48 protein-coding genes, 1 other RNA gene and 1 pseudogene are annotated in these 57,671 nt (G+C 37.8%); 17 read left to right on the top strand and 33 right to left on the bottom strand.

From position 1 onward, the window contains the following. Positions 1 to 416: 416 nt before the first annotated feature. The 4 genes from ACFIKN_RS03480 to ACFIKN_RS03465 all read right to left on the bottom strand — a co-directional run bounded on the left by ACFIKN_RS03480 (position 417) and on the right by ACFIKN_RS03465 (position 4,960). On the bottom strand, positions 417 to 1,304 hold the full coding sequence (locus ACFIKN_RS03480; protein WP_375657925.1) for an NlpC/P60 family protein: 888 nt from the start codon (positions 1,302 to 1,304) through the stop codon (positions 417 to 419). A 158-nt stretch (positions 1,305 to 1,462) separates the two neighbouring features. Then, positions 1,463 to 2,836 carry a M17 family metallopeptidase gene (locus ACFIKN_RS03475; RefSeq protein WP_375657914.1) on the bottom strand — a complete coding sequence of 458 codons (1,374 nt, stop codon included), beginning with the start codon at positions 2,834 to 2,836 and terminating at the stop codon, positions 1,463 to 1,465. A gap of 13 nt (positions 2,837 to 2,849) precedes the next feature. Then, on the bottom strand, positions 2,850 to 3,848 hold the full coding sequence (gene coaA / locus ACFIKN_RS03470; protein ID WP_273790598.1) for a type I pantothenate kinase: 999 nt from the start codon (positions 3,846 to 3,848) through the stop codon (positions 2,850 to 2,852). Positions 3,849 to 3,970: 122 nt separating this feature from the next. Beyond that, positions 3,971 to 4,960, bottom strand: a complete 990-nt coding sequence (locus tag ACFIKN_RS03465; RefSeq protein WP_375657913.1) for an asparaginase — start codon at positions 4,958 to 4,960, stop codon at positions 3,971 to 3,973. Positions 4,961 to 5,180: 220 nt separating this feature from the next. Between ACFIKN_RS03465 and hslV the strand changes: the two genes are divergently transcribed. Together hslV and hslU are read left to right on the top strand one after the other, a co-directional pair. After that, positions 5,181 to 5,762 carry an ATP-dependent protease subunit HslV gene (gene hslV / locus ACFIKN_RS03460; RefSeq protein WP_012754621.1) on the top strand — a complete coding sequence of 194 codons (582 nt, stop codon included), beginning with the start codon at positions 5,181 to 5,183 and terminating at the stop codon, positions 5,760 to 5,762. Then, the gene (gene hslU / locus ACFIKN_RS03455; RefSeq protein WP_375631079.1) at positions 5,763 to 7,073 is read left to right on the top strand and encodes an ATP-dependent protease ATPase subunit HslU; all 1,311 of its coding nucleotides are present in this window, start codon (positions 5,763 to 5,765) and stop codon (positions 7,071 to 7,073) included. Positions 7,074 to 7,092: 19 nt separating this feature from the next. On the opposite strand, the gene ACFIKN_RS03450 is transcribed toward hslU, so the two are convergent. The 3 genes from ACFIKN_RS03450 to rpsO all read right to left on the bottom strand — a co-directional run bounded on the left by ACFIKN_RS03450 (position 7,093) and on the right by rpsO (position 10,878). Next, positions 7,093 to 8,088 carry a class I SAM-dependent methyltransferase gene (locus ACFIKN_RS03450; RefSeq protein WP_375643389.1) on the bottom strand — a complete coding sequence of 332 codons (996 nt, stop codon included), beginning with the start codon at positions 8,086 to 8,088 and terminating at the stop codon, positions 7,093 to 7,095. Positions 8,089 to 8,162: 74 nt separating this feature from the next. Further along, positions 8,163 to 10,358, bottom strand: coding sequence for a polyribonucleotide nucleotidyltransferase (gene pnp / locus ACFIKN_RS03445; RefSeq protein ID WP_375657912.1), 2,196 nt, complete (start codon positions 10,356 to 10,358; stop codon positions 8,163 to 8,165). A 250-nt stretch (positions 10,359 to 10,608) separates the two neighbouring features. Continuing rightward, complete coding sequence (gene rpsO / locus ACFIKN_RS03440) at positions 10,609 to 10,878, bottom strand: 30S ribosomal protein S15 (RefSeq protein ID WP_375611819.1); 270 nt, start codon at positions 10,876 to 10,878, stop codon at positions 10,609 to 10,611. A gap of 314 nt (positions 10,879 to 11,192) precedes the next feature. Between rpsO and ACFIKN_RS03435 the strand changes: the two genes are divergently transcribed. Continuing rightward, positions 11,193 to 12,821 (top strand): MFS transporter, encoded by a 1,629-nt coding sequence (locus tag ACFIKN_RS03435; protein WP_273790593.1) that lies wholly within the window; start codon positions 11,193 to 11,195, stop codon positions 12,819 to 12,821. 462 nt (positions 12,822 to 13,283) lie between these two features. Here ACFIKN_RS03435 and truB read toward each other — a convergent pair whose 3' ends face one another. The 24 genes from truB to ACFIKN_RS03315 all read right to left on the bottom strand — a co-directional run bounded on the left by truB (position 13,284) and on the right by ACFIKN_RS03315 (position 39,264). After that, complete coding sequence (gene truB / locus ACFIKN_RS03430) at positions 13,284 to 14,246, bottom strand: tRNA pseudouridine(55) synthase TruB (protein ID WP_375643393.1); 963 nt, start codon at positions 14,244 to 14,246, stop codon at positions 13,284 to 13,286. A gap of 4 nt (positions 14,247 to 14,250) precedes the next feature. Further along, positions 14,251 to 14,658 (bottom strand): 30S ribosome-binding factor RbfA, encoded by a 408-nt coding sequence (gene rbfA, locus ACFIKN_RS03425; protein ID WP_375637598.1) that lies wholly within the window; start codon positions 14,656 to 14,658, stop codon positions 14,251 to 14,253. Between the two features lie 123 nt (positions 14,659 to 14,781). Continuing rightward, complete coding sequence (gene infB, locus ACFIKN_RS03420; RefSeq protein ID WP_273790590.1) at positions 14,782 to 17,301, bottom strand: translation initiation factor IF-2; 2,520 nt, start codon at positions 17,299 to 17,301, stop codon at positions 14,782 to 14,784. After that, positions 17,298 to 17,933, bottom strand: a complete 636-nt coding sequence (locus tag ACFIKN_RS03415; RefSeq protein WP_273790589.1) for an RNA-binding protein — start codon at positions 17,931 to 17,933, stop codon at positions 17,298 to 17,300. The genes infB and ACFIKN_RS03415 overlap by 4 nt, the downstream gene beginning before the upstream one ends. Continuing rightward, complete coding sequence (gene nusA / locus ACFIKN_RS03410) at positions 17,934 to 19,565, bottom strand: transcription termination factor NusA (RefSeq protein ID WP_375631074.1); 1,632 nt, start codon at positions 19,563 to 19,565, stop codon at positions 17,934 to 17,936. A gap of 47 nt (positions 19,566 to 19,612) precedes the next feature. Next, the gene (rimP, locus tag ACFIKN_RS03405; protein ID WP_273790647.1) at positions 19,613 to 20,263 is read right to left on the bottom strand and encodes a ribosome maturation factor RimP; all 651 of its coding nucleotides are present in this window, start codon (positions 20,261 to 20,263) and stop codon (positions 19,613 to 19,615) included. A 127-nt stretch (positions 20,264 to 20,390) separates the two neighbouring features. Beyond that, a complete protein-coding gene (locus ACFIKN_RS03400; RefSeq protein ID WP_375631073.1) occupies positions 20,391 to 21,092 on the bottom strand; it encodes a tRNA (guanine(46)-N(7))-methyltransferase TrmB in 702 nt (233 codons plus the stop codon). Further along, entirely contained in the window at positions 21,089 to 22,357 is a 1,269-nt protein-coding gene (gene metK, locus ACFIKN_RS03395; protein ID WP_273790586.1) for a methionine adenosyltransferase, read from the bottom strand. Before metK ends, ACFIKN_RS03400 begins: the two co-directional genes overlap by 4 nt. 130 nt (positions 22,358 to 22,487) lie before the next feature. Beyond that, the gene (locus ACFIKN_RS03390; RefSeq protein WP_273790585.1) at positions 22,488 to 22,901 is read right to left on the bottom strand and encodes a helix-turn-helix domain-containing protein; all 414 of its coding nucleotides are present in this window, start codon (positions 22,899 to 22,901) and stop codon (positions 22,488 to 22,490) included. A 148-nt stretch (positions 22,902 to 23,049) separates the two neighbouring features. Beyond that, positions 23,050 to 24,684 (bottom strand): apolipoprotein N-acyltransferase, encoded by a 1,635-nt coding sequence (gene lnt / locus ACFIKN_RS03385; protein WP_273790584.1) that lies wholly within the window; start codon positions 24,682 to 24,684, stop codon positions 23,050 to 23,052. After that, entirely contained in the window at positions 24,647 to 25,672 is a 1,026-nt protein-coding gene (locus ACFIKN_RS03380) for a hemolysin family protein (RefSeq protein WP_273790583.1), read from the bottom strand. Before ACFIKN_RS03380 ends, lnt begins: the two co-directional genes overlap by 38 nt. 108 nt (positions 25,673 to 25,780) lie before the next feature. Further along, positions 25,781 to 26,248 (bottom strand): rRNA maturation RNase YbeY, encoded by a 468-nt coding sequence (gene ybeY / locus ACFIKN_RS03375; protein ID WP_375637600.1) that lies wholly within the window; start codon positions 26,246 to 26,248, stop codon positions 25,781 to 25,783. Continuing rightward, positions 26,245 to 27,369 (bottom strand): PhoH family protein, encoded by a 1,125-nt coding sequence (locus ACFIKN_RS03370; protein WP_375637610.1) that lies wholly within the window; start codon positions 27,367 to 27,369, stop codon positions 26,245 to 26,247. Before ACFIKN_RS03370 ends, ybeY begins: the two co-directional genes overlap by 4 nt. Before the next feature lie 159 nt (positions 27,370 to 27,528). Next, the gene (gene miaB / locus ACFIKN_RS03365; RefSeq protein ID WP_375631070.1) at positions 27,529 to 28,905 is read right to left on the bottom strand and encodes a tRNA (N6-isopentenyl adenosine(37)-C2)-methylthiotransferase MiaB; all 1,377 of its coding nucleotides are present in this window, start codon (positions 28,903 to 28,905) and stop codon (positions 27,529 to 27,531) included. A 31-nt stretch (positions 28,906 to 28,936) separates the two neighbouring features. Beyond that, the gene (gene rimI / locus ACFIKN_RS03360; RefSeq protein WP_375657911.1) at positions 28,937 to 29,428 is read right to left on the bottom strand and encodes a ribosomal protein S18-alanine N-acetyltransferase; all 492 of its coding nucleotides are present in this window, start codon (positions 29,426 to 29,428) and stop codon (positions 28,937 to 28,939) included. Next, positions 29,428 to 30,114 (bottom strand): tRNA (adenosine(37)-N6)-threonylcarbamoyltransferase complex dimerization subunit type 1 TsaB, encoded by a 687-nt coding sequence (gene tsaB, locus ACFIKN_RS03355; RefSeq protein WP_375631069.1) that lies wholly within the window; start codon positions 30,112 to 30,114, stop codon positions 29,428 to 29,430. The genes rimI and tsaB overlap by 1 nt, the downstream gene beginning before the upstream one ends. 713 nt (positions 30,115 to 30,827) lie before the next feature. Further along, positions 30,828 to 31,856: a YeiH family protein gene (locus ACFIKN_RS03350; RefSeq protein WP_273790578.1), complete on the bottom strand. Its 1,029-nt coding sequence runs from the start codon at positions 31,854 to 31,856 to the stop codon at positions 30,828 to 30,830. A 49-nt stretch (positions 31,857 to 31,905) separates the two neighbouring features. Then, a complete protein-coding gene (recR, locus tag ACFIKN_RS03345) occupies positions 31,906 to 32,511 on the bottom strand; it encodes a recombination mediator RecR (protein ID WP_273790577.1) in 606 nt (201 codons plus the stop codon). Between the two features lie 30 nt (positions 32,512 to 32,541). Next, positions 32,542 to 32,865: a YbaB/EbfC family nucleoid-associated protein gene (locus ACFIKN_RS03340; protein ID WP_375631067.1), complete on the bottom strand. Its 324-nt coding sequence runs from the start codon at positions 32,863 to 32,865 to the stop codon at positions 32,542 to 32,544. 14 nt (positions 32,866 to 32,879) lie between these two features. After that, entirely contained in the window at positions 32,880 to 34,820 is a 1,941-nt protein-coding gene (locus ACFIKN_RS03335; protein WP_273790575.1) for a DNA polymerase III subunit gamma/tau, read from the bottom strand. Between the two features lie 223 nt (positions 34,821 to 35,043). Next, positions 35,044 to 35,141, bottom strand: an RNA gene (ffs, locus tag ACFIKN_RS03330) — signal recognition particle sRNA small type. Positions 35,142 to 36,727: 1,586 nt separating this feature from the next. Next, complete coding sequence (locus tag ACFIKN_RS03325; protein ID WP_375613320.1) at positions 36,728 to 37,135, bottom strand: hypothetical protein; 408 nt, start codon at positions 37,133 to 37,135, stop codon at positions 36,728 to 36,730. Positions 37,136 to 37,672: 537 nt separating this feature from the next. After that, on the bottom strand, positions 37,673 to 38,536 hold the full coding sequence (locus ACFIKN_RS03320; protein ID WP_273790573.1) for a prephenate dehydratase: 864 nt from the start codon (positions 38,534 to 38,536) through the stop codon (positions 37,673 to 37,675). Beyond that, entirely contained in the window at positions 38,533 to 39,264 is a 732-nt protein-coding gene (locus tag ACFIKN_RS03315; RefSeq protein WP_375657910.1) for a 3-deoxy-manno-octulosonate cytidylyltransferase, read from the bottom strand. The genes ACFIKN_RS03320 and ACFIKN_RS03315 overlap by 4 nt, the downstream gene beginning before the upstream one ends. A gap of 104 nt (positions 39,265 to 39,368) precedes the next feature. Here ACFIKN_RS03315 and ACFIKN_RS03310 point away from each other — a divergent pair, with 104 nt between their 5' ends. Further along, a complete protein-coding gene (locus ACFIKN_RS03310; protein ID WP_375657909.1) occupies positions 39,369 to 39,932 on the top strand; it encodes a c-type cytochrome in 564 nt (187 codons plus the stop codon). A gap of 911 nt (positions 39,933 to 40,843) precedes the next feature. On the opposite strand, the gene ACFIKN_RS03305 is transcribed toward ACFIKN_RS03310, so the two are convergent. After that, positions 40,844 to 41,638 carry a molybdopterin-synthase adenylyltransferase MoeB gene (locus ACFIKN_RS03305; protein ID WP_375657908.1) on the bottom strand — a complete coding sequence of 265 codons (795 nt, stop codon included), beginning with the start codon at positions 41,636 to 41,638 and terminating at the stop codon, positions 40,844 to 40,846. Positions 41,639 to 41,725: 87 nt separating this feature from the next. Here ACFIKN_RS03305 and gshB point away from each other — a divergent pair, with 87 nt between their 5' ends. The 11 genes from gshB (at position 41,726) to ACFIKN_RS03250 (ending at position 54,278) form a co-directional block, all read left to right on the top strand. Next, positions 41,726 to 42,673, top strand: a complete 948-nt coding sequence (gshB, locus tag ACFIKN_RS03300; RefSeq protein ID WP_375657907.1) for a glutathione synthase — start codon at positions 41,726 to 41,728, stop codon at positions 42,671 to 42,673. Between the two features lie 132 nt (positions 42,674 to 42,805). Further along, positions 42,806 to 43,852, top strand: a complete 1,047-nt coding sequence (locus ACFIKN_RS03295) for a substrate-binding domain-containing protein (RefSeq protein WP_375631060.1) — start codon at positions 42,806 to 42,808, stop codon at positions 43,850 to 43,852. Between the two features lie 75 nt (positions 43,853 to 43,927). Further along, positions 43,928 to 45,388 (top strand): phosphate ABC transporter permease subunit PstC, encoded by a 1,461-nt coding sequence (gene pstC, locus ACFIKN_RS03290; protein ID WP_375637606.1) that lies wholly within the window; start codon positions 43,928 to 43,930, stop codon positions 45,386 to 45,388. Beyond that, the gene (gene pstA / locus ACFIKN_RS03285; RefSeq protein WP_375631059.1) at positions 45,385 to 46,674 is read left to right on the top strand and encodes a phosphate ABC transporter permease PstA; all 1,290 of its coding nucleotides are present in this window, start codon (positions 45,385 to 45,387) and stop codon (positions 46,672 to 46,674) included. Before pstC ends, pstA begins: the two co-directional genes overlap by 4 nt. A 51-nt stretch (positions 46,675 to 46,725) precedes the next feature. Beyond that, positions 46,726 to 47,484, top strand: coding sequence for a phosphate ABC transporter ATP-binding protein PstB (gene pstB, locus ACFIKN_RS03280; RefSeq protein ID WP_273790565.1), 759 nt, complete (start codon positions 46,726 to 46,728; stop codon positions 47,482 to 47,484). A 21-nt stretch (positions 47,485 to 47,505) separates the two neighbouring features. After that, positions 47,506 to 48,228, top strand: a complete 723-nt coding sequence (gene phoU, locus ACFIKN_RS03275) for a phosphate signaling complex protein PhoU (RefSeq protein WP_273790564.1) — start codon at positions 47,506 to 47,508, stop codon at positions 48,226 to 48,228. A gap of 548 nt (positions 48,229 to 48,776) precedes the next feature. Further along, positions 48,777 to 49,610: a cell wall hydrolase gene (locus ACFIKN_RS03270; RefSeq protein ID WP_375631058.1), complete on the top strand. Its 834-nt coding sequence runs from the start codon at positions 48,777 to 48,779 to the stop codon at positions 49,608 to 49,610. 177 nt (positions 49,611 to 49,787) lie between these two features. Further along, positions 49,788 to 51,035: an aminopeptidase gene (locus ACFIKN_RS03265; protein ID WP_375631057.1), complete on the top strand. Its 1,248-nt coding sequence runs from the start codon at positions 49,788 to 49,790 to the stop codon at positions 51,033 to 51,035. A 275-nt stretch (positions 51,036 to 51,310) separates the two neighbouring features. Continuing rightward, positions 51,311 to 52,186 carry a bifunctional DNA-formamidopyrimidine glycosylase/DNA-(apurinic or apyrimidinic site) lyase gene (mutM, locus tag ACFIKN_RS03260; RefSeq protein ID WP_375631056.1) on the top strand — a complete coding sequence of 292 codons (876 nt, stop codon included), beginning with the start codon at positions 51,311 to 51,313 and terminating at the stop codon, positions 52,184 to 52,186. Between the two features lie 84 nt (positions 52,187 to 52,270). After that, positions 52,271 to 53,665, top strand: a complete 1,395-nt coding sequence (locus ACFIKN_RS03255; protein ID WP_273790560.1) for a M20/M25/M40 family metallo-hydrolase — start codon at positions 52,271 to 52,273, stop codon at positions 53,663 to 53,665. Then, on the top strand, positions 53,658 to 54,278 hold the full coding sequence (locus ACFIKN_RS03250; protein WP_273790559.1) for a ribonuclease D: 621 nt from the start codon (positions 53,658 to 53,660) through the stop codon (positions 54,276 to 54,278). Before ACFIKN_RS03255 ends, ACFIKN_RS03250 begins: the two co-directional genes overlap by 8 nt. A 249-nt stretch (positions 54,279 to 54,527) precedes the next feature. On the opposite strand, the pseudogene ACFIKN_RS03245 reads toward ACFIKN_RS03250, so the two are convergent. Next, positions 54,528 to 54,962: pseudogene (locus ACFIKN_RS03245) on the bottom strand (integrase); the annotation flags it as partial. A gap of 411 nt (positions 54,963 to 55,373) precedes the next feature. On the opposite strand from ACFIKN_RS03245, the gene ACFIKN_RS03240 reads away from it, so the two are divergent. Continuing rightward, the gene (locus ACFIKN_RS03240) at positions 55,374 to 55,703 is read left to right on the top strand and encodes a hypothetical protein (protein ID WP_273790557.1); all 330 of its coding nucleotides are present in this window, start codon (positions 55,374 to 55,376) and stop codon (positions 55,701 to 55,703) included. Between the two features lie 1,016 nt (positions 55,704 to 56,719). After that, positions 56,720 to 57,553, top strand: coding sequence for an outer membrane protein (locus ACFIKN_RS03235; RefSeq protein ID WP_375657924.1), 834 nt, complete (start codon positions 56,720 to 56,722; stop codon positions 57,551 to 57,553). Positions 57,554 to 57,671 lie beyond the last annotated feature (118 nt).

The following is a 57,671-nucleotide window of genomic DNA, read 5'->3' as shown; positions in this document are numbered from 1 at the left end:
GTAATGTAGAATGGCATTGTGTTGCATATTCACGAGCTTTTTTAAAAGAGGCACCTCGCAATGCTCCAAAGCCCATTTCGCGACGGTGCCGGAATGATATAACGTTAAAGCCCCTATGGAAATAATGTAAAATCTATTGAGCGCCACTATCTTTACGCTTATGAAGAAGTAAGCTGGTCCCAATATTACGATAGCTCTTGGCATTTGAGGGCATTCAGAAGGAATATTTTTCTTTTCATAATCATTTTTACTTATACATCAATTACGCTTGTGATGAACAGACAAGCGGCTTTGATTGATCCAACATAAAAACAGATTTGAAATAAAAAATTTTACGATATTTAGAATGCTTGACGCAGAGTGAATGATGGATAATTATCCTTATAAATCAATATATTGTATAATAAAACATTCAATTAATTTTTTATAGGAGGCATGCATGAAGTTTCTTGAATTGGACGGCGTTTTGCGATGGGATATTGATTTTTTTTAGCGATACGCGTAATTGATTTTTCCAATGGCTCAATCATAACGTCCATAGAAAAACCATTTGCGTGAATAATATTTGCGTGATCGACCATAATAGCAACATGATCTTTCCAAAAAATTAAATCGCCTCGTTGAAGTTTATCAGTATCTGTAAGAGGACTGCCTATAGTTTCTTGCTGCATATCGGTATCACGTAAAACTATTTGATCGGTCATCATCATAGAGAGCTGAATGAGTCCCGAACAATCAATTCCAAAACCGCTGACACCACCCCAAAGATAAGGTGTACGGATAAAGGTTTCTGCAACTGTGACATAATCTTCATATACGCGTCCAATGGGGCTGAGATGGCTCGTAATGATTGCTGTTCCATTTTCAAGAATAGAATACATTGTGTCACGGACTTCAATTTCATCAACAACACTGACTTTGCTTCCCATAGATAAAGGGGACACTATTGGTCCACGTAAGTCAGCGTGTAAATATTTAAATGTACGTGGTACTGAAACCACATGCGTTTGTTTTATGGTTGATGTACAAAGAACTTTTGTATCAATATAACCAACATAACCATCTTTGAGTGATTGTCCCCACGACATTGTTTCCCCTTGTTCAAAAATGAGAAGTTCTTCTCCGAATAAGCATTCTGTTTGTCTTTCACTTTTTTTACTATTTTCTTTAAAAAGTCCAGCGACCGCTGTATTAACACGTCTTTTTTCACCTTGAACAAAGCGCTGAGCTGTAATTTCTGTTTCAAGACGTTGATCTGCTAGATCATCTCTGAATGCATGAAGTCTTGGGTCTTTAGAGATCATCTTTTTGCTTTCCATTTTGTTACTTCTTACCTTTAAACAAACTCATGAAAGCTGTATTGGTAAGATTTTTATCCTCAAACAAAACTAAGAACACAATTTAAAACGATAGCAACTGTTCTTGAAATTGCAAAATTGTCCATTTTTGTGGATATTGTGTGTCAAACTTCATTTTTAAAAATATTATAAAGGGCACGAATAGTTTGTGCTGATCCACCAATAGGGTATCCTGGTTTTTCTTTTGGAATCCATCCATAAAGGTCAAAATGCGCAAAATGTTCAGCTTTTTCAACAAAAGAATTAAGAAATAAAGCAGCTGTTATAGAACCAGCAAAGCTGTTTCCAGTTACATTGTTAAGATCAGCAATTGGTGATGATAACATCTCTTGGTAAGGTTTCCAAAGGGGCATTTGCCAAAGAGGATCAAAGACAGCGTGAGCAGATTCAGAAATTTGTTGTGCCCATATTGAATCATTACAATAAAATGCGGGAAGATCTGGTCCTAATGCTATACGCGCTGCCCCTGTTAAAGTAGCCATACAAAGCATGAATTGTGGACTTTCTTCATCACCATAGGCGAGTGCATCGGCAAGGACAAGGCGCCCTTCAGCATCTGTATTACCTACTTCAACACTTAAACCTTTACGACTTCTGAGGATATCACTTGGTCGGTAAGCATTCGCAGAAATTGCATTTTCTACAGCTGGAATCAAAACACGTAGACGGAAAGGCAATTTTGCATCCATGATAAGTTTAGCCAATCCCAAAACGTTTGCTCCACCCCCCATGTCTTTTTTCATAAGCAACATGTTATTGGCTGATTTAATATCGAGTCCTCCAGTATCAAAAGTTACGCCTTTGCCCACCAACGTTATTTTAGGATGATGTTCTTTCCCCCAGAGTAACTCAATCAGTCGTGGTGCAGTGCTGCCTGCTCGTCCTACAGCATGAATCATCGGAAAGTTATGGGTTAAGAGATCATCTCCACAAATACTTTTGATGTGAGCACCGTAGGTTTTTCCTAGTTTTCGAGCTTCTTTTTCGAGAGCATCAGGGGTCATATCATTGGCTGGAATATTAATGAGATCACGGACGAAAAAGACAGCTTCATAAATTCGTTGGAGTTCATTAAGATCAACGGCCTCATTGACATGGATGGATAATGATTTGAAAGAAGAATTTTGACGATAGCGATTAAATTGATAGCTACCGAATGCTAATCCAAGATAGGTATTTATTTCATCAGAGGTTGTACCTTCTAAATGCCATTGACCAGCAGGAAGTTTTTGAGCAAGAACTCCTGTGATAAAAGGATCGCTATTATTGCCAATTCCAAATAAAACTTTTTTTAAATGCCCCGTTTCGTGAGGAACAAAGAGTATTTGTCCCGCTTTTCCAGTAAAGTCATTAACTTTTATCCATGCTGTTGTTGACGCATCAAGTGATAAGTTAGCAAGATTTCTTTGGTTTACCAAGATGATAGGGCAACTGTTATCGATACGCGTTGAGGTAAAATGAATGTGGTGGCGCTGCATAGTTATGAGATCCTTATAGTCGTCTAAGTGCGACATATTCGACCAAATGATTTTTTCCCTTTCGTAGAATGAGATTGGACCGTGGTCGTGTTGGCAATATATTTTCCTGTAAATTTTTTAAATTAATCGTTTGCCAAAGATCCTCAGCGATTTTTGAGGCTTCTTTTTCATTGAGGTGGGCATAACGATGAAAATAGGATTCAGGATTTTGAAAAGTTGTTTTACGCAAACGTTTAAAGCGCTCCAAATACCAGTGACGAATGACTTCTGTTTCGGCATCGACATAGATTGAAAAATCAAAAAAATCTGATACGAAAGGAATAGCTTTTCCATCTTTAGGAAGATCACTGACCTGTAATACATTAATACCTTCAACAATTAAAATATCAGGACGATCGATGGTAATTGTCTGATTTTCTAGAACATCATAGGTCATATGTGAGTAAAGTGGGGCACGGACATTTCCGATACCTGCTTTTATAGCCGAAAGAAAGCACAGCAGCTTTTTAATGTCATAGGAATCAGGAAATCCTTTACGATTCATACGATTTTTTTGCTGTAAGATTGCGTTAGGATAGAGAAAACCATCCGTTGTGATTAGATCAACTTTAAGACTAGATGTCCAACGTTTCAACAGTTCTTGAAGAATGCGAGCCGTGGTTGATTTTCCTACAGCTACAGAACCAGCAATTCCAATAATAAAGGGCGTTTTTCTACTCTCTTCTTGATGGAGAAACTGCTGACGTTTGTGGAAAAGTTCCTGTACTGCTTCAACATGGCATGATAACAGACGCGATAAAGAAAGATAAATGCGTTGGACTTCTTTAAGATCGATAGGATCATCAATAGAGCGTAAACGCTTAATTTCATCAAAAGTCAAAGTAAGAGGTGTGTCTTCACGAAACTCTGACCATTCTTGTGCAGTAAAAACACGATAGGGTGAATATCGGTCAGAAACAGATTTGACCAGATTATCTTTCTGATTAATTTTTTGTATAGTTGTATCAATCATTTGTATTTGTCGAGATTTTTTTGCAGCAGCAATTGATTAAGAGCAGACAGAAGAGCGGCTTTATTTTCAAATAAATTTTGTTTTGCATGCTCTCTTCTTTTAAGATAATAGATCATTTTTCATTAACTTATAGTCCAGTCATTCCAGTTTGCACGGATTTGTGCTAATGAGTGCCCTTGCGCCAAAAAAGCCCATAAAAGTAGACGCGCTTTTACGGCTGATAAATAACCAGACATGAGAGCACCAGAAGCAATCATATCGATTTCGGAGCCTTTATAGCCATAAGTTATACGAGTTGTTGAGCCATTACAACAACGACTAGCAATAATGATTGGTATTTTTTGTGCATATTGTTGTACAAGGTCTGCTTCTTGAAAACTACAGTGCCCCGCACCAAAACCAGCAATAACAGCTCCAGCATAATACCCACTTTCAAGGCATAGTTTCATTAATTGTGCACTAGATGATAAAGAGGAATAGAGGAGTGCAATTTGATGATCATGATTTTGGGGAAGATCAAACGTTGTCGGAAAAAATTTTCGATCATTGAAATAAATAAGTTTTCCCTCTAAAATAGTTCCTAAAACACCTGCAAGACCTGATTGAAATGTTTCGACTTTGACGGTATGGCTTTTATAGAGCCAATAAGGTGAATGAATTGCATCATTTATGACAACGAGAACGCCCCTGTTACGACTTTGTGTGGCTGCTGCGACACGAGTGGCTGCTAAAATGTTGGCGGGGCCATCCGCGCCTGCTTCATGAGGCATGCGCATAGCGCCGGTTATGATGAGTGGTTCAGCCTCCTTCCAATAAAGAGAAAGAAAAAAAGCTGTTTCTTCCAGAGTATCAGTCCCTTGTGTTAAAACAATACCTTCTGCACCAGCGTTTATTTGTTGTTTTGCCCACTTAATTATTTCAAAAAGCATTTGAAACGATAAAGATCCACTTGGTATTTGCATTAATGTTTGTGCATGAATATCAGCAACGTTATTTAAATCAGGAACACTTTTTATAAGGTTATCTGAAGTTAAAGTCGGTTGCATGTGACCAAAACTATCAGCAGTCATTGCAATTGTTCCACCTAAGGTCCCTATGGCTATTTTTTTCATAATTTTCCTCTAAAAAGCACAAACTGTTTATATAAAGCTATTTAGCAGTAATTTACATTGACAACAATGATATCATTTTTCCATTTTCAACAAATTGAGTTATGCTGAATCATTGTGTTTTGCTGTATATGTTCTTAAATAGGACAATAGTAATTGAGTTTTACATTGTATGAAAAGAAAACAATATTAAAAAGTAAAGTTAATATTAAGGAGTTTCCTTATGACAGAACATAAGCCAGACATAATGTATGGTACAACAATTATTACGGTACGAAAAGGTGGAAAAGTCGTGATGGCCGGTGATGGTCAGGTCTCTCTTGGACAGACAATTATGAAAGGCAATGCACGTAAAGTGCGTCGTCTTGGAAAGAACGGAGTGGTTATTGCTGGTTTTGCAGGTGCTACGGCAGATGCTTTTACATTACTGGAGAGATTGGAAACAAAGCTTGAACAATATCCTGATCAGCTTATGCGTGCCTGTGTAGAACTTGCAAAAGATTGGCGAACAGATCGCTATTTGCGTCGTCTCGAAGCAATGATGCTCGTGGCTGATAAGAAAGTAACTTTGGCTTTAACAGGGCTTGGTGATGTCTTAGAACCAGAAGATGGGGTTATGGCAATTGGCTCTGGAGGAAATTTTGCTCTTTCAGCAGCGCGTGCACTCATGGATTTGGATTTGGATGCAGAAACTATTGCTCGTAAAGCTATGGCTATTGCCGCTAAAATTTGTGTTTACACCAATGATCATTTTACGATTGAAACATTGGATGCAGAATTATCTTCTTTAGAGAAAGCTATTTAAATGTGTGTTGTATTTTCCCCTCGTGAGACTGTTTCTGAACTTGATCGTTTTATTATTGGCCAAAATGATGCCAAACGCTCTGTAGCTATTGCATTGCGCAATCGGTGGCGTAGGCAACAGCTTGATGAGCCGATGCGTGAAGAAGTTATGCCAAAAAATATTTTAATGATAGGGCCAACAGGTGTTGGTAAAACAGGAATCGCACGTCGATTAGCAAAACTTTCTGGAGCACCCTTCGTTAAAGTAGAAGCGACGAAATTTACTGAAGTTGGTTATGTGGGACGTGATGTTGAGCAAATTATTCGAGATCTTGTTGAAATTGCCATTTCTCTTGTACGTGAAAAGAAACGAGATGAAATAAAAGAAAAGGCTCACGTGAATGCTGAAGAGCGCGTTTTAGACGCCCTTGTTGGTAAAACAGCAAGTCCTGCTACCCGTGATAGTTTTCGTAAAAAATTGCGTGAAGGTGAGCTGGATGAGAAAGAGATTGAAATTGAAGTCGCCGATAATAATAGCAATAGTGCTTCAACCTTTGATATTCCTGGTATGCCTGGGGCACAAATGGGTATTATGAATTTATCAGATATTTTGGGCAAAATGGGCAGTCGTACAAAAGTCCGTAAGACGACGGTAAAGGATTCTTTTAAACCGCTCATTGATGATGAATCTGAAAAACTCCTTGATCAGGAGCAAATTATTCAAGAGGCGCTTCGTGTTGCTGAAAATGATGGTATTGTTTTTATTGATGAGATTGATAAAATTGCAACTCGAGACGGTGGAGCCAGTGCTGCGATTTCGCGTGAGGGCGTTCAACGTGATCTTTTGCCTTTGGTGGAAGGAACAACAATTGCTACAAAATATGGGCAAATCAAAACAGATCATATTCTTTTTATTGCCTCAGGTGCATTTCATGTTTCCAAGCCATCTGATTTATTACCGGAACTTCAAGGACGTTTGCCCATCCGTGTGGAGCTCAATCCTTTAACAAGGGAAGATTTACGACGCATTCTAACAGAACCAGAAGCCAGTTTGATTAAACAATATATTGCTCTTATGGCAACGGAAGAGGTTCATTTGGAAATTACCGATGATGCAATTGATGCTTTAGCAGATATTGCTGTAGATTTAAATGCAAGGATTGAAAATATAGGGGCACGTCGTTTGCAAACAGTGATGGAGCGCGTTTTGGATGAGATTTCTTTTACGGCGCCAGATAAAGCTGGAACATCGTTTAAAATTGATGCTGCTTACGTAAGAAAATCTATTGGCGAGCTTGCTGCTGATATCGATCTTTCCCGTTTTATTCTTTGAAAGTTATTGCTTGTTTTGTTTATCTGCGCGCTTCGATAATTTTGAAACCATGGGCTTGTTCATGTATCAACACTGTGCGGAAAATATTTTTTAATAATGTTTCATAAGGCAGGTGGCGGTTTGCAACAAAAAGCAGACTGCCGCTTGGTTTTAAGCACTTTGCAGCATTTATAATAAAATTTTTTCCTAATGAAACATCTGTCGTTTGTTGTGTGTGAAACGGTGGATTTGAAATGATTGTGTCATATAGATTTGTGATAGGTTCATGTACAAGGTCATGCCAATAAAAATGAATTGGAAAAGGAGCTGTTATGGATTTAAGGTGCCGTTTTGCTGCTCTCAAAGCGTTGTAGTCGGCTTCATAAAGGTCTAGAGCGGTGAGTTTTTCACTTCTTTCAAGTGCAACGTGAGAAAGATAGCCCCATCCAGCACCAAAATCAGCCGTTTTTCCAGAAATAACTTTGAACATATAAGACGCAAGCGCAGCAGATCCTGGATCAATACGTCCGTGTGAGAACATACCAGAAGCGGTTTGAAAATTACCAAAAGTGAGCGGTGGTGAGCGCAATTGCGCAATGTTATGTCTCTCAATTTGTTGAGGAACTTGCAACCAAAATACAAGACCATGATTTTTAGATAATTTATTGGTGATGGGAACAATTGTTTTGACCCATTTCATCATTGAAGCAGCACCAGCAGTTTTATTCCCACTGATTACAATCCATCCATTGGGTTTAACGCATTCTAATAAATCAAGAAAACAGTTTTGGTTCAAACCACGATATTTGCTCAAATGTAAAAATGCACCATCATAGCTGAAGGTTTTATCTATTTGAGGAGAGCAGTGAAATTGAGTATCGACAAATTTTAAAAAATCTGGTCGCCAAGGCGTAATAACTCTTAAATTTTGTGCCCATTCTTGAGCTGGGATTTCTGTTAAACCAAAACTTAGCCAACACTGGTTTGGATCAGGATACGGGAGTTCATGATTTTCAAAAGGCAAAAATAATAACACATATGACTCTTTCAAAGAAAAAAATGCCACTCCAATATTGGGATGGCATTTCATGATACGATAAGAAGAAAAACTTACTCTTCTTTTTTCTTACGGCGGCGCTTATTTTCAGGTTGTTTTTTTTCATCCACGCACTTTTCTTCATTCATCGCTTTATCACCGGTGATTTCCTTTCCGGTTGTTTGATCAACGACCTTCATTGATAACCGAACTTTTCCACGCTCATCAAAGCCCATTAATTTAACCCAAACTTTGTCACCTTCTTTTACAATATCGGTTGTTTTGCTGACGCGTTCTGATGCAAGCTGAGAGATATGAACGAGTCCATCACGAGAACCAAAGAAGTTTATAAATGCACCAAATTCTGCAGTTTTTACAACTGTTCCTTGGTAGATAGCACCAACTTCAGGCTCATCGACAATAGAATGGATCCAGCGTTTTGCCGCTTCAATGGTTTTAGCATCAGCAGAAGCAATTTTAATGGTACCATCATCTTCAATATTAATTTTTGCTCCAGTTTGTTCCACGATTTCCCGAATAACTTTACCACCAGAGCCGATAACATCACGGATTTTATCGACAGAAATATTCATAACTTCGATTCGTGGAGAAAATTCACTCAGCTCAGCACGTGCACTGGTTAAAGCTTTCGCCATCTCATTAAGGATATGAATTCGGCCTCCTTTGGCTTGTTCAAGCGCGATTTTCATAATCTCTTCGGTAATACCATCAATTTTGATATCCATTTGCAAGGCAGTAATACCATTTTCTGTTCCTGCGACTTTAAAATCCATATCTCCAAGATGATCTTCATCCCCTAAAATATCAGAAAGAACAGCAAAGCGTTCTCCTTCTTTAATCAAGCCCATAGCAATACCAGCAACAGGGCGTGCTAGAGGAACACCAGCATCCATAAGAGCAAGTGAGGTTCCACAAACCGTTGCCATAGAAGAAGAGCCATTGGATTCAGTGATTTCTGAGACAGTACGAATGGTATAAGGAAAAGATTCTTTCGTTGGCAACATGGGGTGAATTGCCCGCCATGCCAATTTACCATGTCCAATTTCACGACGACCAGGAGAACCAAGGCGTCCCGTTTCACCCACTGAAAATGGTGGGAAATTGTAATGGAGAAGGAATGTTTCCTTATACATTCCCGTTAAGGAATCAACATATTGTTCATCTTCACCAGTTCCTAGCGTTGCAACGACAATAGCTTGTGTTTCTCCACGGGTAAAGAGTGCTGATCCATGTGTGCGGGGTAAAATACTTACTTCTGATTGGATAGGGCGCACGGTAGAAAGATTGCGTCCATCAATCCGCTTTTGGGTATCAAGAATGTTCCCACGAACAATTTTTGCTTGCAACTGTTTAAATACGGTTGCAATTTGATCTGTACTAAATTGACAGTCTTTTTCTGTTTCTGGCATAAATTTATTGAGGATTTCTGTCTTTAGTGCATCAATTGCAGCATAACGTTCTTGCTTATCAGTAATTGTGTAAGCCTTTCGTATATCCTGTTCTGCCATTTTCTGCATCGCTTTTTCAAGTTCAGAAAGATCTTCAGGAACAAAATCACGAGGATCTTTTGCAGCAACTTCAGCAAGCTTTATAATGGCATCAAGGACAGGTTGAAGGCCTTGGTGACCAAACATCACGGCCCCCAACATGATATCTTCCGGTAATTCTTGTGCTTCTGATTCAACCATCAAAACAGCACTTTCTGTTCCAGCAACAACAAGATCAAGTTTTGATTCAGGCATTTCATCGATATGAGGATTAAGAACATATTGTCCATTACAATAGCCAACGCGTGCACCAGCTATAGGTCCCATGAAAGGAACACCTGACAGGGTCAATGCGGCAGAAGATGCAATCATCGCAAGGATATCGGGATTGTTTTCGAGATCATGCTGTATAACGGAAACAATAACTTGTGTATCATTTTTATATCCCTCAACGAAAAGGGGACGAATTGGGCGATCAATCAAACGTGAAACCAAAGTTTCATTTTCACTTGGTCGACTTTCACGTTTTAAATAGCCCCCAGGTATTCTACCAACAGCATAGAATTTTTCTTGATAATTAACAGTGAGTGGAAAAAAGTCCTGGTCTGGTTTTGGGTTTTTGGCCGATACAACGGTTGCTAAGACAATAGTTTCTCCATAGGTAGCAATCACTGCACCATCAGCTTGACGCGCTATTTTCCCTGTCTCAAGGGTGAGAGGACGCCCAGCCCATTCAATTTCTATCTTGTGCGTTTTGAACATTTTTTATCCTTAATGACCAGTGTTTAAATCTTTGATTGCTTACATTCTGGTTGTGCGCAGCATATTTGCAAGTTTTGGGGTGGACAACAAATTACTTCCTTTGTTGCGAGAAGAGAGAAGTAAATCGCATTAAATGTGAAACGATGAGCAGTCCTATCCCATAATAACTTATCAGTTTTTAAAATTTTTAATTAAAAGCAACACATTGAAAAAATGGGTGGTTTTTTTAAATACCACCTCCATTTTTCTTTTAGCGACGTAAACCTAACTTCTTTATAAGTGTCTGATAACGATTTTGGTCAACTCCTTTAAGATAATCAAGAAGACGCCGGCGTTGAGACACCATCTTCAAAAGACCACGACGAGAATGATTATCTTTTTTGTGAGATTTAAAGTGGTTTGTTAAATTAGAAATACGTTCAGAAAGTACAGCAATTTGCACTTCTGGTGATCCTGTATCACCAACTTTGTTTGCGTATTCTGCGACAAGAGCTTTTTTACGTTCAGCTGTAATCGACATCGTATTATCCTTTCCAAAAACGAAGAAACATAAAGTCACCCATAGCCGAGATGTCGTTCAGCTAGGGTCTGTGAGAAAACAGGAAAAGTCGAAGACTCTTACCTAATTTCGTTCTTATATAGGAAAGAAGGTTAAAATACTAGTCCTTGACAGCATTTTGAAGTCTTTCTTTAAATAAAAGCTTTTGTTTTGAAATATTGATTTAAATAGAGTTTTATGAGAAGTTTTTTAAACAATTATGCATCCTTTTGATACAAAGATTATGAGCGTGTGTGTGTGGTAACAAAAGTGATAAATACCGTTGGAGGAAAAAGATGCAGAGCATTTCAACATTAAAACTTTTTCGTAATTCGGTATTTCGAAATTTATGGTCATCTACTCTTATTTCTAATTTAGGGGGGCTGATACAAGCTGTTGGAGCAGGGTGGTTAATGGCGTTGATTAGTTCTTCGCATTCCATGGTTGGGCTAGTTCAAAGTGCCACAACATTACCACTTGTTATGTTTTCTTTGATGGCAGGGGCATTAGCTGATAATTTTAATCGGCGTCAAATTATGTTGTGTGCACAGATTATGATGATGGTCATATCGATGAGTTTATCTGTTTTAGCCTATATGGGATTTCTAACACCTTGGCTTTTGTTATGTTTTACGTTTTTGATTGGATGTGGCACAGCTTTTTATAATCCTTCTTGGCAAGCAACGATAGGAGATATTGTGAGCAGGGAAAATATTCCTGCTGCTGTTAGTTTGAATAGTGTTGGCTTTAATTTGATGCGGAGTGTTGGTCCTGCTATTGGGGGTGCCATCATTGCAACTTTAGGGGCATCGGCTGCTTTTTTGTTTAATGCTATAAGCTATATTCCTCTTATTGGTGCGTTGTTTTTCTGGAAGTCGAATTATGAAAACAACTCATTGCCACGAGAAAGGCTGTTAGGAGCTGTCTCAGATGGTTTGCGTTATGTTGCGATGTCACCTAATCTCCTGAGCATTATGGTTCGAGCGTTCCTTTTTGGTATAGGAGCAATTTCTATTTTAGCACTTTTGCCAATTGTTGCGCATAAAGTTCTTGGAGGAAGTGCCCTTCTTTATGGTACATTGCTTGGTTGTTTTGGGTTAGGAGCCATGACAGCAGGCATTATTAATGCAGTTGTACGGCATCATTTTCGTTCAGAAACAATTATTGCAAGTGCATTTATTGGTTTCGCCTTTTCTTGCTTTTTATTGGGAATCAGCCGTTCACTGATTATAAGCCATATTGCTTTATTTCCTGCAGGTTTATGTTGGGTTTTGGCCTTATCATTGTTTAATACATCTGTACAACTCTCTACACCACGCTGGGTTGTTGCACGTTCTTTAGCTCTTTATCAAACGGCATCTTATGGGGGGATGGCTATTGGAAGTGCAATCTGGGGAGGTTTAGCTGATGGTTATTCTCCAACAATTGCTTTGAGCGTTTGTTCTTTATTCTTGATTTTTGGTGCTCTTGCAGGGGTAAAATTTAGAATTCAAGAAATTCCTCAGATAGATTTAAATCCTCTTGATCATTTTAGAGAGCCGGAATTATTACTCGACCTCAAAGCAAGAAGTGGCCCGATCATGATAATGATTGATTACCAAATTCATGAAAATGAACTCGAAGAGTTTCTCAAAGTGATGACGCGTCGACGCCATATTCGATTACGTGATGGTGCGCGTCAGTGGGTCCTTTTACGAGATCTTGAAAGACCTGAATATTGGACAGAGGCTTATCATATGCCAACATGGGTAGATTATTTACGCCATAATCATCGTCGTACAAAAGCAGATGCAGAAGTCAATAAGCGTCTGCGTCATTTAAATTGTGCTCCTAACGGTATAAGAGTGCACCGCATGATTGAACGCCAAACAATACCTCAAGCCAATGAGATGCTTTTAAAAGTTTCCTCTGATCATCTCCCTTAGGGTTAAAACAGTTTTTGTAAATATTAAATATGTTAATATTATTTCGATCAATTTGTTAGCTTAATCATAACAAAAAATTGCTGTTTCAATAGTTAATAAATTGATTTATAACGGTTATTTACAATTTTTCATGTTGAGTGATAGTTCTGAAAGTCTTAAGCTTTTCTCGTTTCAAATCTATTTAGAGTAAATCAGTCCACATCTTCGCTTGCACATTACAAACGAGGGCTAAAGTGTGAGTAAAAATGATTGAAAAAGAAATAAAAAGCCTCTTATGAATCCCTTCAAATGCAAGGATTATTGCGACATTAAGAGGAAAAAGTGTGTGGTGGTGTTAGCTTATAGCACTGACTTAAATTTTGATATGAATACGGTAAATATAGACAATGAAAAGCACCATATTTTTCTTAATTGATAGAGAAAAATATCTTTTCGCAAAAGGTGGTTGTGGAAAAGAATCGATTAAATTGTGAAAATCCGCTTTGGTTTAAATAGACCTTTGTCGAGAATGCCAATAGCAAGAAGTTGTTCCTTATAGAGGACACAAATTTCCTCTTCATCAAGAGGTACTTTGTGATGATTCAAGAGGATAGAATGACCCTTGATAATTCTCTGTGCTTGAGTTTCATTAAGGATATAGTGAGGGAGGCAATCTAATGCGGCACTTGTGTCAATTAAGAGCCCATCGAGTGTTGAGAAGTTTTTTTCAAAAGAACGATTATTTTCATCTGTAGTGTTTTTATTTGGCGGAATGGCCGCTTTTAGTTCCTCCCATGTAATGAGATCTTCTTCATCAAAAGGTGCGACGGCAATACGTCTTAAATCAGCAATATGCCCATAGCAACCGAGATCACGTCCCATATCGCGTGCTAAAGAGCGCACATAAGTTCCTTTTCCGCAGGTTATTTCAAAGACAGAATGCTCTTTAGTAGGCATTTCTAATAACTTGAAAGTTTCTATTTCCACTTCACGGGGCGGAATTTCAACAACTTCCCCTTCACGCGCTAAATCATAGGCACGATTTCCAGCAATTTTGATTGCTGAAAATTGTGGAGGTGTTTGCAAAATAATACCCGTATATTGAGGAAGAAGAGCAAGTATTTCTTCTTGTGTTGGACGTATGAGAGAAGTTTTCGTTATTTCTCCTTCTAGATCATCTGTTGAGCGCTCTTGCCCCCAAGCAATATGAAAACGGTAAGTTTTTTTGCCTTGCATCACGTAAGGAACGGTTTTGGTTGCTTCGCCCAATGCAATAGGAAGGAGACCAGAAGCAAGAGGATCAAGTGTACCCGCATGTCCTGCCTTTTGAGCATGAAAGAGCCATTTGATTTGTGAGACAGCTTCTGTTGATTTCATTCCTTTTGGTTTATCAAATATGACCCAGCCAGAAACAGGACGCCCTTTTTTCTTGTGTTGCCGCGCCATATCTTTAATCCTCATCTGTATCACTATGGTGAAGATCGCGTGCAACCTCAGGCGAGCGAAGGAGGGCATCAATTTTTGAAAAATTATCAAAACTATTATCAAGCCGGAAACGCAGTTCTGGCATATATTTCATTTGTCGCAACGCATGACTGATTTCTCCACGGAGAAAACGACTATGTTTATTGAGGGTATCAACAACATCGGTATGAGAAGCATTTTTAAGAGTGCTGAGAGGTGATACAAAGCAAGTAGCAATTTTTAAATCTGGTGACATGCGTACTTCAGAGACAGAAATAACAATATCTTTTAAGATATCATCAAGCAAAATATCACGCTGTAATATATGCGCTACTGCATGACGTACTTGCTCTGCTACTCTAAGTTGCCGTTGTGATGGTCCTGCATTTTTCATCAAAGTTTTATCCTTGCTACAAGATCTCTTTTTTTGACCATTTAGATAAGGAAAAAAAGATATTGTGTATAAAATCTAATAACTTTTTCTCATTTTATAACAGAATAAGGTTATTGGATTATTTTATAATGTGCGATTAATATGTTCGATACGGAAGGTCTCAATGATGTCTCCTGCGCGCATGTCGTCATAATTTTCAAAGGCTATTCCACATTCTTGACCACTTTGCACTTCACTGACTTCATCTTTAAAGCGTTTGAGTGTTTTCAGCTTTCCTTCGTGAATAACGATATTATCGCGGATAAGGCGAACACCGGCTCCTCGTTCTATTTTACCTTCTGTAACACGACATCCTGCAACTTTTCCAATTTTTGTAATGTTAAAGACTTCTAGAATTTCAGCATTACCAAGGAAAGTTTCACGCTGTTCTGGTGAGAGTAATCCAGACATGGCAGCTTTGATATCGTCAACAAGATCATAAATGATGTTATAATAACGAATTTCAATTCCTTGTGTTTTAGCAAAATCACGTGCCTGCTTATTGGCTCGAACATTAAAGCCAATTACAGCAGAGTTAGAAGCTTCCGCAAGAGAAATATCACTTTCGGTAATTCCGCCAGCACCAGAATGTACAATACGCGCACGAACCTCATCATTTCCGAGTTTTTCCAATGCTGAAGCAATTGCTTCAATTGATCCTTGCACATCCCCTTTTATAATAAGAGAAAACTCCTTAACACCAGTCGTTTGCAATTTTGTCATCATCTGTTCAAGAGAACCACGCGAACCAGTTTGCCGCGCAACAGCTTTATCACGTGCTAATCGTTGACGATATTCAGAAATTTCACGTGCTTTTGCTTCATGTGTGACAACAGCAAAACGGTCTCCGGCTTGTGGTGTTCCTTGCATGCCTAAAATTTCAATCGGTGTAGAGGGAACGGCTTCTTTGACATGGCGGCCATGGTCGTCAATCAAAGCACGCACACGACCCCATTCATTTCCGGCAACTATAATATCAGAAGGGTGTAATGTACCTTTTTGAACAAGAACTGTTGCAACAGATCCACGTCCGCGATCCAATTTGGCTTCAATGATAACGCCCTCTGCAGTTCGTTGAGGATCTGCTTTCAGATCAAGCATTTCAGCCTGAAGAAGGATAGCTTCGAGAAGTTTATCAAGATTTTGACCAGTTTTAGCAGAAACTTCAACGTCCAAAGTTTCACCGCCCATAGTTTCAACAAACACTTCATGTTGTAGAAGTTCTGTACGTACTTTTTGTGCATTCGCAGCTGGTTTATCAATTTTGTTGATAGCAACAATGATAGGTACACCAGCGACTTTCGCATGATTGATTGATTCAATCGTTTGGGGCATAACACTATCATCAGCGGCTACAACGAGAACAGCAATATCAGTAACACGAGCTCCACGTGCACGCATAGCCGTAAATGCAGCATGACCAGGTGTATCAATAAAGGTAATTTTTTGACCGTTTTGTTCTACTTGATAGGCACCAATATGCTGCGTAATACCTCCTGCTTCGCCAGAAACAACATTTGCTTTACGAATAGCATCCAAAAGAGAAGTTTTTCCGTGGTCAACATGGCCCATAATGGTTACAACAGGGGGACGCTGCTGCATGTTTTGAGGATTATCTTTTATATTAAAGATACCTTCTTCTACGTCAGATTCTAAAACACGTTTAACAGTATGGCCAAATTCAACAGCGATGAGTTCGGCAACATCTGCATCAATAACATCGCCAGGTTTCATCATTTGTCCTTGTTTCATCAAGAATTTAATCACATCAACAGAACGCTCCGTCATACGTTGTGCGAGCTCTTGAATGGTAATCGTTTCAGGAAGAACAACTTCGCGAGAAATTTTTTCTCTTGGTTCTTGATTTTGTGCACGCTTAAACTTTTCCTGTCTACGCCGCATTGCAGCCATTGAGCGCCCACGTGCGTTTCCTTCTTCATCCAGTGCACTATTCAGAGTTAGCTTTCCGCGTCGCCGCTCATCAGCTCCTTTGACAACTTTTGGTACACGTATTTCTGATTTAGCAGGATTAGCACGTCGACTATGCCGTTCTTCCTCTTTATTGTCATCTATTTTGCGTTTTTCAATCACGGTTGTGTTTTTAGGCGCAATAGGAATATCTGTCTGTTCAATGAGAGGGGGAACAGGTGGAGTCTGTACTGGTGATATTTCTTCTTCTTGTTGGAGATGTATTTCTTTTTCTTTACTTTCTTGCTGTAAAATTTCTTCACGCTCTTTAGCGCGTCTTGCTTCTTCTTCGGCTTGTTCTCGCGTTATTCTTTCTTGGATATGTGCTTCTTCTAACGCGCGAAGTCTCGCTTCCATTTCAGTTGATGAAAGATTGCTTTTGGCCACAGATTCTTGAGGCTTTTTTCCCTCAAAACGCGGTTTAGAACGCTGGGGGGCCACATGCGGCTTTGTAATGGGCTGTAGGGTTTCAGCTTTTTCATCAGGTCGCGTAATTTTACGCCGTTTGGTTTCGACAACGACAGCCTTCGTACGGCCATGACTAAAATTTTGTTTAACCGTGCTCGTTTCCAAGACAGACCTCTTGAGAGTTAGTGTCTTCTTGACGGTTGTTTTGTCGTTGTTATTTTCACTCATTGTACTTCCTTCACGGCTTGTGCCGTCATCTCACTAGACTTACTATGCTTGTCGTCACGATAGCTGATCAATTTACATGTCGTTTTGAGAAATCCTTCAGCAGCCTTTGTGTCCAGTAAGGCCGCGTGCATTACAGGATTAGAGCCAAAAGCCACTCGCATTTCATCACTTGTAAATAAAGATATGGTTTTTATAGTCCGATTTGTTTGTTGTTGTATTGAATGGATGGCCTGTGCAATTTTTCGTTTCCCATCTTCTGTTGTTTCTTTAGCATGAAGTACAAGAATAACTTTACCAGAGCGGATAGCAGCGTCAACCTTTGTTGCTCCCATAACAATTGCTCCCGCTTTTCGTGCCATGGAAAGGCTTGAAAGAGCGGCTTTTAGTAAAAGCGTATCAATAACATGCACAAGATTTGGTGCAACCTCAACATCTGTTTTAAAATTTCTATGAAAAGCTTTCTGTTTTATTGCTTTCTCAATAACAGCGTGATGGGCGGAAATCCAAACGCCACGCCCTGGTAAATTCGCTTTAAGATCAGGAACAATTTGGTTATTGGGACCAATAACAAAACGGATCAGCGTTTGTGCTGAAGCATTTTTTCGGGTCACAATGCAAGTCCGTTCATTCATTTAAAGTGTATCCACATCCAAATCATCTATTTTTTCATTTTCTGTAGAATTTTCATCTTCTACAGGATTTTCTGTAACAAGATCAGCTTGGTCTATCCAGCCTGCTTGTACACGTGCGGCTAAAACCATAGCTTCTGCATCTGCGCGTGTAATGTCAAAAGGGGTTAAAATACCAGAAAAATTCTGTGTTTGACCTTCTTTGCGTTCTCTCCAACCAGCTAAATCATCAACGGCATAGCCAGCAAAGTCTTCTATCGTTTTTACACCATCCTCACCTACAGCAACCAACATAGCACTTGTCATTCCAGGAAGTGTTCGCAATTCGTCAGAAACTCCGAGCTTCTTGCGTTTTTCATCAAGTTCTTTTTCTTGATGATCAAGATATTCGCGGGCACGACTTTGGATTTCAGCGGCGGTATCATGGTCAAAACCATCAATAGAAGCGATTTCTTCAAGATCAATATAGGCGATTTCTTCAATAGAAGAAAAACCCTCTGATGCCATAACCTGTCCGATCATTTCGTCAACCTCTAAGGCTTCCATAAACAATTTACTCCGTTCAGTAAATTCTTTTTGACGATTTTCAGATTCTTCCTTTTCCGTTAAAATATCAATGTTCCATCCTGTTAGCTGTGAAGCCAAGCGAACATTTTGCCCACGTCGTCCAATAGCAAGGCTAAGTTGATCATCTGGCACAATAACTTCAATCCGTTCAGCATCTTCATCAAGGATAATTTTAGAAACTTCAGCAGGTTGCAGTGCATTAACGACAAATGTTGCCGCATCAGGCGACCAAGGAATAATATCAATTTTTTCGCCTTGTAATTCAGCAACAACAGCTTGTACACGACTTCCTCGCATTCCAACGCATGCTCCAACAGGATCAATGGAACCATCGCGTGAAACAACGGCGATTTTAGCCCGTGAACCTGGATCACGAGCTACAGATTTGATTTCTATAATACCATCATAAATTTCTGGCACTTCCATAGTGAAAAGTTTTACCATAAATTGGGGATGTGTGCGTGAAAGGAAGATTTGCGGCCCACGCGTTTCACGGTGTACATCATTGACAAAAGCACGAATGCGATCTCCATAGCGGAATGATTCACGAGGAATTAATTCATCACGGCGCACAATAGCTTCACCACGCCCTAGATCAACGATGACGTTACCATATTCCACACGCTTAACTGTACCAGAAATAATTTCACCAACTTTATTTTTGAATTCCTCATATTGCTGATCACGCTCTGCGTCGCGTACTTTTTGTACAATAACCTGTTTAGCAGATTGTGCTGCGATACGTCCAAAATCCATAGGAGGTAAAAGATCAGCAAAAAAATCACCAATTTTTGCTTCTGCTTGATGTTTGAGAGCATCAGACAAAGTAATTTCCGTTGTATAGTCTTCAACGACATCAACGATTTTAAGCAGGCGCTGTAATTTAATTTCACCTGTTTTAGAATTGATTTCAGCACGGATATTGGTTTCTTGACCATAACGAGAACGTGCTGCTTTTTGAATAGCATCAGCCATCGCAGAAATGACAATTTCACGGTCGATTGACTTTTCACGTGCAACAGCATCTGCAATTTGCAGAATCTCAAGCCTGTTAGCGCTTGTAGCCATCAATTTTCTCCTTCTTTGTGCCACACGATGGGTATTCCCCTGTGATATTATTTTTTGAAATTGAGCGTCTGTATAGAGTCGTTAGCGTTCTCTTCGGCAATGAATTGTTGACTTAAATCTTTATTTTGTTTCAATGCATCGCGAATAAGCTCATCGGTAAGCACTAAATGTGCATTTATGATATCACAAAAGGAAATAGGGGTATACATGGCTTCTCCATAAGCAGCTTTATCGGTGTTTAAAATAAATCCATCTTGCGTGATATTTGTAAGTGTCCCGCGAAATTTTCGGCGCCCATCAATTATTATTTTTGTTTCAATTTTTGCAAGATGCCCTTGCCAATGAAAAAAATCAGATTTTCTTACCAATGGACGATCGATTCCAGGTGATGAGATTTCTAAATGATATTTGCGTTCAATAACATTTTGGACATCAAGGAGTGGGGAAACAGTTCGACTAACAGTTTCACAATCTTCTATGGTCATAGAACCATCGGCACGTTCAACCATAATTTGAAGTGTTAAACCATTTTGACCAAGGAGTTTTACACGAACCAAACGAAAACCTAAAGGTTTAAGTAGTGGTATGACAAGAGCAGCAACCTGTGCTTCGATACCCTCTTCTTCAAACAAGCGCGGTTCGTCAAGATTGCTTATTTTTTCAGCTTCGTTCATACATTTTATCCAAGTTGTTTTCATCAGTTTTATGATATTAAAAAAGAGCGGGTCCAACGGCCCACTCTTCATCATAAGACCAAGAATTTAACTATTGATACTCTTAAATTCAAAATTTTTCAAGTTGTTTATGAGAAAAGCGCTTGATCATTTATTTCTTGATAAAGGTAAGATAGGCAGGCGTTCGTCCTTCGCGTAAAGCTTTTGCTTCATAGCGGGTTCCACTCCATAGTGGATAAGGGAGTTTCCAGTCTTGAGGGCTTTCTGCTTTCCATTCAAAGTGATCATGTTGTGCACAATGGTACAAAGTCCAGTTTACATAACTGTCTATATCGCTAGCAAAGCGAAAAAATTTCCCTATTTTAAGAACACGAGCAAAACGGTTAAGATTTTTTATGTTGATGAAACGTCGTTTCCAGTGTTTCTTTTTCGGCCAAGGATCAGGATAGAAGAGGTCTATTCCATCAAGCGAGTTATCAGGGAGCCAATCAAGGAGGCGTGTAGCATCATCATTATAGAGGCGAAGACGATTTTGATGGTTTTGATGCTGTTCAAGAGACAACAATATTTTTGCCATGCCATTGATAAAGGGCTCGACGCCGATAAAACCAGTTTTTGGAAAATATTCCATTTCATGAAGTAAATGTTCACCTCCACCAAAGCCGATTTCAAGTCGAATTTCTCTTACTTTGCTTGAAAATAAGGATGTAAGGTTTGAAGGAGGAGGAACATTTAAATCAATATTAAAATTGGGGAGAAGCATTTTTATACGTGTAAGCTGACTGTTTCGAAGTTGTTTTCCTTGTCGGCGTCCAAAAAATGCTTCACTCTTACGTATATTATGTTTAATCATGGGATTTGGATCATTGTTTGAAGCGTTTTCACGAGATCAGTTTTTTCCCATGAAAACGAACCATCGTTTTTTGGTTTACGACCAAAGTGACCATAGGCAGCTGTTTTTGCATAAATAGGTTTATTGAGGTCAAGATGTTTTCGAATGCCGGTAGGTGAAAGGTCCATTATTTTGCGGATGGCTGCTTCAATAACTTTTTCATCGACTTTTCCTGTTCCATGAAGATTAAGATAAATAGATAAAGGTTGTGCAATACCAATTGCATAGGAGAGTTGAATGGTGCATCTCTCTGCTAAATGAGCAGCAACAATATTCTTAGCCAGATAGCGTGCCGCATAGGCAGCAGAACGATCAACTTTTGTTGTATCTTTTCCTGAAAAAGCACCGCCTCCATGGGGTGCTGCACCTCCGTAAGTATCCACAATAATTTTGCGTCCCGTTAATCCGGCATCGCTTTGAGGTCCTCCAATAACAAATTTTCCTGTTGGGTTAATATACCAACTGCATTGAGCTGCAATGGGAATGTCATGTAAAGCTTGGCGAATGTAAGGCTCAACCACTGTACGTACTTTATTGGAATCCCAGCTTTCATCAAGGTGCTGCGTTGAAAGAACGATGGATGTGACCTCTATTGGTTTTCCATTTTTATAGCGTATGGTTATTTGGCTTTTAGCATCTGGTCCTAATTTTCCAGTTTCTCCCTCTCCTTTATGTCGGGCTGCGGCAAGAAGTTTGAGAATTTTATGCGCATAATAAATTGGTGCAGGCATGAGATCAGGTGTTTCACGGCAAGCATATCCAAACATGATGCCTTGATCACCTGCTCCTTCTTCACCGTGCCGATCCGTAGCATTATCAACCCCTCTTGCTATATCAGCTGATTGGGGGCGCAAAAGAACATCAATTTTAACAGTTTTCCAATGGAATCCTGCTTGTTCATAGCCAATGGTACGAATAGCACGGCGCGCTGCTGTACGAAAACGTGTAGGATTAATGAGTGGAAAGCTAGTTTCATCGTAGATGAATTCTTTATTTTTATCTTTTTTTAATAGCGTATCGGGAACACGTACTTCACCAGCGATAACAACACGGTTGACACTGACGAGCGTTTCACAGGCAACGCGTACTAACCATGGATCAGTACCAGTCTTTTCAGCTTCTTTATAGATCATATCAACGATTTCATCGGAAATACGATCACAAATTTTATCAGGATGTCCTTCCGATACCGATTCGCTCGTAAAAAGATAATCTTGATGCGGCATAGGAACTCCTTCAAAAAAGAAAACCAACGATTTAATTAATTGCTTACTAAAGTCGCTACCATTTGCTAATTCTGTAGCAAATCGTCAATGCAAATTTATATGAATAAAAGAGAAAAGATATAATTTTAATTTATAACTTATTTGTCACATCTTCCTCAGAAAGTGCTTTTGCCAAGTCAATAATTTTTCGACGCACTTTAGCATCAGATATATTTGTAAAAGCGCGCATGAGCTGAATCCCTTCGCTGCTAGAACAAAAGTCTATAAAATTGTGATCACTTTCGGCAAAACCCTCTACTTGTTGGGAGGTAATACCTTTATCAAAAAAGTAAGAAACAGGAACATCCATAATTTCTGCTATCGCTTGAAGACGACTGGCACCAATACGGTTTGTTCCTTTTTCATATTTTTGGATTTGCTGAAAAGTAATTCCTAATTTTTCACCTAGTTTCTCTTGAGTGAGTCCTAAAATATTACGACGTAAACGGATACGAGTTCCAACATAGATATCTATAGGGTCAGGTTTTTTTCTAGTTTCGGTCATAATGCAACTCTTTATTTCCAGCACTTTTCTTCTAAATCAACATCATATTTATGCGAAGCTGATTTATCATATAATTAAAACAATATGTAATATTTTTTCCCAATACTACTGGTACACGCAACATAATGCCGTACAAAGGGCACTTGAATCATTTAAGCTGTTTTGTAGAACCAAAACCAACACGACACAATAGCATAAGGATGAATAAGATAAAAGTAGAGAAAGTTCTGTATTCATTGCTTCCTATAGGGGTAATGGATGATGGAACTTGTGAATCAATAATGCCCACAGCATTTTGTCGAAGAGCTACAACGATTCGTCCATAAGAATCAATAACAGCTGATATGCCATTATTAGCTGCCCGTATGAGGGGGATTCCCAGTTCAACGGCACGAAGCTGTGCTTGTTGAAGATGTTGATAGGGTCCAGGTGTTACACCAAACCATGCATCATTTGTAATATTAATAATTGCTTGAGGCGGGGAGCCTTGAAAAGTCATTTCATGGGGAAATATTGCTTCATAACAAATTAAGGGTAGATAAGAAAATCCGTTTGGCATTGTAACAATTTTGCGCACACTTGCAGTACTATATCCACCAATATTATCGGCAAGGGTACGCAATCCAATTTTTTTCAATAAATTCTGATAAGGAAGATACTCACCAAAAGGAACCAAATGAAGTTTATCGGAGGTATTTAAAATATTACCTTGAGCATTAATGACTGCAATTGTATTAAAATATTGTGTTTGGGAATGAGGTAGATCATTGCTGGCGCGTATTGCTCCGATAATAGCCCATTGTTTAGGTTTTAAAAGAGAGGCAATGCGCATTGTGATAGATGAGTTATCATAAAGAAGGTAAGGAACGGAAGCTTCCGGCCATATGATAAAATCGGGTTCTGAATTTTGATCGGTTGTTGGTGTTGCACTTAGCTTCATATGCGCTTCCAACATAGCTTCTCGTGTATTATCACGCAATTTTATATTTTGTTGGATGGACGGTTGAACAATACGCACCCAATAAGCACTTTTTTGATCTTCAGCTGTGTTTTCTATAGTATGAAGACGATAAAACCCAAAACCACAGTGAATGAATATAAGTGATAAGCAAAGAGAAAGTGCCACTTTCTTTTTTTCATTCGTTAATAAAACAGTTGGCAAACTATAGGCTAAGACAGCAAGAATATTCATTCCGTAAAGTCCTACGATTGCATCAGATTGCATGAACATTGGGGTTGGCATGGCTGTATAGCCAAGAGAATTCCATGGAAATCCTGTGAATAAAAACGCACGCAACCACTCGGATAATCCTAATGCAAAGGCTAAAACAAAAAAGCGTGCTATTCCTTTTGTCCATAATAAACCGACAATGAAACCAGAAAAAAACCAATAAAGAGAAAGGTAGAGTGGAGGGAATAAAATGGCTAATGGGACTGCCCAACCAAAAGAATCTGGATCTGTTAACAAAGCATTGCATAGCCACCAAAGGCCGCAAATAAAATAACTAAAACCAAAGGTTCCACAGCTTAAAGCGTAAGTAAAAAAATGTTTTTTATTGTTTTTGGTGGCCCGTATTGAGTCAAGTAAAACAATAAAGAGAGGGAAAGTTAAAAAGCAAAGAGGTGTTAAATAAAAGGGTGGAAGTGCAAAAGAAGTAAGAGCACCACACAGAAATATCCATGCTTGGCGCTTCCAGCCTGTAACAGAGAACAAAAAAACGATGAAATTGTTTAAAAACGCTGGACTATTCTTTAGGGATGGCATTGTTCTCAAGATTCTCATTTTTGGGAATGCGAAAAATGCGCAATCGTTTAATCCGGCGTTTATCAGCTTCTAAAATACGAAATCTATAGCCAGGTACAGCTTCGACAATTTCACCTTTAGCAGGAATGCGATCAAGAATGGAGACGATCAAACCACCAATAGTATCAACTTCATCACCATATTCCCCTACGATAAAATCAGGACCAAGAGCTTTCTCCACATCTTCTAGTTCAGTTCTTGCATCAACGAGCCATTTATTATTTGGTTCACGTACGATAGCATTGTCGACATTATCATGTTCATCTTCGATATCCCCAACGACTAACTCAACAATATCTTCCATTGAAACGAGACCATCTGTTCCTCCATGTTCATCAATAACTAAAGCCATTTGAGTTCGTGTAGTTTGCATCCGTGTTAATAATTTGCTCGCAAGCATAGAACTGGGAACAAAGAGAACTGTTCGGATCAAATCCAATTCACCGATTGGAGTATGCAAGTCTGTATGGTTTAATTGAAGCAAATCGGATTTTTGTTCGGTTTTTGTTGGGTTGATAATAAAGCGAGTGATGTAGTTAAGAATATCGCGGATATGGATCATGCCGCGCGGATCATCTAAAGTTTCAGCATAAACGGGTATACGAGAATGACCAATTTTTGCAAAACATTGAAGGGTTTCTCCAAGAGAGGTGTTTATTTCTAATGCTTCGATTTCAGAACGAGGTATCATAACATCATCCACGCGTGCTTCACGTAAGCGTAAAATGTTATGCAGCATAGTACGTTCTTCAGGTGAGAAGAGGGCGGTATCTTTTTCATTGTTAGTCGTGAGTGCAACGGTAAGATCATCGCGCAGTGACGTAGATGCACAATTACGACCCCGTAAGAATGAAAATAAATGATTCATCAGGGAATATTTCTCTGTATGATTCGTCTGTTGAGAGGGGTCTTTTTCATTATTAGAAGATGCTTGACTATTATTTTGTGCATTTATTTTGTTTGCCATGGTTTTGAAATCTTTTAGACTTTCTTTTTATAACAGATAAATAAGAGGCTTTAAATGGTATGCTGGTAATATTGATTTTAAAAGTTAAATTTTATCATTGATAGACAATTATGCGTAAGGATCTTTTATGGAAAGCTTTTGAAGAATTTCTCTTTCGAGCTTTTCCATTTTATATGCTTCATCATCAGTTTCATGGTCATAACCAAGCAGATGTAAGATACCATGAACAATCATATGCGTTAAATGATCTTGAAATGTTTTTCCTTCTTTCTCTGCTTCGAAAACAACAGTTTCTCGGGCAATAATAATATCACCGAGCATGGGACCAGGTTGATTTCCAGCTTTAAGTGGAAAAGCAGGAAAGGATAATACATTAGTGGATTTGTTTTTGTTGCGCCATTGTGCATTGATTTGTGCCATATGTTCATCATCCGTAAAAAGCAGGCTAATCTCGCTTACAACATTTTCCAATGAAACATGATGCATAGTTGCCATTAATGCTTTTTCAGTGATATTATAAAGCATTTTCTCATCATTCCACCCTGCGCTTTTAATCATTATATCAATAATAATCATGACGAATCAAATTCATTTTTTAATGCATCGCATGCGAATGATTTTTTTTTATTTTGTATTTCGGAATCACGATCATAAGCACGAACGATAGCAGCAACAAGTGGGTGGCGTACAACATCTTTTTCATCAAAATGCACAATTGCAATATTTTCTACATTTGAAAGAATGCGAATTGCTTCAATGAGACCTGATTTTTGCCCTGTAGGCAAATCAATTTGGCTTACGTCACCGGTAACAATCATACGCGTTCCTTCTCCAAGACGTGTGAGGAACATCTTCATTTGCATGGGGGTAGTATTTTGTGCCTCATCAAGAATAACAGCAGCATGGGCAAGTGTTCGTCCGCGCATAAAGGCGAGAGGAGCAATTTCTATGACACCAGAAGCTAAAATGCGTTCTATTTTTTCAGCGGGCATCATATCATAAAGAGCATCATAAAGTGGTCGTAAATATGGGTCGACTTTTTCTTTGAGATCACCGGGAAGAAAACCAAGATGTTCTCCAGCTTCAACAGCTGGACGTGAGAGAATAATTCGCTCAATGATACCACGTTCTAGAAGCATTGCAGCATGAGCAACAGCAAGATACGTTTTTCCTGTTCCTGCTGGTCCTACACCAAACACAAGTTCAGTATGCTCCATAGCGCTTATGTAAGCGTCTTGTGTTGGAGTTCTTGCATGAATTATTTTTTTATGGGTACTCAACCGTGCTGGTATACGTTTCGTTGCAGATTTGTGTGTTATTGTGTCTTCTTTCTGCTTCTTTGGTATATTTACCATAGCAATCGCTCCTTTTATATCTGATAAAGTGAGCTCTTGATGTGTTTTGGCACGTTCATAAAGCTGCTGCAATACATATTGCGCATGTTTTATAACAGAAATATTTCCACGGATTAAGACTTCATTACCACGCGGATGAATACTAAGTTCGAGTTTTTTTTCGATATAAGCGAGATTTTCGTCAAATTTACCAAAAACTGCTTTTGCATATTTATTATTTTCGAAAATCAAAACAACTTGGCTCACATCTGAAGCGCTTGTTTGTTTCAAGGTATCAGCCTTTTCAAGGGACATATTTACTTTTTCTTTAATACGCTTTATTTTTTCGGTTGAAGCTTTCAGCCTATTCTCCATATCTACATAAACATTGCACATTTTGTTAAGTAAACTTTATAAAAGACAATTTTTACAAAAAGTGCACGCTTTAGATGTAATCATTTTCTTTTAAAATAAAAGAGTTTTCAAAAATATTTATTTTTGAACAAGGTGTTAGAGGCATGTTTATCTATTTGTCACTTCACCAACAAAACTGTTTGAGCTTGCATTTTTAATATGAATTTCTATCACGCTACCTGTAGAGGCTTCTGTATCGACAACAACAGGTAAAAGCCAAGGGGAACGCCCTACCATTTGCCCTGAGTGACGTCCAGGTTTTTCGATGAGAACGTTCGTTTTCTGATCAATTTTAGAACGCAAAAACGCATTTTGTTGCTCAAGGAGAAGGGCTTGTAAATGTTGAAGTCGGGAATCTTTTACAGATTCATCAACATGATTTTTCATTGTGGCTCCCACTGTTCCAGGACGGGGGGAATATTTAAAAGAATAAGCTGAACTGTACTGTACTTGTTGAATAAGTTTAATGGTTTCTTCAAAGTCTTCATCTGTTTCTCCTGGAAACCCTACAATAAAATCGCCTGAAAAGGCAATATCTGGCCGTGCGTTTCGAATTTTTTCGATAAGATGAAGATAATGAGAGCTTTTGTGTTGTCTGTTCATGGCTTTTAAGATGCGATCCGAACCTGATTGAACAGGAAGATGGAGGTAAGGCATTAACATATCAAGATCTCGATGCGCGGCAATAAGGCTATCATCCATATCACGTGGGTGGCTGGTTGTGTAACGCAAACGTTTTAAACCATTGAGTTTTGCAAGATGATAAAGAAGATCGCCAAGACGCCAAGTTTTGCCATCAGCACTTTGTCCATGCCAACCATTGACATTTTGTCCAAGCAGCGTAATTTCTTTGACACCCGCTTCGATGAGTTGGCGGGCTTCCTCGGTAATTTGCTCGACAGACCGTGATATTTCAGCACCGCGTGTGTAAGGAACAACACAAAAAGTGCAAAATTTATCGCAACCTTCCTGTACTGTTAAAAATGCGCTAACACCTCGTTTTCTTACCGCATGTTTATTATGGGGCGGCAAATGAGCAAATTTATCTTCAACAGCATAGTCTGTTTCGATAATTTTTTTTCCTTGTTTTGCTTTTTCTAACAATTCTGGCAAGCGATGATACATTTGCGGACCAATAACAAGATCCACTGTTGGAGCACGGCGCAAGATTTCACTTCCCTCAGCTTGTGCAACACAACCTGTTACACCAACCATCAGGGGTTTATCAGGTGTGCGCTCTTGACGCATAACGCGCAAACGACCAAGATCAGAATAAAGTTTTTCTGCTGCTTTTTCACGAATATGACAGGTATTAACAAGAATAAGATCGGCATCATTGGGAATTTGTGTTGTCACATAGCCTTGCGAACTGAGGCTATCAGTCATCCGTTGGCTATCATAAACATTCATTTGACATCCATAGGTTTTGATAAAAACCTTTTTAGGAGCAACAGGAGGCGTATTTTTAGGATTTACTTTATTCATAGCGCATGTGTAAATGTTTTTTACACAAATCTCAATCTATTTGCTTAAAAGTTTTTTGCATGATAATTGCATCACCACGACCATTTTTTGACGCGTAGTAGGCAAGACGTTCAGAAATTTTTTGAAATTCAAAGCGTTGATAAAGGTTCAAAGCAGAAAGATTTGTGGCTTCTACTTCCAAGAATAATTTTATAGCGCCCTTGTCGTGAAGATGGTGAATTGTACGATCGATAAGAAAGGTACCAATTCCTTGTTGACGATAATGAGGATGAACAGCAATTGTGATGATTTCTGCTTCATCAAGGATGAGACGGCATAGGCAAAAGCCTAAAATTTGATCAGAGCGATCAATGAGAAAAACTTTGTATCCGAAGATAGAGTGATCTGTTAAGAAATTATCAAAAGCTTGTTTTTCCCAAGAAGGGGTAAAACAATGTTGATGAATTTGATGAAGAGAAGCACTATCATTAACTTGTAGCGGAGCAATTCCAAAAATCTTTTTTGTCAATGAAAATTTGGGCATTATTTTTTTTGTGGCAAAGCAAAATTGGTTTGTTGTTTTGCATCAGCGCTGCGTAGATAGAGTGGGCGAGGCGAATTTTTTGATTGTTTGTTTGCAGCAAGATAAGCATAGTTTACAATATCGGCCGCTTCGCAGGGGATTTTTTCTAGGACAATTTTTTCGTGTATTTTATGGTTTTTAATATGCTCCATAACGACATCAGCAGCTGGGCCAGTCAGTCGGGTTTTTTTTGGCAAATCTTCGAGGATATTTTCAATTGTTTTTAATCCCGGCTCTCCCAAAGGTGTGAGATCATTATGAAAATTTTGATGGTAGAACATTCCTCTCCCTGCTTCAATGACAACAGTAATTGCCGATACTGTACTTTTACTGTTTATGACTTGTGCTGCTAACGCTTCAAGAGCACTCACTCCAACAGCTGGTATTTCAAGTGCTAATGCCAAAGCGCGTGCTGTTGCAACACCGACACGTACACCAGTAAATGATCCAGGTCCAATATTGACAGCAATACGCTCAACTTGATCAAGCGTCATATTGGCTTGTTTCATTATTTGTGTAATCTGCCCAATAATTTTTTCGGCATGTCCTTTGTTCATGCGTTCATTGATACGCGCAATAACAGATTTATGACGAATAAGCGCAACAGCACAATAAATTGAAGCAGTATCTATAGCAAGGATAAGCATAAAAATATTTTAGTTGAATAAAACGATAAATAAAAGTCCTGCTGTATTTTTAATCTTTTCATTATCGTATATTTCATTTGTAAGAAAGTTACTAGTGCCAATAAGCAACAATATCTTTTTATGAGATAGAACGAGATGTTAATTTAATCCTTATTATTTCACTTTTTGAATGAGTACCTTGAGTATTGTAAGATTCTCTTATTTTAAATTTACTTATGGTGAAACAATTAAATTTATTAGCTTGTATATTACAAGCGGAGTTAGCGTATGAATCAAAACTCCTTTCACGAATCATTTAAATGTAAGGGTTGTCACAACTTTTAAGCTATCAAATAGTACGTTGATGCCACTTGTATCACATAGTAAGTAAAAGTAATTTAAAAGAGGAAAAGTCATGACCTCACATTTTTTCCAAATAAGAATATATTTTATCAGTCTTTGTATAAAAACCTCAGCGTAATGAGAGCAGATGAAAGAAATGGTATTGTTTTGTATGAGTTACGTATTTTGATACTACCCCGTTGCAAATCATTATGGACTGAAAAGCAAAATTGACAGTTTTCACTTAAATATCAGCTCTTTCAATTTTTTGTATAGAATAATGGGCAATATTTTAGAACTTTTTCTGGTTTATGAAAGAACTGATTTTAATAATAATGAGGACTTTGGGTTGATTGCATACTACGTTGAAAAAATAATAATCAATGCATATTTTAAAATGTTATATGATTTAAATCATTCAATTGTATCATAATAAGGCTACAAATACCGAGAATAATTATGGAGCAGGTTGAAGCCAAAATGACGCGCCATCCTGCTTTTTTTAGTGATCGGATATCAACACCTAATCCTAGTGCAGCCATTGAGATAACAGTAAACAACTGGGCAATAAATTTGATGGGATTGATAGCCTTTTCAGGGATAAGACCACTTGAGCGAACAAGCATCATGATAATAAAGCCAATGATAAACCATGGGACGAGGGTATGTAAACGCAAGCGTGTTTCTGCTGATCGGCGATAAATGATTGATAGAGTAAAAATAACAGGGCCTAACATGAGAACCCGTACTAATTTGACAATTGTTGCAATTTGAACACTTAGAAAAGAGATAGGTGCTGTTGCTGCTAAAACCTGTGGTACAGCATACACAACCATGCCAGCAAGCACACCATATTGGCTAAATGACAAATTCAGAGATGGATGTAAAAAGGGTAGAAATAAAATAATAAGAATTCCTAAAAGAGCAGTGAAGGCAATTGACGCGGCTACATCGTCATGTTTTGCTTTTATAACAGGTGCAACGGCGACAATAGCTGAATTGCCACAAATAGCATTCCCACAAGCGACCAGCATTGCCAAATGTGTAGAAAGCCCGAAAAGTCGGCCGATGGCAAAGCTCAGGATAATCGTTACGAATATCACGAATATGATACTAGCAAGCAAATTCCAGCCAGCTGAAAGGACTGCGTTAATGCTAATGCTTGCTCCTAGAAGAACGATAGCAATTTCGAGAAGTGTTTTTGCACAAAAGGTGATACCTTTTTGAAAATATGTTGGCAAAGAAAAACAACTACGGATAATTGATCCTAGAAGAATTGCCAAAACAAGGCTTTCAAGCCACGCTTCCGTGAAAAACTGTTTTTCTACAACTTCTAAGCCATAAGCTAAGGCTGATATGAGTAAACATACTAAAATACCAGGACCAAAGTCGTTTAAAAGTGAGAGATTTTTCTTTATCATTTTAATATTCCCCCGTCATTAAAGAGCTAAAGGTTAAGAAGAAAAAGTTTTAAAGATTTGTTCTTGCTTGTACAGCTGCTGCTAAAGTTCCATCATCAAGATAATCAAGCTCACCTCCTACAGGAACACCATGAGCAAGTCGCGTAATTTTAACTGGAAAATTAGAAAGCTGATCAGTGATATAGTGAGCAGTTGTTTGACCTTCGACAGTCGCATTGACAGCAAGAATAATCTCCGTAATAGGGTTTTGTACAACACGCTGTATTAAGGTGGCAATGTTGAGTTCGTCAGGACCTATTCCATCTAAGGGGGAGAGTCGTCCACCCAACACATGATAACGTGCGGCTAAAGTTTTTGCGCGCTCAAGGGCCCACAGATCAGCAATATCCTCAACAACGATGATTGTTGTATCATCGCGGCGCAAATCTGTACAAATTGAACAAGGATCAATGGTATCGACATTTCCACAAACAGAACAAATACCGACTTTTTCGATAGCTGCTTGTATAGCCGCTCCCAAAGGCTCCAGCAATGTCTCCTTTTTTTTGATAAGATGAAGCGCAGCACGACGCGCTGAACGTGGACCAAGACCTGGTAACCGTGATAAAATCTGAATGAGACGTTCAATCTCAGGTCCTGCAATGTATTTAGACATATTTTTGTCTCACGGGAAAAAACCGTTTCATTAAAATGGAAGCTTGAAACCTGATGGGAGTGGTAGCCCTGCCGTTATACTTTTGGTTTTTTCTTCTATTGCAACTTCGATTTTTGTTCTTGCTTCATTATAAGCTGCCATAATGAGATCTTCAAGAATTTCACCTTCCTCAGGTTTGAGTAATGAAGGATCAATTTGAATTGCTGTTATAATATTTTTGCCATTTAAAGTGATATTGACGAGACCACCCCCTGCAGTGCCCACAGCTTGCAGATTAGCTATTTCCTCCTGAATCTTCTGCATTTTTTCTTGCATTTCTTTGGCTTTTTTCATCATGCTCATCATTTCACGCATAGGAATAGGTATCCTTATTCATCATTGATATCATTTTTATTTTTAAAAATATCAGCATTTTTAAAGGTATTGGAGAGTAAATCAAGATCATTTTCTTCTTTATTGAGTCGAATATCGACAATTTTTGCTTCTGGGAAATGATTGAGGATTTTCGCAATATCAGGATCTGTTTCTGCATTAGAAAAAAGAGTCTTTTGAATCGCTATACTTTCCTCCTGTAAGGTTGGGCCACCTCCTTCATTAACAAAAGTTATTGTCCAGCGTTTTTCTGTCCATTGAGATATCTTTTTTTCTATATCATGAGCAAGAAATTGTGGGGTATTTTCAGAAAGTCTTAAGGTAATATGCCCAGCTTCAAAAGAAACAGGATGAACAAATTCTTTAATAAGGAGTTTGAAAGGAGTGTCATTATGCTGTTCGGCTAATTGAACAATATCGTGCAAAGAATTAATCACGAGAGTTTTAGGTTCAGTAATCTTTTCTGTTGTTTGCGTGACAGAATGCGATAAATTTACAATCTTTTCAGAAAGATCAGTAGATGGAGAAGTTTCTAGAATTTCTGTTACTTCTTGGGCGTTGATTTTGTCATAGTTTTGATTTTTAACTAAATTTTCCGGTTGTAAGGAATGATCTAATTGGTTTTTCAAAGAGCTTTTTAAATCTGATTGATCGGGTAATGTATTTGAAACGCTCGAGGAAGCATGGGCTCCGACCATTGTTTCTTTTGTTATATTATTTGCATTTGTAGATTCTTGATGAGAAGAGTTTTTAACCAGTGTGAGAGGCGTTTTTTCTTGCGTAAGCTTTTTTAAAGCCTCATCAAGAGTTGGTAAGTCAGCCGTGTGAGCAAGACGAATTAAAAGCATTTCAGCGGCTTGAAGAGGACGTGCAGTTTGATTAACTTCCTGTAAACCTTTGAGTAACATTTGCCAGTTTCGGGATAAAATAGGAACGGAAAGTTTTTTTGAAAAGTCTAAACTTCTTAAACGTTGTTCTTCAGTTAGAGAGAAATCTTCCACTATTTCTGGTGTAAAACGTAAACGTGTGACCAGATGATTAAAATCGGCTAGTTCTGTCAATATAGTAAGAGGATCAGCACCTGCTTCATATTGACTGCGTAATTCATGTAACGCATTGACAACATCGCCCTTCATAATAAATTCAAAAAGATCAATGATACGTGCTTGATCCGCTAATCCTAACATTGTACGCACCGCAATAGCATTAACATTGCCATTGCTATGGGCGATTGCTTGATCAAAAATAGATAATGCATCACGTGCTGATCCTTCTGCAGCACGGGCAATCATAGAGAGTGCTTGATCTTCTACTTCTACCTTTTCATATTTCGCAATTTGACGCAAATGTGCACTCAAAGCTTTTGATTCAATACGTCGCAAATCAAAACGTTGGCAACGCGAAAGAATTGTAATAGGAACTTTGCGAATTTCTGTTGTGGCAAAAATAAATTTCACATGGGACGGTGGTTCTTCAAGAGTTTTCAATAAACCATTAAAGGCTTGTGTTGAGAGCATATGTACTTCATCTATAATATAAACCTTATAGCGTGCAGAAACAGGACGATAGCGTATTTGTTCAATAATTTCACGAATATCATCAATGCCCGTATGAGAAGCGGCATCCATTTCTATAACATCAATATGGCGTCCTTCGATAATTTGTGTGCAATGTTCTCCAAGAGAGTCCAATACGGTTGTTGGTTGATCAATATCTTTTGTTTTATAATTAAGCGCACGTGCCAAAATACGTGCTGTTGTGGTTTTACCTACGCCACGAATCCCTGTTAACATCCACGCTTGTGCAATACGACCTTTTTCAAAGGCGTTGGTGAGAGTACGCACCATAGCTTCCTGACCAATGAGGTCAGAGAAGTTTTTTGGTCGATATTTACGAGCAAGAACACGATAGGCTGTTTCTACCGGTAAATTTTCCATGAGTATTTCCAACTTCGAAGTTCTTTATGCGTACATTTTGATAATACAAAAGCATAGATCAATACTGTAGTCTCATATAAAAGGATTTTTTCTTAATCAAATTATTTATGGGACAATTTGTTTAAAAATAACAAAACCCCTTTATTTGCTGCATACAAATGCTGCTCTGAAGATTAAAAATACCTCGCTAAAAGACAGCATAAAAAATAATTTCTTCAGCAAAATAGGAGGTTGGAACGATGACCCGTACCAGAACTCGTTGGGGCTGCTTCTTTCCAGACCTGACCCAGTTGGCGAGTAGTTCGTCCACCACCAACCTCCCAAGCTCATATTGTCGATTTGGAATGAAAAATCAAGATCAGAAACGAAAAATATCCTAAGAACGACGAAGAATTTTCCTTTGCGTTTAATTTATTGACATATAAACAACAAAGAGATTGTGGATTTACCAGTTTTTATAGCAGTAGCTCTTCATATTTATTTGGTATGAAAATATTTTTTCGCTTAAGATAGTCTGAATGTATAATTATTCTCATTCGCTGAAACATGTAAGAGTTTTAGGATAGATACATCTGTTCTAAAACTACGAAATTGAATCATCAAAAATTTACAATAGTCAAAGAAGCAAATAAAGCAGATAGATCATGTAATTGGCTAACATTCGAAAGTCAGGGGGAAGAGTGCTATTTAAAGAATTATAAAATATTGCTTTAATGGTGTTTCTCATCTCACACAAAACAGAACATCCCAAACAGAATATATTTAATGTTATACATTCACAGGCTTTTGAAAGAGCGATTGCTCAATACTCTTAACTATATTTCAAACGCCACTCATAATAGTATACATGCTTCCCTTGAGTTATAAATCTATTGTTGCACTACCCTCTTTATGCTTAATACAAAGTATAAATTTTAGCCCTCATGCTATTTAACAACTCCCAATGTTGCGATCCCTTGTACTTGAGAGGCTTTATAAGAAGCATTTTTATTCCTTTTTTTAATCGTTTTTACTCACACACCAATCCCATTTGTAACTTTCAAAGAAACGATTTTAATGGATTTAATATGAGATTTAAGATGGGAGGATTTTACTTTATTCGTGGTTTTAATTCAGTATAAGAAAATCAAAGTCGTATAATGATAAGCCAGTATCTTATAAGAGTACCACCTCATTTCTATAGTGAATGAGAATATAAAATATGTAATATTTTTTCTTTTAACATAATATAAATATATAAATACTGAGTAGATGTTATCGCTCTTTTTTTGCGTGCTTGTTCTTTTAATTAAAAAACATTGATGTTCATCACAAGGTGGGTCAATATATGAAGTTTCATTATTTGAGAAAAGATTTCATATATTTTTTAAGGGGCTGTACTCATACAAGAGGAGATGCAACATTCAACGCTATAGAAATAAGGGGATACTGATTTTATAAGCATAAAAATGGTTCTTATTCGATATAAGCGACATTTTATAGTTTCAAATAATATATTCTTTAATAAGGAGGGAAAAGCGAGATAATTTTTATAAAAAGCTGAATGAGTATGACTTAAAGTGCAGTGAGGAATGCACCTGTAGAGCAAATTTTACTTTTCCGTTTATCTAAGTGATTTGGGTACGATGTGCTTTATATCACTTAAAATGAAGCAGTTGCGAAGAGAGAAGCATATTCTTATTAAAAAAATAGCTCTGATAGTAGAAAATACAGAACAATTTAAATTTAGTCTTTTAGTTTTCGCAAAAGTTCCTTAATATCTAACCTTATGAGCAACTTAAGGTTTGCCATATTAGGATAAAAACACCTCTTCAGCGATAAGTTTTAATGGCTCATTATGCTGTATTTTGAAAAAAATAACTGAAAAAAAATAAATCTACTAAAATTTAGATGTTATAGAAATATTGTTAATCATAATCTCCTGTGTCACAATTTGTTCCAACAACTTTTTTCTTCGTAATATTTTTAAAAATATAATGTCCTGACGAAGGAAAACTTATATGAAGAGATTTTATATTTTTTAGGATAAAGATCTTCTTTTCTTTATCATGGGTTATTTTCTTTTCATCATCAACAGCAATTCTCAATTTGTTTAAATCAGAAGGGGTAGAGTACGATAAAGTAAAGGATACTTTCTTTGGTTCAAAGATACTACAAGAGTATTCAGCTCCTTGATGGATTGTATCGGATGGGATGATCACAACACTTTCATCCAGCCCAAAATTCCATTTTCTCTCACCAAAGCCAGCAAACGCACCACTAGAGTAGGCGAGAATATTTGCGGCTAATAATCCTTGCATGAAGATTTTTTTCATTATCCTCTCCTTTTTCTAAAGTGAGGTGAATCATAAATCAATTTTTATAAAGATAAAAGCTCAAACTTAACGCTAAAATCAGGGTTGAGTTGCATTTTCTAGTTTTAAACCATGTTCAGACTGATATTAATCTAAGAGATTTGAATGCTCTATTATGTATAATAATTTGAATTGTTTTGAGAGCTAATTTAGAAGTTCGTTATCTTTATTGGAATATTGTCAGAGGAAATGACTTTTCTCAAGAAGCTCTCTTTGAAGATATAAAGGGAAATAGATGGTACAAGCGTTTTTATTTTTGGTTACTGTGTTTTTTTACACTGGTTTTTATACAAGTTGAAGTGCTTTTTATCATGATATAATTTGTGAAAAAATATTATGGAAATAATTTATATATTCTTTTATGAGCCGTTTCTTCTTCTTCAGTGTTTATGAAGGGTGTTGAGTAGAAAAAAACGAGCTCTTTCAAGATACGTTGCATTATGAAATTTTTACGATGCTCTTTGATATCAGCAAAGAATGATAGCAGCCTAATTGCTTTTATATATACGATGTTCGATCGTTTTGTGCTGGATAAGTACCGATAATACGCAGTTCTGCAGAAAAGAAAGATAATTCTTCTAAGGCAAGTTTCATCATCGGGTCTTCAGGATGCCCTTCAATATCAACAAAGAATTGTGTTGCATTGAAATTTCCACCAATTTGATAGCTTTCTAATTTTGTCATATTGATACCATTCGTTGCAAATCCTCCCATAGCTTTATAGAGAGCAGCGGGGACATTGCGCACTCGAAAAAGAAGACTGGTGATGATTTTTTCGCCATTTTGAGGTTTGGGGACATGTCGTTTGGAGCGTGAAAGGATGACAAAACGGGTAATATTATGAGGGTTATCTTCAACATCTCTTTCAAGAATATCAAGTCCATAGAGTTCTGCTGCGATTAAAGGTGCTAAGGCAGCCTGTGAACGTTTAGCATTTTTTTTAATAAATTTTGCAGCTCCAGCGGTGTCAGCAGAAACAACAGGTTTCCAACCGTTGTTTCGTATGATTTTTCGGCATTGTGCAAGGGCATGCGTATGGCTGTGGACGGTTTTAATTTCGTCATGTGTAACGCCGGGTAAAACCATGAGTTGAAAATGGATAGGTAAAAAATATTCATCAATAATATAAAGAGATGACTGCGGTAAAAGATGATGAATGTCTGCAACGCGTCCCGCAAGGGTATTTTCAATAGGGATCATAGCAAGATCAGCTTTCCCGCTTTCCACTAAATTAAGGGCGTCTTCGAAAGTAGCAGAGGGAACAGCATCCATATTGGGGAACATATTGGAGCAAGCAATATGGGAATTAGCGCCGTATTCTCCTTGGAAAGAAATTTTATTGGTTTTTTTAAGTATTTTCATGCTAAAATCTCACAAACTCTATCGAGATCATGTTGTGTGTCTACACCTAAGGGAATTGTATCGACTATTTCCACATCAATACGCATGTTGTTTTCTAATGCACGTAATTGTTCAAGTTTTTCACGTTTCTCAAGTGGTGAGGGTTTGAATGATACAAATTTCTCAAGTGCTTCGCGCCTATAGGCGTATATTCCAATATGGTGATAAAGAGGACCGTCTCCATAGGGTGCTGTGGCGCGCGTAAAATAAAGAGCACGAAGGCGATTTTGAGAAAGCGGTGTACCAATGATTTTGACAACATTGGGATCTCTTGTTTCATTTTCTTCAATGATTTTGGCACCCAAGGTTGCAATATCAGTAAAGCTATTTTCTAAAGGGCGTAGCGCACGAATGATTTCACGAGGCATTATTGTTGGTAAGTCACCTTGTACATTTAAAATGGCATTATAACGTTGTTCCGGATCAATGCGCATTAAAGCTTCATAAATACGATCAGATCCAGACTTATGATCACCTCGTGTTATGATATATTCATGTCCATAATCTGCAACAGCTTTAGCGATATCATTATGATCTGTTGCAACGATTGTACGTCCTATTCCAGCTTTTTTGGCTTGTTCTGCGACATGAACAATCATCGGTTTTCCGCCAATTTCAGCGAGAGCTTTTTGAGGAAGACGGGTTGAGCCTATACGGGCAGGAATAAGAATAATTGGTTTAAGAGCCATTGTAAGATTCCAAATGTCATCTGTGATGCATTTATGATGTTGTGTGTTATAAAGAAAAAGCTTAGACTAAAAATGGTAATGAAACCGTGAACATTTGAGTTTTTATGAATCGCCGGAGATTTATTTATTTTATTTGTGCTTGTTTATGTGTGCTGGTCGCTGTTGTGGGGATTTCCACACTCAGCAATATAATTTACGATCATCCTACATCAGTCCAATATCATCATACAGTTGCCAAGAATGATATATTTCAAGAAAAACAAAAAGCACCTGATGTTTCCCTATCACTAAATAGCCGCCTTCAACAAGGCAATTTTGAAAATGGCCGTAAAGTTTTTCGCCAATGTGCCATATGCCACACATCTGGACGCAATGCAGCAGGGCGTGTTGGTCCAGTCCTCTGGGAGATTGTTAACCGCCCTTTGGCATCAGCAGCAGGTTTTGCTTATTCACGGGCATTACGTGCTCATTCTGATCAAAAATGGGATTTTGTAACGTTGGATCGTTATTTACATTCTCCACGTGAAGCTTTTCCTGGGACCATTATGTCTTTTCGTGGAATTAAAAATGACCAAGATCGTGCCGATCTTTTGCTTTATTTACGCAGTTTATCCGATCATCCTGTTCCTTTACCAATGGATAATAATAAAGCGAACGAGCCAAATTAACTTATACCATAGATGTTAATTTTAGAAAGAAGTCTGACTTTTTGTAATTTTAGTTTCAAGGTTTTATAAAAAGAGCTCTTATTGATGTTTTGTTAGGGGGAACGCCCCTCACGCAAAACAGAACACATTTAACATTGCATATTTACTCGCTTATTTTAAAGAGCTCTTTTATAAAAATGCACTCTTTACGCTGTCATCTGCAGATTGGTTTTCAAGATTTGTTTGCTTCACTTTTTCTACATATACTTGTCTGTGAAATTATTGCTGAAGGATTATCAATTCATGAGCCGCAACTTTCTGCTTCTGAATGCCGATAATTATGTAATTAAAGCTCTCCATGAGGTTTATCTTAATCCTTCTATGCACATCAATCCCTATGTACTTTTACATCAATTTCCATGTATCAGAGACAATTGATTGTTCTTATACGTGCAATGATCCTAAGCTGCATTTTATGATGCTTGATGAATAGACGTTTTCTCTTGAGGTTAGAGGTGTAGGTACAGATCATTGACCTTCTATAGTATCAATCACTAAAATATGACTTAGATTATTTATTTATAGGTTATGGTTTGAAGTAAGCACTTTCATGTGAAACAATTTTCATGTGTGAATAGTAAAATAGTTGAATAGAGTTCTGCTGATTGTATTTTTATCTACGTTGAAAATTTTTTACACAAGAATACTGATGGCAGCTAAGTTTGCACGAGTCTCTGTCCATTTATAGACGATGACATGAAATTATACTGATAATCCATTATAGAGAATTATTTTTTCACAAAAGGTTTTCCATATTTGTGATAAATTTAATAGGTTTCATTGGTTACAATGTTTCGATGACTTGCGATAAAATATTAGTATTTTAATACATATTGCGAGAGTGCTAAAAGTTAGTGGAAGAGAGAACATAATCATGATTCTCCAAGATTCTTAAGAGCTACGGCATTTTCTTTATAATTTGAGCGTTTATAAGTAATAATATTAAATTGCGCTAATAATCCATTATAGAGAAGAATCTTTCCTACTAATGGCTCTCCGATGTTTGTGATCATTTTAATAACTTCCATTGCTTGTAGGGTCCCAATAACGCCAGGTAAAACACCGATTATTCCAGTTTCAGCGCATGTTGGGATAGTCCCGTGAGCTGGAGGGGTGGGAAATAAATCGCGATAGTGAGGATTATTGTCTTTATACGGCATAAGGACGGTTAATGAGCCATTAAAACGTTCTACAGCACCACTTATTAAGGGTTTTTTGCATTGGGCAGCGTGATCAGCAAGAAGATAGCGCGTCGTAAAATTATCGCTTCCATCAACAATGATGTGGTAAGCATTAAGCAGTTTATCCACATTACTTTTATCTAAGCGTAGGGTGTGTTTTTCAACTACAACATGGGGATTTATTGCTTTTATAGTGGCTTCAGCACTGTCTGTTTTGCTTTTGTTTATTGCATTTGTTTTATGAATAACTTGGCGTTGTAAATTGGAAAGTGAAACGATGTCGTTATCGACAATTCCAAGGGTTCCTACACCTACGGCAGCCAAATAGGTTAAGACAGGAGCACCAAGACCACCAGCACCCACAACAAGAACACGTGCTTTTTTTATCTTTTGTTGTCCTACACCACCAATCTCAGGCAAAATGATGTGGCGTGCATAGCGTTTGATTTCTTTGTTGTTTAATTTTGTATCTGTTTCTTTTGTCATAAATTTTCTCTTGTCATAGTTCTTTTATTGTTTACTAAGTTTATGATGCTTAGACCAGTCTGCTTTTAGGATAGGGAGGATTTATTTATGAAAATTGCCATTCAGATGGATCATATTTCAACAGTTCGGATTCAAGGAGATACGACATTTGCACTCGCTTTAGCAGCACAAGAACGTGGACACTCTCTCTTCCATTATACACCAGATCGTTTATCTCTGTATGATGGTTGTGTGATTGCACGACTAGAGCCATTGATTGTACATGATAAAGAGGGAAGCCACTATAAATTAGAAAAGCCTGTTCGCACGGAATTAACAGATATGGATGTGGTTCTTTTACGCCAAGATCCACCTTTTGATCTCAATTATATCACAACGACTCATTTGTTAGAACGTATTCATCCTAAAACACTCGTTGTGAATGATCCGGCATGGGTACGCAACAGTCCAGAAAAAATTTTTGTGACTGAATTTTCTGATCTGATGCCAGAAACATTAATTACCAAAGATATTGAAGAAATAACAGCTTTTAGAGAGACATTTGGCGATATTATTGTTAAACCACTTTATGGAAATGGGGGCGCTGGTATTTTTTATTTAAAACAAGATGATCGCAATTTAGCATCATTGTTGGAAATGTTTGCAGAAATTTATCACGAACCTTTTATTGTTCAGCGCTATTTAGAGGCAGTACGAAAAGGAGATAAAAGGATTATTTTGCTTGATGGTACACCTGTTGGAGCTATTAATCGAATTCCGACAGAAACAGATGTGCGCTCTAATATGCATGTTGGAGGCCGCGCGGAAAATGTTGAGTTAACAAAACGTGATTATGAGATTTGTGAACGCATTGGTCCAGCTTTAAAGGAACGAGGTCTTCTTTTTGTGGGGATTGATGTGATTGGAGATTATATAACAGAAATTAATGTGACGTCTCCTACGGGAATTCGTGAAATTAAACGCTTCTGCGGTACAGATGTTGCTCATTTGTTTTGGGATGTTATTGAGTTCAAGCGTTCAAATGAATTTATTTGACAGAGGACAAAAACATGGTTTTAAAAAATGATCCATGTTGTTTTTTATATTTGTTATGTTGCAAATGTGAACTAGAATGACCGTATGATATAAATTAAGAGGCTTTATCCTCAATTTTTAGGGAGCTTATAGATGAACAGAGTATTATCAATTGGAGTGGGATTGTTTTTTGCGCTACTGCTGTCAGCAAATGGAGGCAATGCGCGCGATCAAATACAGATTACTGGTTCATCTACAGTTTTACCTTATCAAAAGATTGTTGCTGAAACATTTGGAGAAATTTATCCTCATTTTAAGGTTCCTGTTATCGAATCGGGTGGAACAGGAGCTGGTATTAAGGAATTCTGCCGTGGTATTGGGGAGAACACTGTTGATATTGTTAATGCTTCGCGAGCAATGAAACCGAGTGAATTACAGTCTTGTTTTGATGCTGGTGTAAAAGATGTTGAGGAAATACGTATTGGGTATGATGGCATTGTTTTTGCAACTGATATTAAGGGACCTGATTGGAAATTACAGCCAGTAGATGTTTATAAAGCCCTTGCTGCTCGAATTATTATAGACGGAAAGTTGCAACCGAATAATGTTTTGAAATGGAGTGCAGTCAATAGTGCTCTTCCTGATTGGACGATAGCAGCGTATATTCCTGGGGAGAAGCATGGGACACGTGAAGTTTTTGAGGAAAAATTACTTACTAAGGGGTGTAAAGAGAGTGGGGCAGTTGAAGTGATGAAGTCTTTAGGAATGGATGATAAGGAGATACACACTGCTTGTATTGCGGTACGTAAGGATGGAAAAGCGGTTGATATTGATGGTGATTATTCTGAAACATTTGCGCGTCTAACTTCTAATAAAACAGGGGTTGGTATTTTTGGTTTGTCTTTTTATCAAAATAATGCTGATAAACTAAAAGTTGCCGATATTAACGGTTTTGCGCCAACAGTTGAGACGATTTCTAGTGGACAATATCCGGTTTCTCGTCCGCTTTTTTTCTATATTAAGAAAGCACATTTAGGTATTATTTCAGGTTTGCGAGAGTATGTTGACTTTTTTCTTTCTGATCAAATGATTGGTCCAGAGGGTCCTTTGGCTGAATATGGTTTGATTGTTTCTCCTGAAAAGGAGCGTCAAGCACAGCGTTCTGATTTTTCTGCTGGTCGAGTAATGACATTGAAATAACTTGCAGGGAAAATTTGTTGGATTTCTGGGATAGGGAATTTGGATGCTATTTTTTTATAAAAACTGAAAGATAAAATGCGCATTTCCTTTATTATTTTGTTATTATTGATTTTTGGATTTTGTGGTTTTTGTATTTCTTATATGCGAGCACGCATTCTTGAATACAGACAACATAAAATGCATTCTCGTGCGTATTATTATGGCTGGTGGACATTTTTGATTACTGTTATTCCAGCTTTTATTTTTTTAATTGTTTGGGATGCTGGGAGTACAATTTATTTAGAATATAATGCCTCTCGAGAGCTTGAGGCGTATAGTGCGCATGTAACAGAGCCTGTAAATCACGATCTACTTTGGGAGACACTTCGAAGTCTCGTCAAAAAGATTCATCGCTTTGAGGGGAATCTTTCTACCGCTTCCTATAAGGAAGTGCAGGCACAATTACTCGCGAAGGGATGGATTTTACCCGATGAAGCATCAGATGATGTGTTCAAAATAGCACAGTCGTGGGTATTTTCTTCTGAAAAGCTTAAATTTATAGGTTATGTTTTCCTTTTTGCTATTGCGTCCTTTGGTTTTATCTGTGGAATGATGCAAATTGCGCCTCATCAACGTGCGCGTAATAAGGTTGAATCTTTTATTATTATTGGATTGATTTGTGCATCTATTGTTGCAGTCTTGACAACAATAGCCATTGCGCTTTCTATGCTTTTTCAGACAGTAAGCTTTTTTCAGTCTGTATCCTTTTCAAATTTCTTTTTAGGAACAGTTTGGGATCCACGTTTTTCCGCGAGCGGTTCAGGCGATGAAGTAGGACAATTTGGTTTAATACCGCTTCTTGCTGGTACGCTTTATATTGCATTTGTTGCCATGCTTTTTGCTGTACCTATAGGATTATTTTCAGCTCTTTATATGGCTGAGTATGCTTCTGCGCGATTGCGAGCAATTGTAAAACCATTATTGGAAGTTCTTGCTGGCATCCCAACCATTGTTTATGGTTTTTTTGCTTTGAAGGTTGTAGGACCATTTTTACGTGATCTTTCTGTTTCTCTCTCAGGTGGGGTTGGTTTTATTATGGCACAAAGTGTTTTGACCGCTGGAGTTGTGATGGGAATTATGTTGATACCTTTTGTTTCCTCTTTATCGGATGATGTTATTACGGCTGTTCCACGCATTTTACGTGAAGGTTCTTATGGTTTAGGCGCAACACAATCTGAAACAATTAAAAAAGTTGTTATACCAGCAGCGCTTCCAGGGATTATGGGGGCTATATTGTTGACGGCATCGCGTGCAATTGGAGAAACAATGATTGTGGTTTTGGCGGCAGGTGTTGCAGCAAACTTAACACTCAATCCTTTCGAAGCAATGACTACGATGACTGTTAAGATTGTTAATCAATTGACCGGTGATTTTGAGTTTAATTCTCCACAAACTCTGGTGGCTTTTGCCTTAGGGATGACGCTTTTTGTTATGACACTTTTGATGAATATTCTGGCTCTTTATATTGTGCGTAAATATCGGGAACAATATGAATGAATGAAGATTTTTTTCCTCGTCGCAATATTAGTCTCAAGCGTCGATATTGGGCTGAACGTCGTTTTCGTGCCTATGGTTTGATTGCCATTTTTATTGGTTTGTTTTTTTTATTTGCGCTTTTATGGTCTATCATTAGTCAGGGTTATACAGCTTTTTTTCAAAGTGAAATGACATTGTCGATTTATTTGGATGAAAAGATCATCGATCCAAGTGGTCAACGTAAAACAAAACCACAAGTTCTCATGACGGCGAATTATCCACTTCTTGTACGCAATGCTTTAGCAAAGAAACTTAATATCAATCAAAATGATCGAGCCTCTCTTCGGGACGTTAACCGTATGTTTTCAAATGGTGTCCGCGTTCAACTACGTGAAATGGTGACAAAGAATCCAAAATTGATTGGCACAATGCAAAAAGTTAAAGTTTTGGCATCTGCGGATATTGATTCTGCTTATAAGGGACAGATTGATCTGCGTGTAGCAGAAAAAAACCGTAAAGTTTCTAATCGACAAGTGGAATGGATAAAACGTTTAGCGCATGATGGTACGCTTCATAAAACATTTAATATTGGTTTTTTTACATTTGGCGCTTCAAGTCGTCCTGAGACTGCGGGATTAGGTGTTGCGATTATTGGTTCTCTTTATATGATAGGCATCGTTTTATTAGTTTCACTTCCAATAGGCATAGCAACGGCTCTTTATTTGGAAGAATATGCACGCAAAAATAAATTTACAGATTTTATAGAGGTTAATATCAATAATCTTGCAGCTGTTCCTTCGATTGTGTTTGGTCTTTTAGGACTCTCTTTTTTTGTTAATTTTTTAGGATTACCACGTTCAGCCTCCTTTGTTGGTGGTCTTGTTTTAGCGCTCATGACTCTTCCCACGATCATTATTGCAACACGTTCTGCTCTGCGTGCTGTTCCTCTCTCTATTCGTGCAGCAGCTTTAGGACTGGGAGCATCAAAAACACAAATGATTTTTCATCATGTTGTTCCTTTAGCAGCGCCTGGCATTTTGACAGGCACAATTATTGGAATTGCTCAGGCTTTGGGTGAAACAGCTCCTTTGCTTTTGATTGGAATGGTTGCTTTTGTTGTTAATATTCCTACGACCCCCATGGATCCAGCAACGGCTTTGCCTGTTCAAATTTTTATGTGGGCGGGGGAAGCAGAGCGTGCTTTTGTTGAAAAGACATCAGGTGCTATTATTGTATTGATGATTTTTCTTGCGATCATGAATATTTCTGCGGTTTTTTTACGACGACGATTTGAACGCCGCCAGTAATTTTAATAAAATAACAACTTTGATAAGATTTTTGTAAGGTGAATTTTTGTAATGAAGATTAAAATGCGTGGTGAGGATGTGAAGGTTTCTTATGGAGACAAAGAAGCACTCCACGGTATTACACTTGATATTCCTGAACATCAAGTAACTGCTTTGATTGGTCCATCAGGATGCGGAAAGTCGACTTTTTTGCGTTGTTTTAACCGTATGAATGATACGATTGAAGGCGCTAAAACAACCGGTCTTATTACCTTAGATGGGGAGAATATTTATGACACACGGATTGATGTTGTAGAATTGCGCGCTCGTGTTGGAATGGTTTTTCAAAAGCCCAGTCCTTTTCCAAAATCTATATTTGAGAATGTTGCGTATGGTCCACGCATTCATGGTTTAGTAAAAACGCGCTCTGAATTGCATGATGTCGTTGAAAAGAGTTTGAGGCAGGCAGGTTTGTTTGAAGAAGTAAAAGACCGTCTTCATGATCTTGGAACAAGTTTATCAGGGGGACAACAACAGCGTTTGTGTATTGCACGTGCTATTGCGGTTAGTCCTGAAGTTATTTTGATGGATGAGCCTTGTTCAGCTCTTGATCCTATTGCGACAGCACGGATTGAAGAGCTTATCGATGCATTACGGCAAAATTATACAATTGTTATCGTAACGCATTCTATGCAACAGGCTGCACGTGTTTCTCAATATACGGCTATGTTTCATTTAGGGCATTTGGTAGAAGTTGGTGCGACTGAAATGATCTTTACCTCACCAAAAGAGCAACGGACACAAGATTATATTACGGGGCGTTTTGGATAGGTGAATTGAGGAGTGTAAGATATGTCTATGAACCATACTGTCCGTTCTTATGATGCAGAACTAAAATATTTAAGAGCAAGGATTATAGAAATGGGGAGCCATGCAGAAAGGATGATTGAACGTTCTGTCGCATCGGTTGTGTGTAGTGATCTTCAACTTGCAACGACAGTGATTGCCGATGATGTATTTTTAGATGAAGCAGAACGTGACATTGATGAAAAAGCGGTTGCTATTATTTGTAAACGCCAACCGATGGCTGTCGATTTGCGTGAAATTATTGGAGCCATTCGTATTTCTTCTGATCTTGAGCGGATTGGGGATATGGCCAAAAACATTGCTAAAAGGACGGTTGCACTTTCAGAAATACGACAATCTGCTTCTGTTTATCATGGGCTTGAAACAATTACAGCTTTAGCACTCAATCAATTAAAAGAAGTCTTAAATGCTTATACGAGTCGCCTATTAGAGCGTGTTGACGCGGTGCGTGAGCGTGATGAGAAGATTGATGCTTTGTATACTTCTCTTTTTCGTGAACTTTTGACGTATATGATGGAAGATATGCGCAATATTACGGTTTGTACGCACTTACTGTTTTGTTTAAAGAATATTGAACGAATTGGTGATCATGTTACTAATATTGCTGAAATGCTGCATTATATCATAACGGGTTACCATATGTCCTCTGATCGTCCTCGCGATGACCTTACTTATAAAGTTGGAGTAGGTGAGAAGAAAATAGATTAAAATTTTTCTTATATGTATAAAATAAGTTTGTAGATATGTGAGTATTTTCTTACAGTGCAGCTATAGAAAGAATAAGATAACCGTCTTATGGAAAAGCACAAAGAAGCAACAAAGAGTTTTTTCAGAGAAGCGTGGCAGATTGCTAACTCTTGGTTTGACATATTTGTATATTAGATGATATCATCACTCGTATTGTGGCCGGAGGGGAGTTTTCTAGGGGAATTTCCTTTCAGATCATTTTGTTAAAATTTTATATTAAAGGGGATATCTGTATTATTTTTCGTATGTAGAAGAAATGGATAGCGTTATTTTACTATAATTGAAACGTATGGGTTATTATAGCCTATATTGAACCATGAATAATAACAATATTGATCTGTAAATTAAGAGTTTTTTATTTTTTATTTTGCATAGATACTTTTTGATTACCTCTTGTATTAAAATTTTGCTGAGTGGTAACAATTAGCTATGTACTTTATTGAGAGATACATTTAAAGCTCATTTCAAGACTTGAATATCTCAGAGATTATAGGAATGTGTTGCATAAGATGAAAAAAAATCGTTGGAATGTTTTTGTTACCTGTTGTGTAGCGCCGTTAGTTGTTGTGGGATGTGCTTCAAGTCATTTAGATGCTGGAAAAATAAATAATAATAAGACAAAAACGGTTACATATCCATTGACAGAGCGTCAATGTCTTATGCGAGCGATGTATTTTGAATCAAATCGCACAAGCCGTGAAGGAATGATTGCCGTTGGAACGGTTGTTATGAATCGTGTTAATTCGACCGCCTATCCTAAGACGATTTGTGGTGTTGTTGGTCAATATAGGCAATTTGCTCCTGGTGTTTTAACGCGTCCTATGACGGAGAAAGCATCTGTTGCTCGTGTAAGAGAGGCAGCTGATGCCGTTTTACGGGGTGAACGAGATAAGAAAGTTAAACACGCTAAGTTTTTTCATACCGCTGGTTTGTCTTTTCCGTATAAAAACATGCATTATGTTCAGGTTGCAGGGGGAAATGCTTTTTATGAAAAACGATCACGTGATGGGGAACTTCAAGTTCCTACAAATAATCGCCCTTATGATGTTGCTTATGCTTTTGCTCAAGAACGTTCTGGTCATGCGCCAAGCTTTATAGATGAAGGCTTAGAGAGTAGGGGCGTAAAGGCAGAGAAAAGTACATCTCCTTCGACAGAAGTAGCACAGTCCAAGATGGCACATCCTGCGCCTTTTGCTATGGTACAGCTTGATAAAGTTCCTATCCCTGCCTATGCACCTCAACATCTAGCTAGGAAAGAGGAAAATAAAACGATTATGGCTTTACCTTCATCTGATCAGTTAAATGCAATTGTTGCAATGTTAGAAAAACGACACAGGAACTAGTAAGTTTTTCATGACCAAAGAAGGATGATATACCCATTGTGGTTTATGAATTAAGTGAATTTTAGCGATAATGATACGCATAAATATACATAGAGAAAGCGAACTCAAAGGATCTGAAAAACAATTTATAATATGACGACATAAAGAACGCATTCTATTTAAAGAAGGGTATTGGTAATGTACTTTGATATTCATGAGACAATTTTGCCTGAAATGCTTAATCGTCTTGCAGAAATTACAGTGAAAGTGGGGTTGAATTTACAAGAGGGGCAAGATCTTGTTTTAACTGCTCCAGTTTCAGCGTTACCTTTTGTTCGGCGTATTGCATATCATGCTTATAAGGTTGGTGCTGGTGTCATTGCACCAATTTTTAGTGATGATATATTATCGCTTACACGGTTTGAAAATGCCCATACAGCTAGTTTTGATTGTGCTCCTTCTTGGCTTTATGAGGGAATGGCAAAGGCTTTTGAAAATGGGGCAGCGCGTTTAGCGATTGTTGGGGATAATCCTTTGCTCCTTTCTAATCAGGATTTTGATAAGGTTTCACGTTTAAATAAAGCCACTTCAATAGCTTATCAGCCGGCACTCAAGCAAATATCAAATTTTGCTATGAATTGGTCGATTGTTGCTTATCCAACAGCAGGGTGGGCTGAGGCGATGTTTCCTTCTTTATCGCTTAATGAGGCGATTAAAAAATTAGCTGATGCAATTTTTTCTGCTTCACGTGTTACAGAAGAAGATCCGGTACAGGCGTGGACTGTCCATAATGCACATTTGAAGAAACGATCATCTTGGCTTAATGAGCAGCGTTTTTCTGCCTTACACTTTACAGGGCCAGGGACTGATTTGACGGTTGGTTTGGCAGATGATCATGAATGGCATGGTGGTGCATCCGTTGCTCAAAATGGTGTTATTTGCAATCCGAATATTCCGACAGAAGAAGTTTTCACGACTCCTCATGCTCATAAGGTTGAAGGTTTCGTTCGCTCAACAAAGCCCCTTTCCTATCAAGGAACTCTGGTTGATAATATTGAAGTACGTTTTGAAGCCGGGCGTATTGTTGAGGCTCGTGCATCAACAGGCCAAGAAGTTTTACAGCAGGTTTTGCAAAGTGATGAGGGTGCAAGCCGGTTGGGTGAAGTTGCCCTTGTGCCCCATTCTTCACCAATTTCTAAGAGTGGCCTCCTTTTTTATAATACCTTATTTGATGAAAATGCTGCATGTCATATTGCTTTAGGGCAGTGTTATTCCAAATGCTTTTTAGATGGGGCATCATTGACGTCAGAAGAGATTGCAGCACGTGGTGGGAATAAAAGTGTCATTCATATTGACTGGATGATTGGTTCTGGTGAAATTGATATAGATGGCATTACCCAAGATGGTGTAAGAGTTCCTGTATTTCGTAAGGGTGAATGGGCTTAATTTTGTTACCATAAAACACGGTCATTTGAGGTGGGGTGGGATGTAAGCCTCATTGATACGTTAAGTATTTTAGAGTGTGTGGTATATATTCAAGGCAGGGTTTGTCCATAAAGCCTTTAGTTAAATGATTCACATGAGTAGGAATCCAAGTAAAATCCACTCATCAAGAATTTGTTTAGTAGATGTAGAGGAAGTCTTCGTTCTTTGAGGGGGGTGGGAAGAAGTCAATTTATCAGAGATACGATTGGAAAGTGTATAATTATTAAAGAAGAGTAATGCCTGAGCTTCCTGAAGTAGAGACAGTTCGTCGTGGACTTGAGTCCGTTGTAACTGATGCAAAGATAGTATCTGTCAAACTTAATCGTAGAGATTTGCGCTTTCCTTTTCCTGAGGCTTTTTCTGAGCGCCTTATTGGCAGAACAATTATAGAACTTGGTCGGCGTGCAAAATATTTATTATTTCATCTTTCTCAGAATGAAACGATTTTAAGCCATTTAGGAATGTCTGGTTCATGGCGTATAGAGAATGATCTTTTAAGAACAGTTTTTTCAACGACAAGTAAATTGGTTAAGCATGATCATTTTGTCATGGATATTCAGACAAAGAATGGTGAAGTTTATCATCTTATTTATAATGATGTGCGTCGCTTTGGGTTTATGCTTTTAGTCGATACGGATAAGCTTTATGAACATCCACTTTTAAATAAGCTAGGTCTTGAACCTATGAGTAATTCGTTTTCTGGTCGTTATTTACAAAAGGCTTTTGTTAATAAAAAAATGTCTCTCAAGGGTGTTTTACTTGATCAGTCTATTGTTGCAGGTCTTGGGAATATTTATGTTTGCGAAGCACTTTGGCGGAGTCGTTTGTCTCCACAACGTGGTGCATTTACATTGGCATCACAAACGGCACGGGCACGTGAATTTGCAGATTCTTTAGCACAAAATATACGCAATGTGATTTCTGAAGCCATTTTGTCTGGTGGCTCTTCTTTACGTGATTATATGCATATAGATGGTTCACTTGGTTATTTTCAGCATGCTTTTTCAGTTTATGGACGAGAAGGCAAGCAATGTTTGGAATGTGGAGCGCCTATTATGCGCATTTTACAGGCTGGACGTTCAAGTTTTTACTGCTCACAATGTCAAAAATGAATAAGGCGTCTTGCAAAATCTTACAAGAGGCTTAAAGTCATCGTATCTATAATATAATTACACAAGGCTTGAAAGGTTTTTTTTATGCTGAATAAAGTACTAACACATCTTGATGGAAATATAGAGAAGAGCCTTGAACGCCTTTTTTCTCTTTTACGTTTTCAATCGATTTCTACAGACTCGGCTTACAAGGATGCATGTCGTAAAGCAGCTGATTGGTTAGTAGAGGATTTAAAAAGCATCGGTTTTGAGGCTTCACGCCGTGATACACCGGGGCATCCAATGGTTGTTGGGCATCATCCTGGACCTTCAGATGATTGTTTGCATGTGTTGTTTTACGGACATTATGATGTTCAACCTGTTGATCCATTGAGTTTATGGGAGGATGATCCATTTACACCTTCTTTAAAAGAGAGAGATGGAGAGAAAGTTATTTGTGCTCGTGGAGCTTCAGATGACAAAGGTCAGTTGATGACTTTTATTGAAGCATGTCGTGCATTTAAGAAAGAAACAGGGCAGCTTCCTATTAAAGTTACTATTTTATGTGAAGGCGAGGAAGAGAGTGCTTCTCCTTCCCTTATTCCTTTTTTAAAAGCAAATACAGATGAACTTAAGGCAGATTATGCATTGGTTTGTGACACGTCAATGTGGGATGCGAATACTCCATCTATTGCTCTTTCTCTTCGGGGAATTATGGCAGAAGAGATTATTATCACAGCAGCTAATCGTGATTTGCATTCTGGTTATTTTGGAGGAGTAGCAGCTAATCCCATTCGTATTTTAACGAAAATCTTAGCAGGACTTCACGATGAAAATAATAGGGCAACACTTCCTGGCTTTTATGATGGAGTAGAAGAAACACCTCCACATATTTTACAATCATGGAATGCGCTTAATTGTACTGCTGAAAATTTTCTTGGTCCTATAGGACTTTCCGTTCCAGCTGGTGAAAAAGGGCGGAGCATTTTAGAGCTTGTATGGGCACGTCCTACCATGGAAATTAATGGTATTAGTGGCGGCTATGAAGGGGAAGGGATGAAAACGGTTATTGCTTCTCAAGCGAGTGCAAAAGTATCGTGTCGTTTGGTGCATAAGCAAGATCCAGAGAAAATACGCCAAGCGTTGCGTGATTATGTACGTAGCTCAATTCCTGCTGATTGTAAGGTTGAATTTAAGAATCACGGTTCTTCTCCGGCACTTCAGATTTCTGATGATTCATCTTTTATCAAGGAGGCGAAGGATGCCTTATCACAAGAGTGGGAAGTGCCTGCTGTCTTGACAGCCATGGGGGGCTCGATCCCAATTGTAGCAGATTTTCGGTCAATTCTTGGCATGGAAACTCTTTTGGTTGGTTTTGGACTGGCTGATGACCGTATTCATTCGCCTAATGAAAAGTATAATTTAAAATCATTTCATAAGGGGCAGCGGTCTTGGGCGCGTATTCTTGCAGCTTTAGCAAATAGGAGGGTAAATGGCTGAGATTCGTGTTCATCAAGGTGATTTACCAAACTTAGATAATTATCAAACTGATGCTGTTGCGATTGATACCGAAACTTTAGGATTACAACCCCATCGTGATCGTTTATGCGTTGTTCAGCTTTCTTCTGGAGATGGTACTGCCGATATTATACAGATTGCTAAAGGACAAAAGAATGCACCTAATTTGGTCAAGCTTCTTAAAGATAAAGCAGTCGTAAAAATATTCCATTTTGGGCGTTTTGATCTTGCTATTTTAGCACATACATTTGGTGTTATGCCAGAGGCTATTTTTTGTACAAAGATTGCTTCGAAACTCACGCGTACTTACACGGATCGTCATGGCTTGAAAGAAATTTGTAATGAATTGCTGAATGTGAATATTTCTAAACAGCAACAATCTTCGGATTGGGCGGCAGAAACGTTATCACAGGCGCAAATTGAATATGCTGCGTCGGATGTGTTATATTTGCATCGTTTAAAGGTTATATTTGAAGAACGTTTAAGACGTGAAGAGCGAGAAAATGTTGCCAAGGCATGCTTTCAATTTTTGCCTATGAGAGCTAGGCTTGATCTTTTAGGATGGGCGGAAGTTGATATTTTTGCGCATAGCTAACTTTAAAATTGGCTTTTAATGGAGTTAATTATTGATGTGAGAGGACAAAATGCTTGTACATTATGGACATTTTATCCTCTCATCTTTTCTGATAAGAATTATAATAAATTCTTAAGTGCTATTTCATTTGAAGTTTAGGTAATAAAAGTACTTTTGCGAATTCATATTTTTTATTTTTGTAACAGCTTTTATTTGAAACAAAGCAATTTTGAGGAGAGGCTGAAAACATACGGTAGGTTGGAAGACTTAAATCTCTGCAACCGGTATACAGCCTAATTGGGGGAGAATATGAATGTGTAAATGTAAAAACCAAATCTCATCTTTACCATCATTTTTAATTCGGCTTTACGACTCTCACAAGTATTTAAAGCAATGTCTGTTAAATAATAGAGATTACGCATTGCCTCATGTTTTTAATGGATTTACGTTCTTCGTGTAAAACAGAACGCCCTAAACGGAATATATTTGTGTTGCTAATTCATGTGCTTTTTTAAAGAAACCGGCACCCAAATCCATTTTACAGCGGCGCTTATGAATGGTATAACGATAAAGCTCCCAAAAATATGATATAAAATTCATTGAGCACTCCCATTTTTACGCTTACGGAGTAACAAGCTGCTACCATCACACCACTTTGCCAATTCCCAATGTTGTGTAGCCCTTGGCACGGTTCATAAGAGACATTTTAGTTTTTTAGTGTTTTTTATCCACACAGCTCTTCCAACTTATAACGTGCAAACAAATGGTTTTAATTGATTCAACATGAAAAAGATTTTGAATGAGAGAATCTTATGATGTTTAGGGGTCTCAGTCAATATGAATAACGCTAAATTATCATTATAAATCAGTATATTATATGAAGTTCGTATAGTTTATTATTTTCAGACGATACTTCGTGCCTTTATTTATTACTCAATAAGTAATTTCTATGTTGGCAGAGCAGGGCAATTTGCTTTTATTTTAAAAGCAAAATGCTCCAAAGCTTTATTTTTAAGGATTTTCACTTTTTATCTATAAACATATTATTTTTCTCTAGAAATTTGCAATGAAGGTACTAGATAAAATCCATTATGAATATTTGATGAGGTTAAATTTATGAATATAAAATATTTTATTACAGCTTTTGCTACTTTTGCTTCAATCTCTATGGCTCAAGGTGCAAGTTTTTTAGCGTCTCAAAATCTTATACAGAGAGCATCTTCGACTGTTCCTCCAATAGGTTTTTTTTCTGGTGAACAGCTTTGCAAGTTATTATCTGAAGTTTTTCAGATAGAACTTTCTTGCACAAATAACAGCGAATGCATAACAGCAGCTAAGTTAGTACCTGTGTTACATTCTGGTAAAAAAAGAGATCATTATCCTAAAAGAAGACCAGGGAAAAGAGGACGGCCAAACCTATTTGCACGAGGTCCAATGAGTTTTTAAAAAGTGAAAAAACAACATCAAGAAGTATAATATATGTTTTGAAGTTGAAAAAGAGGGATATTTTTTCTGCCAAATTCATGATTTTTAAAGCAAGGGGTGGTTTGAAAACTTTAAGAAAGATTTCTCATTTTTTCAGCTTTAAGGAGATTTCTATATAAGTTTTAATGTTTATCATACCGGTTGTTTGTCTTTAGGTATTTTTTTCAATTTCGTCTTGTAAAGGAGTATGAAATGATAGCCTACAAATAAGGCTGAAGCTCTGAAAAAGACTTTACTATAAGGTTGAGAGAAGAAAAAAATGGTAAGTATGTCAAAAAGGAATAAATGCCTAAATTAAAAACAAAGAGTAAATGTAATGAAATTGCATGTAATCTTGTTGCAGTCCATAGGGTAGTGGAGATCTTGTTCATGTGCGCTACAAGCGTTCTTTACAATGATGAAAAAACAATCAAAGAGCTATTCACATTTGGTTATGCGAAGGATGAAGCTAAAAACGTTGTTTGTATGAATTTAAATGGAACAGTTACATTTAGCTGCTCTCAATATTGTAACGGTCTTCACTATTACAATATTGAGAGTATTAATAGGAAGCATTTTAGCTTTTAAATAGTTTTATTTATTCACACACTTGCTCGTTTGTGAGGTGCAGGGGGGCTTTAATAAAAAAGGCTTAAGATTAAGAGCATCTTCAATATTGCAGACGAATTAATATAAAAGATATTTTTTCATTATAAATCAATACGTTATATTTTTATGTCAATAGCACACGCTTTACACGGAGGGTACTGTGGCGCAGTTTTTTATCAAAATGATAAAGGAGAGAAAACGTGAGGAAAAGAGATCATTTGTGCATAGGCATAGTTTAATTCTCATTTATTACAGATCAAGCAATTAAGGGTACTTTGATTGGCTTTTTGTTTTTTTTATAAGTGTATCATTTTTGCTACAGATATCTGAAGATGGGGCTCTATATGAAATGGTGTGTTCAAATAAATATTCAGCTATGGAGAGAAAATATGAATATGAAATGGTTAATAACAGCTTCTGCTTTCGCTTTTGTTTCAGCTTCAGCAGCTCAAGCAGCAGATGTTATTGTTCCCCCCAGTCCAACACCTGTTGCTCCTGTTATTGTTGCTCCAACTTTTTCTTGGACAGGTTTTTATGTTGGGGGGCAGATTGGTGGTTTTTCGGGTAAGACGAAAATGGATATTCTCAGTAACGGAAAAAAGATTCCAGCACCTGATGACCTTTTGCCTAAACTATCTGGTTTCATGGGTGGTTTTTACGCAGGTTCCAACGTTGATCTCGGCAATGGCCTTATTTTAGGTGTTGATACAGATATCATGTGGTCTAATAAAGATGACACGAAGACAGGAAAAACATATGTTATTGCTCCAGATCACATAAATTATATTAAGAAGATATTAACAGAATCTGGAATTAATATTGGTAAAGATGCGCTTGTACCTGGTGATAAACGAACCCACAGTTTCACTTTTAAAGAAAAGTGGGCTGGTGCGACACGTGTACGTATTGGTTTTGCAGCTGAACGCATTATGCCTTATGTTGCTGGTGGTATCGCCTATACACAGCTTCAAGATAGTGCATTGATTTCAATAACAGGGAAAGATTCAGATAAAGTAATAGCTTCTGGTACTCTGTCTGATGAAACAAAGACCCTTGTTGGTTACACGCTTGGTGCTGGTGTTGATTTAGCAATGACCAATAACGTTATTGTCCGTGCGGAATATCGTTACTCAGATTTTGGTAAAAAGAAATTCTCAAATGATAAATATGAGACATCTTACAAAACCAATGATTTCCGAGTTGGTGTTGCTTACAAATTTTAATAGATGGTAAGTTAAATAACGAAGAGGCTCTGTCAAAGACAGAGCCTCTGTTATTCTTTGTTGCTATATTATCACACAATACATAATTTATTGTGGATGTGAAAAGATATTATTCAGA

It is taken from the genome of Bartonella sp. CL436QHHD, assembly GCF_042195105.1.
Taxonomy (GTDB): Bacteria; Pseudomonadota; Alphaproteobacteria; order Rhizobiales; family Rhizobiaceae; genus Bartonella.
The sequence above is the reverse complement of the archived record's forward strand: the minus strand, read 5'-3'. Positions and strand labels throughout refer to the sequence as shown.

What these genes read in the sequence shown, in the direction of transcription:
- ACFIKN_RS03480 (WP_375657925.1), bottom strand. Translation starts at nt 1,304, where the DNA reads ATGATCTCTAAAGACCCAAGACTTCATGCATTCAGAGATGATCTAGCA.
- ACFIKN_RS03475 (WP_375657914.1), bottom strand. Translation starts at nt 2,836, where the DNA reads ATGCAGCGCCACCACATTCATTTTACCTCAACGCGTATCGATAACAGT.
- coaA (WP_273790598.1), bottom strand. Translation starts at nt 3,848, where the DNA reads ATGATTGATACAACTATACAAAAAATTAATCAGAAAGATAATCTGGTC.
- ACFIKN_RS03465 (WP_375657913.1), bottom strand. Translation starts at nt 4,960, where the DNA reads ATGAAAAAAATAGCCATAGGGACCTTAGGTGGAACAATTGCAATGACT.
- hslV (WP_012754621.1), top strand. Translation starts at nt 5,181, where the DNA reads ATGACAGAACATAAGCCAGACATAATGTATGGTACAACAATTATTACG.
- hslU (WP_375631079.1), top strand. Translation starts at nt 5,763, where the DNA reads ATGTGTGTTGTATTTTCCCCTCGTGAGACTGTTTCTGAACTTGATCGT.
- pnp (WP_375657912.1), bottom strand. Translation starts at nt 10,358, where the DNA reads ATGTTCAAAACGCACAAGATAGAAATTGAATGGGCTGGGCGTCCTCTC.
- rpsO (WP_375611819.1), bottom strand. Translation starts at nt 10,878, where the DNA reads ATGTCGATTACAGCTGAACGTAAAAAAGCTCTTGTCGCAGAATACGCA.
- ACFIKN_RS03435 (WP_273790593.1), top strand. Translation starts at nt 11,193, where the DNA reads ATGCAGAGCATTTCAACATTAAAACTTTTTCGTAATTCGGTATTTCGA.
- truB (WP_375643393.1), bottom strand. Translation starts at nt 14,246, where the DNA reads ATGGCGCGGCAACACAAGAAAAAAGGGCGTCCTGTTTCTGGCTGGGTC.
- rbfA (WP_375637598.1), bottom strand. Translation starts at nt 14,658, where the DNA reads ATGAAAAATGCAGGACCATCACAACGGCAACTTAGAGTAGCAGAGCAA.
- infB (WP_273790590.1), bottom strand. Translation starts at nt 17,301, where the DNA reads ATGAGTGAAAATAACAACGACAAAACAACCGTCAAGAAGACACTAACT.
- ACFIKN_RS03415 (WP_273790589.1), bottom strand. Translation starts at nt 17,933, where the DNA reads ATGAATGAACGGACTTGCATTGTGACCCGAAAAAATGCTTCAGCACAA.
- nusA (WP_375631074.1), bottom strand. Translation starts at nt 19,565, where the DNA reads ATGGCTACAAGCGCTAACAGGCTTGAGATTCTGCAAATTGCAGATGCT.
- rimP (WP_273790647.1), bottom strand. Translation starts at nt 20,263, where the DNA reads ATGAAAACAACTTGGATAAAATGTATGAACGAAGCTGAAAAAATAAGC.
- ACFIKN_RS03400 (WP_375631073.1), bottom strand. Translation starts at nt 21,092, where the DNA reads ATGATTAAACATAATATACGTAAGAGTGAAGCATTTTTTGGACGCCGA.
- metK (WP_273790586.1), bottom strand. Translation starts at nt 22,357, where the DNA reads ATGCCGCATCAAGATTATCTTTTTACGAGCGAATCGGTATCGGAAGGA.
- ACFIKN_RS03390 (WP_273790585.1), bottom strand. Translation starts at nt 22,901, where the DNA reads ATGACCGAAACTAGAAAAAAACCTGACCCTATAGATATCTATGTTGGA.
- lnt (WP_273790584.1), bottom strand. Translation starts at nt 24,684, where the DNA reads ATGAGAATCTTGAGAACAATGCCATCCCTAAAGAATAGTCCAGCGTTT.
- ACFIKN_RS03380 (WP_273790583.1), bottom strand. Translation starts at nt 25,672, where the DNA reads ATGGCAAACAAAATAAATGCACAAAATAATAGTCAAGCATCTTCTAAT.
- ybeY (WP_375637600.1), bottom strand. Translation starts at nt 26,248, where the DNA reads ATGATTATTATTGATATAATGATTAAAAGCGCAGGGTGGAATGATGAG.
- miaB (WP_375631070.1), bottom strand. Translation starts at nt 28,905, where the DNA reads ATGAATAAAGTAAATCCTAAAAATACGCCTCCTGTTGCTCCTAAAAAG.
- rimI (WP_375657911.1), bottom strand. Translation starts at nt 29,428, where the DNA reads ATGCCCAAATTTTCATTGACAAAAAAGATTTTTGGAATTGCTCCGCTA.
- tsaB (WP_375631069.1), bottom strand. Translation starts at nt 30,114, where the DNA reads ATGCTTATCCTTGCTATAGATACTGCTTCAATTTATTGTGCTGTTGCG.
- ACFIKN_RS03350 (WP_273790578.1), bottom strand. Translation starts at nt 31,856, where the DNA reads ATGATAAAGAAAAATCTCTCACTTTTAAACGACTTTGGTCCTGGTATT.
- recR (WP_273790577.1), bottom strand. Translation starts at nt 32,511, where the DNA reads ATGTCTAAATACATTGCAGGACCTGAGATTGAACGTCTCATTCAGATT.
- ACFIKN_RS03340 (WP_375631067.1), bottom strand. Translation starts at nt 32,865, where the DNA reads ATGCGTGAAATGATGAGCATGATGAAAAAAGCCAAAGAAATGCAAGAA.
- ACFIKN_RS03335 (WP_273790575.1), bottom strand. Translation starts at nt 34,820, where the DNA reads ATGGAAAATTTACCGGTAGAAACAGCCTATCGTGTTCTTGCTCGTAAA.
- ACFIKN_RS03325 (WP_375613320.1), bottom strand. Translation starts at nt 37,135, where the DNA reads ATGAAAAAAATCTTCATGCAAGGATTATTAGCCGCAAATATTCTCGCC.
- ACFIKN_RS03320 (WP_273790573.1), bottom strand. Translation starts at nt 38,536, where the DNA reads ATGAAAATACTTAAAAAAACCAATAAAATTTCTTTCCAAGGAGAATAC.
- ACFIKN_RS03315 (WP_375657910.1), bottom strand. Translation starts at nt 39,264, where the DNA reads ATGGCTCTTAAACCAATTATTCTTATTCCTGCCCGTATAGGCTCAACC.
- ACFIKN_RS03310 (WP_375657909.1), top strand. Translation starts at nt 39,369, where the DNA reads ATGAATCGCCGGAGATTTATTTATTTTATTTGTGCTTGTTTATGTGTG.
- ACFIKN_RS03305 (WP_375657908.1), bottom strand. Translation starts at nt 41,638, where the DNA reads ATGACAAAAGAAACAGATACAAAATTAAACAACAAAGAAATCAAACGC.
- gshB (WP_375657907.1), top strand. Translation starts at nt 41,726, where the DNA reads ATGAAAATTGCCATTCAGATGGATCATATTTCAACAGTTCGGATTCAA.
- ACFIKN_RS03295 (WP_375631060.1), top strand. Translation starts at nt 42,806, where the DNA reads ATGAACAGAGTATTATCAATTGGAGTGGGATTGTTTTTTGCGCTACTG.
- pstC (WP_375637606.1), top strand. Translation starts at nt 43,928, where the DNA reads ATGCGCATTTCCTTTATTATTTTGTTATTATTGATTTTTGGATTTTGT.
- pstA (WP_375631059.1), top strand. Translation starts at nt 45,385, where the DNA reads ATGAATGAAGATTTTTTTCCTCGTCGCAATATTAGTCTCAAGCGTCGA.
- pstB (WP_273790565.1), top strand. Translation starts at nt 46,726, where the DNA reads ATGAAGATTAAAATGCGTGGTGAGGATGTGAAGGTTTCTTATGGAGAC.
- phoU (WP_273790564.1), top strand. Translation starts at nt 47,506, where the DNA reads ATGTCTATGAACCATACTGTCCGTTCTTATGATGCAGAACTAAAATAT.
- ACFIKN_RS03270 (WP_375631058.1), top strand. Translation starts at nt 48,777, where the DNA reads ATGAAAAAAAATCGTTGGAATGTTTTTGTTACCTGTTGTGTAGCGCCG.
- ACFIKN_RS03265 (WP_375631057.1), top strand. Translation starts at nt 49,788, where the DNA reads ATGTACTTTGATATTCATGAGACAATTTTGCCTGAAATGCTTAATCGT.
- mutM (WP_375631056.1), top strand. Translation starts at nt 51,311, where the DNA reads ATGCCTGAGCTTCCTGAAGTAGAGACAGTTCGTCGTGGACTTGAGTCC.
- ACFIKN_RS03255 (WP_273790560.1), top strand. Translation starts at nt 52,271, where the DNA reads ATGCTGAATAAAGTACTAACACATCTTGATGGAAATATAGAGAAGAGC.
- ACFIKN_RS03250 (WP_273790559.1), top strand. Translation starts at nt 53,658, where the DNA reads ATGGCTGAGATTCGTGTTCATCAAGGTGATTTACCAAACTTAGATAAT.
- ACFIKN_RS03240 (WP_273790557.1), top strand. Translation starts at nt 55,374, where the DNA reads ATGAATATAAAATATTTTATTACAGCTTTTGCTACTTTTGCTTCAATC.
- ACFIKN_RS03235 (WP_375657924.1), top strand. Translation starts at nt 56,720, where the DNA reads ATGAATATGAAATGGTTAATAACAGCTTCTGCTTTCGCTTTTGTTTCA.